Origin of the sequence: Paraburkholderia sp. WC7.3g (genome assembly GCF_050436345.1) — a bacterium.
GTDB classification, from domain to species: Bacteria; Pseudomonadota; Gammaproteobacteria; order Burkholderiales; family Burkholderiaceae; genus Paraburkholderia; species Paraburkholderia podalyriae.
Genome location: NZ_JBNDMA010000002.1, coordinates 1717034 through 1773379 on the forward strand (window position 1 = coordinate 1717034; position 56346 = coordinate 1773379).

54 protein-coding genes, 2 tRNA genes, 3 rRNA genes and 1 pseudogene (2 of these 60 only partly in view) are annotated in these 56346 nt (G+C 61.9%); 36 read left to right on the top strand and 24 right to left on the bottom strand.

The annotated features are described in order from the left end of the window. The 15 genes from nuoI to OKW43_RS19485 all read left to right on the top strand — a co-directional run. Positions 1–132: the 3' end of an NADH-quinone oxidoreductase subunit NuoI gene (gene nuoI / locus OKW43_RS19415; RefSeq protein ID WP_429449155.1), read on the top strand. Its footprint begins 357 nt before the window's first position; only the last 132 of its 489 coding nucleotides appear in the window; the start codon falls outside the window, past its left edge; its stop codon occupies positions 130–132. A gap of 192 nt (positions 133–324) precedes the next feature. After that, positions 325–1017, top strand: coding sequence for an NADH-quinone oxidoreductase subunit J (locus tag OKW43_RS19420; protein ID WP_187634995.1), 693 nt, complete (start codon positions 325–327; stop codon positions 1015–1017). Between the two features lie 20 nt (positions 1018–1037). Continuing rightward, positions 1038–1343: an NADH-quinone oxidoreductase subunit NuoK gene (gene nuoK, locus OKW43_RS19425; protein WP_006052894.1), complete on the top strand. Its 306-nt coding sequence runs from the start codon at positions 1038–1040 to the stop codon at positions 1341–1343. A 17-nt stretch (positions 1344–1360) separates the two neighbouring features. Continuing rightward, positions 1361–3421, top strand: coding sequence for an NADH-quinone oxidoreductase subunit L (gene nuoL, locus OKW43_RS19430; RefSeq protein WP_429449157.1), 2061 nt, complete (start codon positions 1361–1363; stop codon positions 3419–3421). Positions 3422–3435: 14 nt separating this feature from the next. Then, a complete protein-coding gene (locus OKW43_RS19435; protein ID WP_429449159.1) occupies positions 3436–4926 on the top strand; it encodes an NADH-quinone oxidoreductase subunit M in 1491 nt (496 codons plus the stop codon). 24 nt (positions 4927–4950) lie between these two features. After that, the gene (nuoN, locus tag OKW43_RS19440) at positions 4951–6423 is read left to right on the top strand and encodes an NADH-quinone oxidoreductase subunit NuoN (RefSeq protein WP_429449161.1); all 1473 of its coding nucleotides are present in this window, start codon (positions 4951–4953) and stop codon (positions 6421–6423) included. Continuing rightward, positions 6423–6719 (top strand): DUF2818 family protein, encoded by a 297-nt coding sequence (locus OKW43_RS19445; protein WP_187634991.1) that lies wholly within the window; start codon positions 6423–6425, stop codon positions 6717–6719. The genes nuoN and OKW43_RS19445 overlap by 1 nt, the downstream gene beginning before the upstream one ends. Positions 6720–6763: 44 nt before the next feature. After that, complete coding sequence (locus OKW43_RS19450) at positions 6764–7354, top strand: NUDIX domain-containing protein (RefSeq protein ID WP_187634990.1); 591 nt, start codon at positions 6764–6766, stop codon at positions 7352–7354. Positions 7355–7648: 294 nt separating this feature from the next. Beyond that, the gene (locus OKW43_RS19455) at positions 7649–7927 is read left to right on the top strand and encodes a hypothetical protein (protein ID WP_429449164.1); all 279 of its coding nucleotides are present in this window, start codon (positions 7649–7651) and stop codon (positions 7925–7927) included. Between the two features lie 28 nt (positions 7928–7955). Continuing rightward, positions 7956–8480, top strand: a complete 525-nt coding sequence (locus tag OKW43_RS19460; protein WP_429449166.1) for a helix-turn-helix transcriptional regulator — start codon at positions 7956–7958, stop codon at positions 8478–8480. A 213-nt stretch (positions 8481–8693) separates the two neighbouring features. Beyond that, positions 8694–9119: a DUF1178 family protein gene (locus tag OKW43_RS19465; RefSeq protein ID WP_429449168.1), complete on the top strand. Its 426-nt coding sequence runs from the start codon at positions 8694–8696 to the stop codon at positions 9117–9119. A 48-nt stretch (positions 9120–9167) separates the two neighbouring features. Continuing rightward, a complete protein-coding gene (locus OKW43_RS19470) occupies positions 9168–10364 on the top strand; it encodes an acyl-CoA dehydrogenase family protein (protein ID WP_429449170.1) in 1197 nt (398 codons plus the stop codon). Between the two features lie 11 nt (positions 10365–10375). Beyond that, on the top strand, positions 10376–11503 hold the full coding sequence (locus OKW43_RS19475; RefSeq protein WP_429449172.1) for an acyl-CoA dehydrogenase family protein: 1128 nt from the start codon (positions 10376–10378) through the stop codon (positions 11501–11503). Between the two features lie 33 nt (positions 11504–11536). Then, positions 11537–11995: a MaoC family dehydratase gene (locus OKW43_RS19480; RefSeq protein ID WP_429449174.1), complete on the top strand. Its 459-nt coding sequence runs from the start codon at positions 11537–11539 to the stop codon at positions 11993–11995. Beyond that, complete coding sequence (locus tag OKW43_RS19485) at positions 11992–12480, top strand: MaoC family dehydratase (protein WP_429449176.1); 489 nt, start codon at positions 11992–11994, stop codon at positions 12478–12480. Before OKW43_RS19480 ends, OKW43_RS19485 begins: the two co-directional genes overlap by 4 nt. Positions 12481–12579: 99 nt before the next feature. On the opposite strand, the gene OKW43_RS19490 is transcribed toward OKW43_RS19485, so the two are convergent. The 6 genes from OKW43_RS19490 to OKW43_RS19515 all read right to left on the bottom strand — a co-directional run bounded on the left by OKW43_RS19490 (position 12580) and on the right by OKW43_RS19515 (position 18930). Beyond that, entirely contained in the window at positions 12580–13281 is a 702-nt protein-coding gene (locus tag OKW43_RS19490; RefSeq protein WP_187634982.1) for a glutathione binding-like protein, read from the bottom strand. 125 nt (positions 13282–13406) lie between these two features. Further along, entirely contained in the window at positions 13407–14666 is a 1260-nt protein-coding gene (locus OKW43_RS19495; protein WP_429449178.1) for an acyl-CoA dehydrogenase family protein, read from the bottom strand. Positions 14667–14723: 57 nt separating this feature from the next. Then, positions 14724–15830 (bottom strand): phosphotransferase, encoded by a 1107-nt coding sequence (locus OKW43_RS19500; protein WP_429449181.1) that lies wholly within the window; start codon positions 15828–15830, stop codon positions 14724–14726. Between the two features lie 20 nt (positions 15831–15850). After that, positions 15851–16567: a histidine phosphatase family protein gene (locus OKW43_RS19505; protein ID WP_187634979.1), complete on the bottom strand. Its 717-nt coding sequence runs from the start codon at positions 16565–16567 to the stop codon at positions 15851–15853. Between the two features lie 21 nt (positions 16568–16588). After that, a complete protein-coding gene (locus OKW43_RS19510) occupies positions 16589–17377 on the bottom strand; it encodes an oxepin-CoA hydrolase, alternative type (protein WP_187634978.1) in 789 nt (262 codons plus the stop codon). Then, a complete protein-coding gene (locus OKW43_RS19515) occupies positions 17374–18930 on the bottom strand; it encodes a 3-hydroxyacyl-CoA dehydrogenase (protein WP_429449184.1) in 1557 nt (518 codons plus the stop codon). Before OKW43_RS19515 ends, OKW43_RS19510 begins: the two co-directional genes overlap by 4 nt. 127 nt (positions 18931–19057) lie before the next feature. Here OKW43_RS19515 and OKW43_RS19520 point away from each other — a divergent pair, with 127 nt between their 5' ends. Next, positions 19058–19705 (top strand): glutathione S-transferase family protein, encoded by a 648-nt coding sequence (locus OKW43_RS19520; RefSeq protein ID WP_429449186.1) that lies wholly within the window; start codon positions 19058–19060, stop codon positions 19703–19705. A gap of 109 nt (positions 19706–19814) precedes the next feature. Here OKW43_RS19520 and OKW43_RS19525 read toward each other — a convergent pair whose 3' ends face one another. Together OKW43_RS19525 and OKW43_RS19530 are read right to left on the bottom strand one after the other, a co-directional pair. Further along, positions 19815–20987, bottom strand: a complete 1173-nt coding sequence (locus OKW43_RS19525; protein ID WP_429449188.1) for a pyridoxal phosphate-dependent aminotransferase — start codon at positions 20985–20987, stop codon at positions 19815–19817. 183 nt (positions 20988–21170) lie between these two features. After that, a complete protein-coding gene (locus OKW43_RS19530) occupies positions 21171–21677 on the bottom strand; it encodes a putative toxin-antitoxin system toxin component, PIN family (RefSeq protein ID WP_429449190.1) in 507 nt (168 codons plus the stop codon). Positions 21678–21734: 57 nt separating this feature from the next. On the opposite strand from OKW43_RS19530, the gene yaaA reads away from it, so the two are divergent. Both yaaA and OKW43_RS19540 read left to right on the top strand, forming a co-directional pair. Beyond that, on the top strand, positions 21735–22517 hold the full coding sequence (yaaA, locus tag OKW43_RS19535; RefSeq protein WP_429449192.1) for a peroxide stress protein YaaA: 783 nt from the start codon (positions 21735–21737) through the stop codon (positions 22515–22517). A gap of 51 nt (positions 22518–22568) precedes the next feature. Continuing rightward, positions 22569–23735, top strand: coding sequence for a M14 family metallopeptidase (locus OKW43_RS19540; RefSeq protein ID WP_429449194.1), 1167 nt, complete (start codon positions 22569–22571; stop codon positions 23733–23735). A gap of 110 nt (positions 23736–23845) precedes the next feature. Here the strand turns inward: OKW43_RS19540 and OKW43_RS19545 are convergent, their stop codons facing one another. From OKW43_RS19545 to OKW43_RS19560, 4 genes are all read right to left on the bottom strand, one after another. After that, positions 23846–24463: a BspC domain-containing protein gene (locus tag OKW43_RS19545; RefSeq protein WP_429449196.1), complete on the bottom strand. Its 618-nt coding sequence runs from the start codon at positions 24461–24463 to the stop codon at positions 23846–23848. A 171-nt stretch (positions 24464–24634) separates the two neighbouring features. After that, positions 24635–25309, bottom strand: coding sequence for an energy-coupling factor ABC transporter permease (locus OKW43_RS19550; RefSeq protein WP_187634970.1), 675 nt, complete (start codon positions 25307–25309; stop codon positions 24635–24637). 110 nt (positions 25310–25419) lie between these two features. Beyond that, a complete protein-coding gene (locus tag OKW43_RS19555) occupies positions 25420–26301 on the bottom strand; it encodes a response regulator transcription factor (protein WP_187634969.1) in 882 nt (293 codons plus the stop codon). A gap of 213 nt (positions 26302–26514) precedes the next feature. Further along, complete coding sequence (locus OKW43_RS19560) at positions 26515–27729, bottom strand: DUF2863 family protein (RefSeq protein ID WP_187634968.1); 1215 nt, start codon at positions 27727–27729, stop codon at positions 26515–26517. Between the two features lie 271 nt (positions 27730–28000). Between OKW43_RS19560 and OKW43_RS19565 the strand changes: the two genes are divergently transcribed. From OKW43_RS19565 to rrf, 6 genes are all read left to right on the top strand, one after another. Further along, positions 28001–29116, top strand: coding sequence for an AI-2E family transporter (locus OKW43_RS19565; RefSeq protein WP_187634967.1), 1116 nt, complete (start codon positions 28001–28003; stop codon positions 29114–29116). A gap of 469 nt (positions 29117–29585) precedes the next feature. Then, positions 29586–31118 (top strand): 16S ribosomal RNA (locus OKW43_RS19570). A gap of 77 nt (positions 31119–31195) precedes the next feature. Beyond that, positions 31196–31272, top strand: a tRNA-Ile gene (locus OKW43_RS19575). 53 nt (positions 31273–31325) lie between these two features. Next, positions 31326–31401 (top strand) — tRNA-Ala (locus tag OKW43_RS19580). A gap of 366 nt (positions 31402–31767) precedes the next feature. After that, a 23S ribosomal RNA gene (locus OKW43_RS19585) occupies positions 31768–34649 on the top strand. 211 nt (positions 34650–34860) lie between these two features. Then, positions 34861–34974 (top strand): 5S ribosomal RNA (rrf, locus tag OKW43_RS19590). Together the 16S, 23S and 5S rRNA genes with 2 tRNA genes alongside form the textbook arrangement of a ribosomal RNA operon. A gap of 74 nt (positions 34975–35048) precedes the next feature. On the opposite strand, the pseudogene OKW43_RS19595 reads toward rrf, so the two are convergent. The 3 genes and pseudogenes from OKW43_RS19595 to OKW43_RS19605 form a co-directional block, all read right to left on the bottom strand. Beyond that, positions 35049–35294 (bottom strand): annotated as a pseudogene (locus OKW43_RS19595) (transposase); the annotation flags it as partial. Between the two features lie 230 nt (positions 35295–35524). Further along, positions 35525–36412 (bottom strand): dTDP-4-dehydrorhamnose reductase family protein, encoded by an 888-nt coding sequence (locus OKW43_RS19600; RefSeq protein WP_187638892.1) that lies wholly within the window; start codon positions 36410–36412, stop codon positions 35525–35527. Between the two features lie 11 nt (positions 36413–36423). Continuing rightward, on the bottom strand, positions 36424–36627 hold the full coding sequence (locus OKW43_RS19605; protein WP_187638893.1) for a heavy-metal-associated domain-containing protein: 204 nt from the start codon (positions 36625–36627) through the stop codon (positions 36424–36426). Positions 36628–36761: 134 nt separating this feature from the next. Here OKW43_RS19605 and cueR point away from each other — a divergent pair, with 134 nt between their 5' ends. From cueR to OKW43_RS19625, 4 genes are all read left to right on the top strand, one after another. Beyond that, a complete protein-coding gene (cueR, locus tag OKW43_RS19610) occupies positions 36762–37184 on the top strand; it encodes a Cu(I)-responsive transcriptional regulator (RefSeq protein ID WP_187638894.1) in 423 nt (140 codons plus the stop codon). Between the two features lie 302 nt (positions 37185–37486). Continuing rightward, positions 37487–37633 (top strand): DUF3563 family protein, encoded by a 147-nt coding sequence (locus OKW43_RS19615; protein WP_013088978.1) that lies wholly within the window; start codon positions 37487–37489, stop codon positions 37631–37633. Between the two features lie 287 nt (positions 37634–37920). Then, positions 37921–38232, top strand: a complete 312-nt coding sequence (locus OKW43_RS19620; protein ID WP_429449201.1) for a hypothetical protein — start codon at positions 37921–37923, stop codon at positions 38230–38232. Positions 38233–38457: 225 nt separating this feature from the next. Continuing rightward, complete coding sequence (locus OKW43_RS19625) at positions 38458–39498, top strand: ABC transporter substrate-binding protein (RefSeq protein ID WP_187638896.1); 1041 nt, start codon at positions 38458–38460, stop codon at positions 39496–39498. Positions 39499–39573: 75 nt separating this feature from the next. Here OKW43_RS19625 and OKW43_RS19630 read toward each other — a convergent pair whose 3' ends face one another. Together OKW43_RS19630 and OKW43_RS19635 are read right to left on the bottom strand one after the other, a co-directional pair. Continuing rightward, the gene (locus OKW43_RS19630; RefSeq protein WP_187638897.1) at positions 39574–40419 is read right to left on the bottom strand and encodes a 23S rRNA (adenine(2030)-N(6))-methyltransferase RlmJ; all 846 of its coding nucleotides are present in this window, start codon (positions 40417–40419) and stop codon (positions 39574–39576) included. A gap of 119 nt (positions 40420–40538) precedes the next feature. Then, positions 40539–41510, bottom strand: coding sequence for a potassium channel beta subunit family protein (locus tag OKW43_RS19635; protein WP_187638898.1), 972 nt, complete (start codon positions 41508–41510; stop codon positions 40539–40541). Between the two features lie 235 nt (positions 41511–41745). Between OKW43_RS19635 and OKW43_RS19640 the strand changes: the two genes are divergently transcribed. Together OKW43_RS19640 and OKW43_RS19645 are read left to right on the top strand one after the other, a co-directional pair. Next, the gene (locus OKW43_RS19640; RefSeq protein WP_429449204.1) at positions 41746–42543 is read left to right on the top strand and encodes a 3-hydroxybutyrate dehydrogenase; all 798 of its coding nucleotides are present in this window, start codon (positions 41746–41748) and stop codon (positions 42541–42543) included. 10 nt (positions 42544–42553) lie between these two features. Next, positions 42554–43786: a DUF3734 domain-containing protein gene (locus OKW43_RS19645; protein WP_429449206.1), complete on the top strand. Its 1233-nt coding sequence runs from the start codon at positions 42554–42556 to the stop codon at positions 43784–43786. A 153-nt stretch (positions 43787–43939) separates the two neighbouring features. On the opposite strand, the gene OKW43_RS19650 is transcribed toward OKW43_RS19645, so the two are convergent. Further along, entirely contained in the window at positions 43940–45139 is a 1200-nt protein-coding gene (locus tag OKW43_RS19650; RefSeq protein WP_429449208.1) for an amino acid aminotransferase, read from the bottom strand. Positions 45140–45503: 364 nt separating this feature from the next. On the opposite strand from OKW43_RS19650, the gene uvrB reads away from it, so the two are divergent. From uvrB to OKW43_RS19675, 5 genes are all read left to right on the top strand, one after another. Then, positions 45504–47597: an excinuclease ABC subunit UvrB gene (gene uvrB, locus OKW43_RS19655; protein ID WP_187638902.1), complete on the top strand. Its 2094-nt coding sequence runs from the start codon at positions 45504–45506 to the stop codon at positions 47595–47597. 274 nt (positions 47598–47871) lie between these two features. Then, positions 47872–48420: an iron transporter gene (locus OKW43_RS19660; protein ID WP_187638903.1), complete on the top strand. Its 549-nt coding sequence runs from the start codon at positions 47872–47874 to the stop codon at positions 48418–48420. A 112-nt stretch (positions 48421–48532) separates the two neighbouring features. Next, complete coding sequence (locus OKW43_RS19665; RefSeq protein ID WP_429449211.1) at positions 48533–48865, top strand: cupredoxin domain-containing protein; 333 nt, start codon at positions 48533–48535, stop codon at positions 48863–48865. 99 nt (positions 48866–48964) lie between these two features. Further along, complete coding sequence (locus OKW43_RS19670) at positions 48965–49810, top strand: FTR1 family iron permease (RefSeq protein WP_187638904.1); 846 nt, start codon at positions 48965–48967, stop codon at positions 49808–49810. Beyond that, on the top strand, positions 49807–51216 hold the full coding sequence (locus tag OKW43_RS19675) for a 4Fe-4S binding protein (RefSeq protein ID WP_429449213.1): 1410 nt from the start codon (positions 49807–49809) through the stop codon (positions 51214–51216). The genes OKW43_RS19670 and OKW43_RS19675 overlap by 4 nt, the downstream gene beginning before the upstream one ends. Before the next feature lie 289 nt (positions 51217–51505). Here OKW43_RS19675 and hemP read toward each other — a convergent pair whose 3' ends face one another. The 4 genes from hemP to OKW43_RS19695 form a co-directional block, all read right to left on the bottom strand. Continuing rightward, positions 51506–51766 carry a hemin uptake protein HemP gene (gene hemP / locus OKW43_RS19680; RefSeq protein WP_187638906.1) on the bottom strand — a complete coding sequence of 87 codons (261 nt, stop codon included), beginning with the start codon at positions 51764–51766 and terminating at the stop codon, positions 51506–51508. A 185-nt stretch (positions 51767–51951) separates the two neighbouring features. Beyond that, positions 51952–52437 (bottom strand): SRPBCC family protein, encoded by a 486-nt coding sequence (locus OKW43_RS19685; RefSeq protein WP_187638907.1) that lies wholly within the window; start codon positions 52435–52437, stop codon positions 51952–51954. Positions 52438–52481: 44 nt separating this feature from the next. Next, positions 52482–52880 carry an OsmC family protein gene (locus OKW43_RS19690; RefSeq protein ID WP_429449217.1) on the bottom strand — a complete coding sequence of 133 codons (399 nt, stop codon included), beginning with the start codon at positions 52878–52880 and terminating at the stop codon, positions 52482–52484. A 209-nt stretch (positions 52881–53089) separates the two neighbouring features. Then, complete coding sequence (locus tag OKW43_RS19695; RefSeq protein ID WP_429449219.1) at positions 53090–53968, bottom strand: pirin family protein; 879 nt, start codon at positions 53966–53968, stop codon at positions 53090–53092. Positions 53969–54090: 122 nt separating this feature from the next. Here OKW43_RS19695 and OKW43_RS19700 point away from each other — a divergent pair, with 122 nt between their 5' ends. Continuing rightward, positions 54091–55101 carry a LysR family transcriptional regulator gene (locus OKW43_RS19700; protein WP_187638910.1) on the top strand — a complete coding sequence of 337 codons (1011 nt, stop codon included), beginning with the start codon at positions 54091–54093 and terminating at the stop codon, positions 55099–55101. 430 nt (positions 55102–55531) lie between these two features. On the opposite strand, the gene OKW43_RS19705 is transcribed toward OKW43_RS19700, so the two are convergent. Next, entirely contained in the window at positions 55532–55951 is a 420-nt protein-coding gene (locus tag OKW43_RS19705; RefSeq protein ID WP_187638911.1) for an ExbD/TolR family protein, read from the bottom strand. 16 nt (positions 55952–55967) lie between these two features. Beyond that, positions 55968–56346, bottom strand: the 3' portion of a protein-coding gene (locus OKW43_RS19710) for a MotA/TolQ/ExbB proton channel family protein (RefSeq protein WP_429449222.1). The gene runs 353 nt beyond the window's last position; the window shows 379 of its 732 coding nt (coding positions 354–732); its start codon lies off the right edge, out of view; its stop codon occupies positions 55968–55970.

Sequence of the window (56346 nt, forward strand, 5' to 3'; positions counted from 1 at the left end):
ACGCACATTCTCGAATTTCACGGCGAGAAGCGCGGCGACCTGTACTTCACGAAGGACATGCTGCTGGCCGTTGGCGACCGCTATGAAGCACAAATCGCCGCCAACAAGGCAGCCGACGCACCGTATCGTTGAAGCGCTTTCCCGCTGACGCAGTAATTGCGGCAGTAAAAGCAGTAACACGGCCTGCTGTCGGGCCGAGCGCCGCGGCCTGAACGCCGCGGCACGGCGCACCTGTGTGGAGGTTCTGGCGGTTCCGTCCGCTGTTGCCAGCCACGCGTGCCAAAGAACAATGCCTGACGATGGCCTAACGATGAACCGGTAATCATGGAATTCACGACCGTACTGTTCTACATCTTCGCGCTGCTCCTGGTGGTGTCAGGGCTGAAGGTGATCACCTCGCGCAACCCGGTGTCGTCCGCACTGTTTCTGGTGCTGGCGTTCTTCAACGCAGCCGCGATCTGGATGCTGCTGGAGGCCGAGTTCCTCGCGATCCTGCTGGTGCTGGTCTACGTCGGCGCGGTGATGGTGCTATTCCTGTTCGTCGTGATGATGCTGGATATCAACCTCGACGTGCTGCGCAAGGACTTCAAACGTTTCGTGCCGATGGCCTCGGCGGTGGGCGCGATCATCGTGATCGAAACCGCGCTGATCCTGTGGCACGGCTACGGCGCGACCACCACGGCACTGCACGACACGGCCGCAGCCGCGGCCGGTATGGGCGACTGGTCGAATACGCGTCTGATCGGCAAGGTCATCTATACCGACTACATCTTCGCGTTCGAAATCGCTGGCCTGATCCTGCTGGTGGCGATCATCGCGGCGATCGCGCTGACCACGAGCCACAAGAAGGACAGCAAGCGTCAGAACGTCAGCGCCCAGGTCAAGGTCCGTGCCCAGGATCGCGTGCGCGTCGTGAAGATGCCGTCAGAGAAAACCGCGGCGACAATCGCGGCGGAACAAGCTGCTGCCGCGGCAGCGGCAGCAGCAGCCGACTCGGCACCTGCCAAGAACAGCTGAGCGGACAGGAGATAGAAATCATGTTGACCCTTGCCCATTACCTTGTCCTCGGCGCGATCCTGTTTGCGATCAGCATCGTCGGCATTTTCCTGAACCGCCGCAATGTCATCATCATCCTGATGGCGATCGAACTGATGCTGCTGGCGGTGAACACCAATTTCGTTGCGTTCTCGCACTACCTGGGCGACGTGCACGGCCAGATTTTCGTCTTCTTCGTACTGACGGTTGCGGCAGCCGAAGCGGCGATCGGTCTCGCAATTCTGGTGACCCTGTTCCGTAGTCTCGACACGATCAATGTCGAGGATCTCGATCAGCTCAAAGGTTAATTTCAGGAAAAGCGGTTATGTCCACGATACTCAATGAAAACCTGCTGTTGGCAATTCCGCTTGCGCCGCTCGCCGGCTCCCTGGTCGCGGGGCTGTTCGGCAAGGCGGTAGGGCGAGCGGGTGCGCATTCGGTCACGATCCTCGGCGTCGCGGTTTCGTTCATCCTGTCGGTCATCGTCTTTTTGCAAGTGATGGATGGCGCGAGCTTCAACGCGACCGTTTATCAATGGATGTCGATCGGCAAGACGCAGCTCGAAGTCGGTTTCCTCGTCGACTCGCTGACCGCGATGATGATCTGTGTGGTGAACTTCGTCTCGCTGATGGTGCACATCTACACGATCGGCTACATGGCCGACGACGACGGCTACCAACGCTTCTTCTCGTACATCTCGCTGTTCACGTTTTCGATGTTGATGCTCGTGATGAGCAACAACTTCCTGCAGCTGTTCTTCGGCTGGGAGGCGGTGGGTCTCGTGTCGTACCTGCTGATCGGCTTCTACTTCAAGCGTGAGAGCGCGATCTACGCGAACATGAAGGCGTTCATCGTGAACCGCATCGGTGACTTCGGTTTCCTGCTCGGAATCGGTTTGCTGTTCGCGTTCGCCGGTTCGATGAACTACGGCGAAGTCTTCGCGAAGCGTACTGAACTGGCGGCCTTGAACTTTCCCGGTACCGATTGGGGGCTGCTGACGGTCGCCTGTATCTGCCTGTTCATCGGCGCGATGGGCAAGTCGGCACAGTTCCCGCTGCATGTGTGGCTGCCGGACTCGATGGAAGGCCCGACCCCGATCTCGGCGCTGATTCACGCGGCGACCATGGTGACGGCCGGTATCTTCATGGTCACGCGCATGTCGCCGCTGTTCGAACTGTCGGATACGGCGCTGTCGTTCGTCATGGTGATCGGCGCGATTACCGCGCTGTTCATGGGCTTCCTCGGGATCGTCCAGAACGACATCAAGCGTGTGGTCGCTTATTCGACACTGTCGCAACTCGGTTACATGACGGTCGCTCTCGGCGCGTCGGCTTACTCGGTCGCCGTGTTCCACCTGATGACGCACGCGTTCTTCAAGGCGCTGCTGTTCCTCGGCGCGGGTTCGGTGATCATCGGCATGCATCACGATCAGGACATGCGCAACATGGGCGGCCTGCGCAAGTACATGCCGATTACGTGGATCACGTCGCTCATCGGCTCGCTCGCGCTGATCGGCACGCCGTTCTTCTCGGGCTTCTACTCGAAAGACTCGATCATCGACGCGGTGAAGCTGTCGCATCTGCCGGGCTCGGGTTTCGCGTACTTCGCGGTGGTCGCAAGCGTGTTCGTGACCGCGCTGTATTCGTTCCGTATGTACTTCATGGTGTTCCACGGTGAGGAGCGCTTCCGACATCCGAAACACCCGGATTCGCCGATGGGCGCCGAAGCCGCGTCGCATGGGCATGGCGTGAACGGCCACGACGACCATGGTCACGACGACCACGCGCACGAGCCGCATGAAACCCCGTGGGTCGTGTGGGTGCCGCTGGTGCTGCTGGCGATTCCGTCGATCGTGATCGGTGCGATCGGTGTCGGTCCGCTGCTGTTCGGCGACTTCTTCCAGCACGGCGTCGCGTTCGACAAGGTGATCTACGTCAGCGACAACCATCCGGCGCTGCATGAGATGGCCGAAGAATTCCAGGGCTGGGCGTCGATGGGGCTGCACTCGGTGTCGGGCCTGCCGGTGTGGCTCGCGCTCGCTGGTGTGGTAGTCGCATGGTTCCTGTATCTGGTCCGTCCGGATCTGCCCGTTGTCATCAAGCGCGCATTCGGTCCGATCTACACGTTGCTCGATAACAAGTACTACATGGACAAGATCAACGAAGTCGTGTTTGCGCGGGGCGCGGTGGCCGTTGGCCGGGGTCTGTGGAAGGAAGGCGACGTGGTCGTGATCGACGGCATCGTCAACGGCAGCGCACGGTTCATCGGCTGGTTCGCCAGCGTGATCCGCTTCCTTCAATCCGGCTACATCTACCACTACGCGTTCGCCATGATTATCGGCATGCTGGGGCTCCTGACCCTGTTTGTAACGCTCGGCGGCAAATAAGGCGAGAGACACTTATGCACGCTTATCCGATTCTCAGCATCGCGATCTGGTTGCCCATTCTCTTCGGCCTGCTGGTTCTCGCGATCGGCAACGACGACAACCCCGCCCCCGCGCGCTGGATTTCGCTGCTCGGCTCGGTTCTGAGCTTCCTCGTCACGCTGCCGCTGATCACCAGCTTCGATTCGAGCACCTCCGACCTGCAGTTCGTCGAACAGGCGAACTGGATCGAGCGCTTCCATATCACGTACCACCTCGGCGTGGACGGCATTTCGATGTGGTTCGTCGTGTTGACCGCGTTGATTACGGTGATCGTCGTGATTTCAGCGTGGGAAGTGATCACGAAGAACGTCGGCCAGTATCTCGCGGCATTCCTGATCCTGTCGGGCATCATGGTCGGCGTGTTCAGCGCGGCCGACGGCATGCTGTTCTACGTGTTCTTCGAAGCGACGCTGATTCCGATGTATATCATCATCGGCGTGTGGGGCGGAGCGAACCGCGTGTACGCGGCGTTCAAGTTCTTCCTGTACACGCTGATGGGCTCCCTGCTGATGCTGGTCGCGCTGATCTATCTGTACAACGAGACCGGCTCGTTCGACCTCGCCACGTGGCAGCACGCGCAAATCGCGATGACGCCGCAGGTGCTGTTGTTTATCGCGTTCTTCCTGGCCTTCGCCGTGAAGGTGCCGATGTGGCCGGTGCACACGTGGTTGCCGGACGCGCACGTGGAAGCGCCGACCGGGGGCTCGGTCGTGCTGGCCGCGATCATGCTGAAGCTCGGTGCGTACGGTTTCCTGCGCTTCTCGCTGCCGGTCACGCCGGATGCGAGCCATTTCCTCGCGCCTGTCGTCATCACGCTGTCGCTGATCGCGGTGATCTACATCGGTCTCGTCGCGATGGTGCAGGCCGACATGAAGAAGCTGGTCGCGTATTCGTCGATCGCGCACATGGGCTTCGTCACGCTCGGCTTCTTCATCTTCAATCAGCTCGGCGCGGAAGGCGCGATCGTGCAGATGATCTCGCACGGCTTCATCTCGGGCGCGATGTTCCTGAGCATCGGCGTGCTGTACGACCGCATGCACTCGCGTCAGATTGCCGATTACGGCGGCGTCGTCAACGTAATGCCGAAGTTCGCGGCGTTCGTGATGCTGTTCTCGATGGCGAACTGCGGCTTGCCGGGCACCTCCGGTTTCGTCGGCGAATTCATGGTGATTCTAGCCTCCGTCCAGTACAACTTCTGGATCGCGGGTGGCGCGGCAGTCACGCTGATTCTCGGCGCAGCCTACACGCTGTGGATGTACAAGCGCGTCTACTTCGGCGCGGTCGCGAACGACCACGTGAAGAGCCTGCTCGACATCGGCCGTCGCGAATTTTTCATGCTGGCAGTGCTCGCCGCACTGACGCTTTTCATGGGCCTGTATCCGAAGCCCTTCACCGATGTGATGCACGTATCCGTGGAAAACCTCCTCTCCCACGTTGCTCAATCGAAGCTGCCGTTGCCTCAGTAACGACGAGCGGAGGAATTTAAGACCATGCAAAACGCCCCTATGACTGCTCTGTTGCCCGACGCACTGGTGATGCTCGCCGTTGTCGTCGCGTGGCTCAACGACACGTTCGTCGGCCAGGAGGGTCGTCGCACCACGTATTTCATCGCGTTCTTCTCGACGCTCGTCGCCGGGATCTGGTTCGCGATCAATGCGTTCGACCCGCAAGTGCATTACTTCTTCGATCACATGTACGTGGTCGATCCGTTCGCCAACGTGATGAAGGCGGTGGTGTCGCTCGGCTATGCGGTATCCGTCGTTTATTCGCGTCGCTACCTGGAAGACCGTGGCCTGTACCGCGGTGACTTCTTCCTGCTCGGCATGTTCTCGCTGCTGGGCCAGATCGTGATGATCTCGGGCAACAACTTCCTGACGCTGTATCTCGGTCTGGAACTGATGTCGCTGTCGCTGTACGCGGTCATCGCACTGCGTCGGGAAGTAGCGGCTTCGAACGAAGCGGCGATGAAGTATTACGTGCTCGGCGCGCTGGCTTCCGGTTTCCTGCTCTACGGCATCTCGATGCTGTATGGCGCGACCGGCTCGCTCGACCTGAACGAAGTGTTCAAGGCGATCAGCACGAGCCACTACGATCCGACCGTGCTGCTGTTCGGCGTGATCTTCATCGTGGCCGGTGTGGCTTTCAAGATGGGTGCGGTGCCGTTCCATATGTGGGTGCCTGACGTGTACCAGGGTGCACCGACGGCGATGACTCTCGTGGTGGGCGGCGGTCCGAAAGTTGCCGCCTTCGCATGGGGCCTGCGCTTCCTCGTGATGGGTCTGCTGCCACTCGCGGTCGAATGGCAACAGATGCTGGTGATTCTGGCGGCGCTGTCGCTGATCGTCGGCAACATCACCGGTATCGTGCAGCGCAACGTCAAGCGGATGCTTGCGTATTCGGCGATCTCGAACATGGGTTTCGTGCTGCTCGGCCTGCTCGCCGGCGTGGTCGACCAGAAGACCACGGGCGCCGCGAGCGCATACGGCTCGGCGATGTTCTACAGCATCGTCTACCTGATCACGACGCTCGGCACCTTCGGCGTCATTATGCTGCTCGCGCGCCGCGACTTCGAAGCGGACACGCTGGAGGACTTCAAGGGCCTCAACCAGCGCAGCCCGGTGTTCGCGTTCGTGATGATGATCATGATGTTCTCGCTCGCGGGTATTCCGCCGGCAGTTGGCTTCTACGCGAAGCTCGCCGTGCTGCAGGCAACGATGAACGCCGGTCTGACGTGGCTGACCGTGCTCGCGGTGATCACGTCGCTGTTCGGCGCGTTCTACTATCTGCGTATCGTCAAGCTGATGTACTTCGACGAGCCGCAAGACAAGTCGCAGATCCTCGCGGACACGAGCACGCGCGCGTTGCTCGCGCTCAACGGCGTCGCGGTGCTGGTGCTCGGTATCGTGCCGGATCCGCTGTTGCGCGCCTGTCTGCAGGCGATGCAGCACACGCTGCTGCTCTGATGTCCGCTGCGGGCTGGTTTATCGTGCTGTTGGCGCTGGTCGGCGCCAACCTGCCGTTCCTGAATCAGCGCCTCTTCGCCGCCGTGCCGTTGAAAGCGGCGAAGAAAAGCACCTGGCTGCGAATTGCCGAATTGATCGTCCTGTATTTCGTGGTCGGCGCGCTGGGCTTTCTGCTCGAAGCGCGGGCGGGAAATCGCTTCGAGCAGGGCTGGCAGTTCTATGCGATCACGTTCGCGCTGTTCGTCGTATTCGCTTTCCCCGGCTTCACCTTCCAATATCTGGTCAAACGCCGCTGACGGCGTCCCGCCGTCGCGCGCCTGGCTTGTTCCGAGGTCCGCACATGGCTGAACTTCCCAATCACGACGCCGCGCTAACCGAGACTTGTATCGACAGCAAAACGGTCCATCAAGGGCCGTTCATGACGGTCAAGTACGATACGGTCCGACTGCCGGACGGCAAACATGCGACGCGCGAATACGTTCAGCATCCGGGCGCCGTCATGGTGATCCCATTGTTCGATGACGGTCGCGTGCTGCTCGAAAGTCAGTATCGCTATCCGATGGGCAAGGTGATGGTCGAATATCCGGCCGGCAAGCTCGACCCGAACGAGGGCGCGCTGGCCTGCGCGGTGCGAGAACTGCGCGAGGAAACCGGCTATACCGCGCGCGAATACGTGTACCTCACACGGATTCACCCGATTATTTCTTATTCGACCGAATTCATTGACATCTATCTTGCGCGGGGCTTGACCGCGGGCGAGCGCGAGCTCGACGAAGGCGAGTTTCTCGAACTTTTCACCGCGACCGTGGAGCAGGTGTCCGAGTGGGTGCGGATCGGCAAGATCACCGATGTGAAGACGATCATCGGTACATTCTGGCTCGAGAAAGTGCTGTCGGGCACGTGGCCGCTAGAGGCGCCCGAAGCGGTATAAGTTCACGTCTGCCGGATAGCTGATCGGCGTTGCGGTTTAACCAAGCCCCTGTTGGTCGATGACCGGCAGGGGCTTTGCCATTGGTTGCCCGGTTTGTTGCATATCTCGTTTCCTATGCCATCAGGCCGGCTCGTCGTGGCGCCTGCGGCCGGCTAGTATGAACCTTCCGATCTCCGTGTCTGTCGTCGATTTTGTTTGGAGAGCTGACCATAGACGGTGGAATGATCTGATTTCAAATCCGGTGCAGGTTGTCGATTGACAACCTGCACCGGACCGACTACATTGGAGATGTCGATGGTTCGAGGAAGGCACAGGAAAAAAGAAATCGAGGTCGCATTGGTGCACGCGGAGCAGCACGGCTGGCGCGTCCAGGACGGCGGAAAAGGTCATGCGTGGGGAAAAATCTATTGTCCATACCAAGACGGCGAGTGTCGTTGCGGGGAGTTCTGTATATCGAGCGTCTGGAGTACGCGGAAGAATCCCGGCAATCACGCCAGACACCTGCGGCGCATCGTCGAGAACTGCACGGCTCGCGCCAGTGGGTTCGTGAGTGCTAAACAGGAATGGCAATAACCTGCGCTAAACAAGACAGGAGTAACGTATGGAATATGTGTTCACGTTGAAATACCGCCTCGCCGCGGAAGATTGCGATGCCGACGCAATCGTCGAGCGGTTGGGCGAAGCAGGGTGCGACGACGCCACAGTTGGCGTCGGGCAACCGGGCCGCCTGGGCCTGCTTTTCACCCGCGAAGGCGCGAGCGTATTCGAGGCTGTCACCAGCGCGCTGAAGGACGTGAAACGCGCGGTGCCCTCCGCGCAGCTGGTCGAGGCTGGGCCTGACTTCGTGGGGCTGACCGACGTCGCCGAAATGGCCGGCGTGTCCCGGCAAAACATGCGCAAGCTGATGCTGAGCCATGCGATCGACTTCCCGTCGCCGGTCCACGAAGGCAGCGCGTCGGTTTGGCATCTGGCGGACGTGCTCGAATGGCTGACCGCGCGCGGTGGGTATGAGATCGAGACCGGTGTGACGGATGTCGCAAAACTGGCGAAACAGATCAATCTGGCGAAGGAGGCCCGTCAGATCGAACCGCGTGTGAGCCGTCGACTCGAAAATCTCGTGGCGTAGCGGTGTGCCGGAAGGCTGAAGAACGGAGCAAATGTGGTGCGGCCTAGGCGCTGGGTCGCCATCGGCAGCACATGCCGTAAAGCGTTAAAATCGCCCACCCGCGTCATATTCCCTGGCAGCAGCTGGCGGCTGCGCGGTAGCCCTGAAGTTTTACGAACGACCGTTCACAAATTTCCATTTTGCGCTAAACTGGCACGCAAGCCCTGATTCCACATGAAGGTCCTCGATTTACAGTGTCCGCATGGCCATCGGTTCGAAGGGTGGTTCGCTTCGGCTGGTGATTTCGAGTCGCAGCAGTCCCGCAAACTCGTCGAATGTCCGATCTGTGGTGCGACCGAGGTGAGCCGTTTGCCGTCGGCACCGCGTCTGAATCTGTCGGGTGCGAGCGACTCGGAGGCGCCGGCGCGCGCGGAGCAAATGCAGGCGCAGATGATGCGAGCGCTGCGCGAGGTACTGGAGAAGACTGAGAACGTGGGCGACCGCTTCGCCGAGGAAGCGCGGCGCATTCACTACAACGAAGCGCCCGCGCGCAGCATTCGCGGTGTCACGACACCTGAAGATGCGCGCGCCTTGGTCGAGGAAGGCATCGAAGTGATGCCGCTGCCGGTCCCGGCTGCGCTGAAGGAACCACTGCAATAGCGCGGTGACTCCAGGCGGCCGGGTGGTGGCGGCCAGGAGACACTACGCATGAATCTGGACTATTCCCCCGCTGAAGACGCGTTCCGCGCCGACATCCGCGCTTGGCTCGAAGCGAATCTGCCTCGCGAGCTGAGCGACAAGGTTCTCAATCACAAACGTCTTTCCCGCGAAGACTTCGCAAGCTGGCACAGGCTGCTCGGCACGCGGGGCTGGTCGGCGCTCGCGTGGCCGCGCGAATACGGCGGCCCCGGCTGGGACGCGACGCAACGGCATATCTGGGAAGAGGAGTGCGCGCGTCTCGGCGCACCTTCCGTGCTGCCTTTCGGGGTGTCGATGGTCGCGCCGGTGCTGATGAAGTACGGCAACGAGGCGCAGAAGCGCCATTACCTGCCGCGGATTCTCGACGGTACGGACTGGTGGTGTCAGGGTTATTCGGAACCGGGGTCGGGCTCCGACCTTGCGTCGCTGCGCACCCGCGCCGAACGCGTCGGTGACCATTACGTGGTCAACGGTCAGAAGACATGGACCACGCTTGGCCAGCACGCCGACATGATGTTCTGTCTGGTGCGCACCGACAGCGGCGCCAAAAAGCAGGAGGGCATCTCGTTCCTGCTGATCGATATGAAAACGCAGGGCATCACCGTGCGGCCGATCATCACGCTCGACGAAGATCACGAAGTCAACGAAGTGTTCTTCGAGGACGTCAAAGTACCGGTCGACAATCTGGTCGGCGAAGAAAATCGCGGCTGGACGTATGCGAAATATCTGCTCGGGCATGAGCGTACCGGCATTGCGCGAGTCGGTGCGTCGAAGCGTGAACTGGCGTTTCTCAAGCGCGTCGCGCTAGATCAGAAGAAGAACGGCAAGCCGCTGCTGCACGATCCGGTGTTTGCGGCGAAGGTCGCGAGTCTCGAGATCGAGTTGATGGCGCTCGAAGTCACCGTGCAACGCGTGGTGGCCAACGAGGCGGGCGGGCGCGGCCCGGGCCCGGAAGCGTCGATGCTAAAGATCAAGGGCACCGAAGTGCAGCAAGGGCTCACCGAACTGATGTTCGAAGCGATCGGCCCGCTTGCCGCGCCGTTCGACGTGCCATTCCTCGAAGGCGAACACGAGCACAGTCTCGCCGGCGACGACGATGCCGCGCCGCTTGCCGCGTATTACTTCAACTTCCGCAAGACGTCGATTTACGGCGGCTCGAACGAAATTCAAAAGAACATCATCGCGCAGATGATTCTCGGACTTTGAGGAGCGGCGCCATGGACTTCACTTTTAACGACGAACAACAGCAATTTGCCGACGCGCTTCGCCGCTATCTCGAGAAGAGCTACGGCTTCGAAGCGCGCCAGCAGATCGTGCGCTCGGAGGCGGGGGTATCGGCTGCGCACTGGGCTGCGTTCACCGAACTGGGGCTGACCGCGTTGCCGGTGCCCGAAGCGCAGGGCGGCTTCAACGGCGGTCCGATCGACATGCTCGTGGTCATGCAGGAGCTTGGCCGCGCGCTCGTCGTCGAGCCGTATTGGGCGACCGCAGTCGGCATCGAAGCGCTGCGACTTGCCGGCACCGGCGACGGCGAAGATGCCGCGCTGCTCGAACGGGCGGCCAGGGGCGAAGCCAAACTGGCCGTGGCGTTTCACGAGCCGCACGCGCGCTACGATCTGTTCGACGTCGCCACGACCGCAAGCGGGCAGGGCGCGCAGCACGCGCTGAGCGGTACCAAATCAGTCGTGCTGCACGGTGCGCAGGCCGACGACTGGATCGTGCCGGCGCGCGTCGATGTCGAGATCGCGCTCTTTGTCGTCCCGCGTCACGCGGCCGGCGTCAAGCTCACCGAGTACCGCACGATCGACGGTCAACGCGCCGCGACGCTCGAATTCAACGGCACGCCCGCACGCCGGCTCGCCGGCAAACATGCGGGAGCGGCGACCCTCGAGCAGATCGCCGACTACGCCACGCTGCTGCTGTGCGCGGAAGCGATCGGCGCGCTCGACGCGCTCAATCGCGCCACTGTCGAGTACACGAAAACGCGCCAGCAGTTCGGCCAGCCGATCGCGCGTTTCCAGGCGTTGCAGCATCGCATGGTCGAGATGCTGATCCACGCGGAGCAGGCGCGGTCGATCACGTATCTCGCCGCGATGCGCTACCCGAGTGAAGACGCGAACGAGCGCCGTCGCGCAATCTCGGCGGCAAAGGTGCGGGTCGGCCAGGCCGCGCGTTTCGTCGGTCAACAGGCGGTGCAGTTGCATGGCGGCATGGGTGTCACGAACGAAGTGGCGGCCGCGCATCTGTTCAAGCGTCTCGCGATCATCGAGACCACGCTCGGCGACGTCGACCATCATCTCGCGCGGTTTGCGACGCTGCCCGGATTTGCCGTCGCCGAAGACTGATCGGGCCGTTCCACCGCACAAAAGAGGTACACGATGAAAATCAGTTTCGAAGACATGGAAGTGGGCACGAGCCGCGAAATCGGCAAGCACACGTTCACGCGCGAGGAGATCGTCGAGTTCGCGCAGAAGTTCGATCCGCAGCCGTTTCATCTCGACGAAGCCGCCGCGGCCGAATCGCCGTTCCGCGGCCTCGTCGCGAGCGGCTGGCACACGTGCTCGGTGATGATGGGCATGCTCGTGCGCAAGGTACTGGCGGATTCGACGTCGATGGGTTCGCCCGGCATCGACGAAATTCGCTGGCTCAAGCCGGTACGAGTCGGCGACACGATCACGATGATGAACGTCGTCGTCGACAAGCGCGTGTCGGAAAGCAAGCCCGACCGCGGCATCATGTCGACGTGCTGGGAAGGCATCAATCAGCACGGCGAAACGGTGATTACGGTGCGCTCGAAGGGCATGTTCGGTCTGCGTAATCCGGGAGTCGCGGCATGACGGCGAGCGCGGCGGCAATCACGGCGGCAATAGCCGCTTTCGACAATGCGGACGCTTTGCGCGCGCTCATCGGCGCCGAGCCGCTCGTCAGCGAATGGCTGAGCGTCGACCAGGAGAGGGTCAACCGTTTCGCCGAGGCCACCGGCGATCATCAATGGATTCACGTCGATCCCGAGCGGGCCAACCGCGAATCGCCGTTTGGCGGGCCGGTTGCGCATGGGTTTCTGACACTGTCGCTGATTCCGGCTCTGCTCGGCAAAACGGTGAAGATCGAGCAGTGCATGGGAATCAACTACGGCTTGAATCGCGTGCGTTTCATATCGCCGGTGCTGGTGGGTTCGTCGCTGCGCGGGAAGTTCGCGGTGAATTCGGTGACCGACGTCGACAATAGCGGCGTGCAACTCGCATGGAACGTGACGCTGGAGCGTCAGGGCAGCGAGCGACCGGTGTGCGTGGCGGAGTTCATCACGCGGCATTACTTCTAGCGTTTGCCCTTCGCAGATGAAATGAAAAAGCGCGAGACGGCAGGCATGCCGCTCGCGCTTCCTGTTTGTGTCGACCCGTGTCGGCGAGGCGGCTTCAAGCTAGTGTTTCGCGTACTGCGTCGCGCCAAACAGGACCTCTTTCGCCTTGTCGTCCGTCAGCGGCGCGCGCGCCGACGCGAGCACGTCGACGCCGCGCACCACCGCCGGCCGCGCAGCGATCTCTTCATGCCAGCGCTTCACGTTCGGCAACGTATCGAGCTCGATGCCCTGATTTTTCCACGAACGTGTCCACGGAAACGCGGCGATGTCCGCGATCGTATAGTCGTTGCCCGCGAGGTAACGTGTCTTGCCGAGTTGCGTGTCCATCACGCCGTACAGACGTCGCGCTTCATTGGTGTAGCGATTGACCGCGTATTCGATCTGCTCGGGCGCGTACACGCGGAAGTGATGGGTTTGCCCGAGCATCGGACCGAGGCCGCCCATCTGGAACATCAGCCATTGGAGTGCCGCGTAGCGCGCGGCCGGATCGGTGGGTAGAAACTTGCCGGTTTTCTCGGCCAGATAAATCAGGATCGCGCCCGACTCGAATAGCGCGAGGGGCCGGCCGTCGGCGCCTTTCGGACCTTCGGAATCGACGATCGCGGGAATCTTGTTGTTGGGACTGATGGCGAGAAATTCCGGCTTGAACTGGTCGCCGGCGCCGATGTTTACGGCATGCACGTTGTAGGGTAGGCCCGTTTCCTCGAGCATGATATGAACCTTGTGGCCGTTCGGGGTCGCCCAGCTATAGACGTCGATCATCCTGGCTCCTTTTCGTCGAAGCGGCGCCGCAAAGAGGGCGCCGCCGTTGTCGAAAATTAGAGCATAGATCGCGCGACGCTGCTTGCCGCGGGCTCAGGCTCCGCGCTCGCCGCGAGCCGAAGCACTCAAACGCGCGTGACCGGCATCTCCACGCGAGCCGCCGCGCCCGCATCGATATGACGCGCGAGCTCGAGCTTCGCGATTGCGTTGCGGTGCACTTCGTCGGGGCCGTCGGCGAAACGCAGCGTGCGCGCCGACGCGTAGGCATACGCGAGCGGAAAATCGTCGCTGACGCCGCCGCCGCCATGAGCCTGAATCGCCCAATCGATCACCTGACACGCCATGTTCGGCGCGACCACCTTGATCATCGCGATCTCGCCGCGGGCGCCCTTGTTGCCGACGGTGTCCATCATGTACGCGGTCTTCAGCGTGAGCAGACGCGCCTGCTCGATCATGCAGCGCGCCTCGGCGAGACGCTCCTGCGTGACCCCTTGCGACGCCACCGGCTTGCCGAACGCGACACGTTGCAGCGAGCGCTTCGCCATCAATTCGAGCGCGCGTTCGGCGAGACCGATCAGGCGCATGCAGTGATGGATGCGTCCCGGACCGAGGCGGCCTTGCGCAATCTCGAAGCCGCGGCCTTCGCCGAGCAGCATGTTGGTGGCGGGCACGCGCACGTTGTCGAGGGTGATCTCCATGTGGCCGTGCGGCGCGTCGTCGTAACCGAACACCGTGAGCGGGCGATGCACGGTAATGCCGGTGGCGTCGGCGGGCACGAGGATCATCGACTGCTGCTGATGGCGCGGAGCGTCGGGATCAGTCTTGCCCATCACGATATAGACCTTGCAGCGCGGATCGCCCGCGCCCGACGACCACCACTTGTGACCGTTGATCACGTAATGGTCGCCATCGCGCTCGATGCGGGTCTGGATATTCGTCGCATCCGACGATGCAACCTCCGGCTCCGTCATCAGAAACGCCGAACGGATCTGCCCTTGCAGCAGCGGTTCGAGCCACTCGCGCTTGTTCTCTTCGCTGCCATAGCGCTCGATCGTCTCCATGTTGCCGGTGTCCGGCGCGTTGCAGTTGAACACTTCGGGCGCCCACGGCACGCGGCCCATGATCTCGCACAGCGGCGCGTATTCGAGATTCGTCAGCCCGGCGCCGCGCTCCGATTGCGGCAGGAACAGATTCCACAGGCCGACGTCGCGCGCCTTCTGCTTGAGTTGCTCGATCAGTTCCGTCGGCACCCACGCGTTGCCGTTCTGGCGATTGCGCGCGATCTCCGCATAGAACGCCTGTTCGTTCGGGTAAATGTGCTCGTCGACAAAGGCGAGCAGTTTTTCGCGCAACGCCTGGACCTTCGGGGTGTAATCGAAATTCATCTGGGACCTCGCGGGTAACGGACTGCGAATGATGGGGAACAGCGCGCGCCCTTGTATCTAGAGAACCTTCTGCGCGTAATGCCAGGCGAGCTCGGCCATCGGCTTCGCGCGCCGGCCGGCATCAAGTGCCTGCGTGCTCGACGCGGTACCGTCGACGACGCGCTTCATGATTCCTTGCAGAATCGCTGCGATGCGAAACATGTTGTAGGCCAGATAGAAATTCCAGTCGCCATGAATCTCGAAGCCGGTGCGTTGGCAATAACGCTCGACGTAGCGCGCTTCATCGGGAATGCCGAGCGCGGCCCAATCGAGTCCCGCAATGCCGCGGAACTGCGCCGGATCGACATGCCACGCCATGCAGTGATAAGCGAAGTCGGCGAGCGGATTGCCGAGCGTCGACAGTTCCCAGTCGAGCACCGCGAGCACGCGCGGCTCGTTGCGATCGAAGATCAGGTTGTCGAGCCGGTAGTCGCCATGCACGACAGACACACGCTCGTTCGTCTCCGCCGGCATATGCTGCGGCAGCCATTCGATCAGCCGGTGCATCGCGTCGATGGGCTCGGTCTCGGACGCCAGATACTGCTTGCTCCAGCGACCGATCTGGCGTGCGAAGTAATTGCCTGGTTTGCCGTAGCCGGCGAGGCCGGCGGCGGCGACGTCGACGCTGTGCAACGCCGCGATCACGCGGTTCATTTCGTCATAGATCGCCGCGCGCTCGGTGGCCGTCATGCCGGGCAGCGATTGATCCCACAGCACGCGACCTTCGACGAACTCCATCACGTAGAACGCGCGGCCAATTACGCTTTCGTCCTCGCACAGCGCGAGCATGTGGGCGACCGGCACGTCGGTGCCGGCGAGCGCGTGCATCACGCGATATTCGCGTTCGATCGCATGCGCGGACGGCAGCAGCTTCGCCGCGGGGCCGGGCTTCGCGCGCATCACGTACGAGCGCGATGGCGTGATCAGCTTGAAGGTGGGATTGGATTGCCCGCCCGCGAACTGTTCGAGCGTGAGCGGCCCCGCGAAACCGTCGACATGGGCGCCGAGCCACGCGGCGAGCGCGTCGTTGTCGAAGCGTTGCCGCTCGTTGACCGGGCGGGTGCCCTCGAAAGCCGAGTAGTCCTTTTTGCGTGCGGGTTCGCCGGTCTGCGGGGCTTGCGCCATGTGTCTCCTCCGGTTCGGTGTCAGCTACGCTGGTATCGAATAAATTGAGCGTAGAGGATTTCCATCGTGGTGTTGCGAACGTCGCGGTGCAACGGCGACGGCGGTGAATAGTTGAGCGTGCGCAGCACCCAGTCGCGCGGCGCGGCGCCGACGTCGAGCGCATTGATGCAGCCGGTCGCCTGCGCCAGATGACCGAAAAACGTGCGGCCGCCCGCCGTCAGCGCGTGCGACAGGATCGCGCGATTGACGCCGCCGTGCAGCACCAGCAACACGGTGTCCCACGACGTGTCCTCGCGTAGCGCCGCGACGGCCGGCAGCACGCGATCGAACAGCTCGCCGATCGTTTCGCCGTCGAGAAAGCGCATGGTCTCCGGCACGATGCCGTCGAACACGCCGAGAAACGCTGCCTCGATATCGCTCGGAGGAATGCTGCCGAGCCGCCCGCCGCGAATCTCCTGCCATGCGGGTTCGATCTCGGGTTCGATTTGCTGACCTGTTTCGACGAGCACACGTCGCGCGGTCTCGATCGTGCGCGGCAAGCCGCTGACGATCACGCGGTCAAAGCGCACCTGCTGTTCGGCGAACACGCGGCCCGCCGCGCTCGCCTGCTCGCGGCCGTTCGCGTTCAACGGCACGGTTTCGGGATCGATCGCGCGGCCGGAGTCGTCGAAGTAGGTGACGTCGCCGTGACGCATCAGGAAGATGCGGCGCCGTTTCGGCAGTTGGTAGTCGGGCATGTCGGGCGGCTCTCTCGTCGCTTATTTGTAGATCGGCGCGCGTTTTTCGAGGAACGCGGTGATGCCTTCGAGACCGTCGCGATGATGCAGCGACGCGACGAAGTGATCGCGCTCGGCGAGCAGATGGTCCGCGAGTGGCTGCGTGCCGGCCGCGGCGATCAGCCCCTTGATGCGCGCGACCGAATTGGGCGAAATCGCGCCGAGCTCGTCGGCCCAGGCGAGCGCGTTATCGAGCGCGGTGCCGGCTTTCGTGAGTCGGTTGACGACGCCGAGTTCGTGCAGACGCGCGGCGCCGATCGGCTTGGCTTCGATCAGTACCTCGGTGGCCAGTTGACGCGGCAGCGCCTCTGCGAGAAACCACGAGCCGCCGCCGTCGGGCGTCAGGCCGACGCGCGCGTACGACATCGCGAACCTGGCGGTGTCCGCGGCGACGATCAGATCGCAGGCGAGCGCGAGCGAAAATCCGGCGCCGGCCGCCGCGCCTTCCACCGCGGCAATCACCGGTTTCGACGACAGCCGCAGCGCCGAAATCCATTGACCGAGCATGTCGATGCTATCGGCTTGCACGGACGGATCTTTCGCGCGATTTTCGAGCAGGCGGTTCAGATTGCCGCCCGCGCAAAAGAAGTTGTCGGCACCGGTGATCACGACAGCGCGAATCGACGGATCGCGCTCGACGGTATCGAATGCCTCGATGCCCGCGGCGTACATGTCCGGATGCAGCGCGTTGCGCGCACCGGGGTTCGACAGCGTGAGGACCAGCGTGGATTCGCTGCTGGCCGGGCGTGAAGCGAGCAGGGCGGCGCTCATGATCGGGTCTCGGTTGGGATGTCGGCGGCGTCGCACTGCGTGAGCGAGAGGCCGAGCTGCGCGCGTCTTGCGAGCCACGGCGACGGACGGTAGCGCGGCTCGCCGAGCACGCTGTGCATGTTGCGCAGAATCGTGAGAATGGTGGCGGCGCCGAGCGCGTCGCCGAGCGCAAGCGGTCCGCGCGGATAGCCGAGGCCGAGCATGACGGCGAGGTCGATGTCCTCCGGCGTCGCGATCTGCTTTTGCGCGATGTCGCAGCCGATGTTGACGATCGTCGCGACCACCCGCTGCGCGACGAAGCCGGTCGAATCACGGATCACGGTGACGGGGATGCCGTCGGCGGCGAACAGCGCATGCGCGCTATCGCGCGTGGCGCGCGTCGTGGCTGGCGTGGTCATCAGCGTGCGGCGTTGCGCGCTGACGAGCGGGAACAGGGCATCGACGGCGACGACGCGGCTAGCGTCGAGCGCTTCGTCGACCGCGGCCGTGGTCGCGTCGTGTCCGAACGGCGTGACGACGATCAGCGAACCGGCGGCGGGCGTCGCGCCTTCGTCCAGCTTCACGCCCGCTGTGCCGACCAGTTGCACCACGGCCTCATACGCGTCGCGGTAGCGTTGGCTGACCCACACGCTTTGCGGCAGCACGCTCGGCGCGGGCGCTTCGGCGGGCACCTGCTGCTTGCCGTCCATGTAGCGATAAAAACCTTCGCCGGTCTTGCGGCCGAGCAGTCCGCCCGACAGCCGCGTGCCCGTGATCGGCGACGGCGTATAGCGCGGTTCTTCGTAGAACTGGTGATAGATCGACTCCATCACCGGATGCGATACGTCGAGCGCGGTCAGGTCCAGCAGCTCGAACGGTCCCAGCCGAAAGCCGGCCTGCTCGCGCATGATGCGGTCGATGTCCGCAAAGCTCGCGACGCCTTCGCCCGCCACGCGCAAGCCCTCGGTATTCATGCCGCGGCCCGCGTGATTGACGATGAAGCCCGGCATGTCCTTCGCGCGCACCGGCGTGTGGCCCATGCGGCGCGCGAGATCCATCAGCGCGTCGCCGGCTTCGGGGTCGCTGCGCAGGCCGTCGATCACTTCGACGACCTTCATCAGCGGCACCGGATTGAAGAAGTGATAACCGACCACGCGTGACGGATCGGTGCAGCCTGCGGCGATCGCGGTGATCGACAGCGACGAAGTATTCGACGCGAGGATGCAGCGACCGCTGACCACGGTTTCGAGCTCGCGAAACAGTGCCCGCTTCACGTCGAGCCTTTCGACGATCGCCTCGATGACCAGATCGCAGCCGACCAGCTCGCTGACGGCCTGCACGCCGCTCACGTTGGCGAGCGCGGCCAGCGAGCGCGACTGCTCGAGCTTGCCTTTGGCCGTCAATTTGGCGAAAGTCTCCGCGAGATAGTCGCGGGCGACGCCGACGGCCGCCGCGTTGGTATCGTAGAGCCGCACGCGCAGGCCCGCGAGCGCCGCGATCTGCGCGATGCCACGACCCATTGCGCCAGTGCCGACGATACCGATGGTCTCGATGCTGAAATTGCGAGAGTTCATTGTGATGCCCGACTCCATGATTATTTCAGAATAGCACGATCGTGCAATTTCCCGGATGATTTGATGGAATGCCGCTGCTGCAACTCCGACGCGCGGTCTCATACACGATGACACAAGGAGACACCCGATGATCAAGCTGTGCGGTTTCCCGCTTTCGAACTACTACAACAAGGTCAAGTTCGTGCTGCTCGAACATGGCATTGAGTTCGAGGAGCATTTCGCGAAGCCGAGCCAGGAAGAAGCGCTGCTCGCGCATTCGCCGCTCGGCAAGGTGCCGTATTTGCAGACCGAGCACGGCGATCTGTGCGAGTCGCAGTGCATCGTCGAATATCTGGCCGCGCGTTTTGCCGACAAGCGGATCTTTTCCGCCGATCCGTGGCAGGCCGCCAAGGAACGCGAAATGATCTTTTTCGTCGACGTGCATCTCGAGCTGACGGTGCGCAATCTGTATAAGGAAGCGTTCTTCGGCGGCACGGTCAGCGACGCGACGAAAGGGCGCGTCGAGAAGTTGCTCACGCATCACATCGCCGGCTTCAGGCGGATCGCGAAGTTCGCGCCGTATCTGTGCGGCGAGCAATTCAGCGTCGCCGATGCCGCCGGCTACGTGAGCCTGCCGCTCGTCGGCATGGCGACACAGACCATTTACGGCCGCGATTTTCTGCTCGAGGCGGGGATCGACTGGAAGAGCTACGTCAAGTCGATCAACGCGCGACCAGCGGCGCAGCGCGTGACCGAGGATCGCAAGGCCTGCGTCGCGGCGTCGCGCGCGTCCTGACGGAAAGACCGCAGTGTGGTGAAACGCGCAAGGGTGTGCAGCGCACAGCCATGCCGCGCAGCGCGATGACAAGGAACGTGGATTCGTTCGTGACATCGCGCGGAGCATCCTAGAGCTGCGCGAGCCGTTCGAGCGCGGTGGCGAGGGTGCTTTCCTGCTTGGCGAAGCAGAAGCGCACCACGTCCGACTCGTGCGCCTCGTGATAGAACGCCGAGACCGGAATCGCGGCCACGCCGATCTCGCCGGTCAGCCATTGGGCGAATTCGGCTTCGGGCAGGTCGCTGATCGCCGAATAGTCGACGCACTGAAAATACGTGCCCGTGCACGGCAGCAACCGGAAGCGCGAATTCGCGAGGCCCGTGCGGAAGAAGTCGCGCTTCTGCTGATAAAACGCCGGCAGATCCACGTAGGGCCCGGGGTCCTTCATGTAATCGGCGAGGCCGACCTGCATCGGCGTGTTGACGGTGAACACGTTGAATTGGTGCACCTTGCGGAACTCGGCGGTGAGCGCGGCGGGCGCGGCCACGTAGCCGACTTTCCAGCCGGTCACGTGGTAGGTCTTGCCGAAGCTCGACACGACGAAGCTGCGCTGCGCGAGTTCCGGATAACGCGCGACGCTTTGATGCGGTGCGCCGTCGTAGACCATGTGCTCATACACCTCGTCGGACAGGATCAGCACGTTGGTGCCGCGCACGATTTCCTCGAGCTTGCGCGTGTCCTGTTCGCGCCAAACCGTGCCGGTCGGATTGTGCGGCGTATTGATCATGATGAGTCGCGTCTTCGGCGTGATCGCGGCGGCGAGCTTGTCGAACGGGATCGCGTAGTCGGGTGCGTCGAGCGTGACGAAGACCGGCTTGCCGCCCGCTAGTTCGATCGACGGCAGATAGCTGTCGTAGGTCGGTTCGATCAGGATCACTTCGTCGCCCGGATGGACGGTGCAAAGAATTGCGGTCAGCAACGCCTGCGTGGCGCCCGCGGTGACCGTGATTTCGCTGTTCGCGTCATAGCGGCGGCCGTACAGATTCGCGATCTTGTCCGAGATCGCCTGACGCAGCGGCAGCACGCCGGCCATCGGCGGATATTGGTTGTGGCCGTCGCGCATCGCGTTCGCGACCGCGTCGACGATGCGCGGATCGCAGGCGAAGTCGGGAAAGCCCTGACCCAGATTCACCGCGCCTTTTTCCGCGGCGAGCGCGCTCATCAGGGTGAAAATCGTCGTGCCGACGTTCGGCAGGCGAGACGGAAACGTGGGCATCCTGGGCGTGTCGTGCGATGCGTTCATGGCGTCGTGGGTAGCAGGGCGATAGGTGGGCCGGTTCTCGAACTGTCGTTGCGAAGGGCGAAGACTGATTGTAGGGAATCCCGACACGCTGTGCGCGCCGCGGGTTTCACGTTGACGGTCCGGCCGGCTCGCGATGAGCCGTCAACGTGCGCTCGGCTCGAAGCGACGTGCGGGTGAGCGGATTCACGCGGTGACGGGCTCGCCGCCGGCATTCTGTGCGATGCCGACCGCCGCGACGAACAGGGCCGGTTGCGCGATCCGGAAGCCGAAATCGCGCGCGATCCGCTTGGCGAGCTTCAGGACCGCGCGGTCTTTCGACACGAGCCAGTCGGCCTTCGCTGCATGCGCGAGTTCGAGAAACTTCTGGTCGTCGCGATCCTTGCATTGGGGCAGCGGCCGGGAGTCGCCGGCGGACTCGGTCGGCCCGGGCGGCTCGACCCGTTGCGCGAGCTGCGCGACCATCGCGAGCGCAGCGGCTTTGTCGACGTTGCGATGCGCAAACTGCGGATAGTCGAGCACGTAGCTGAGTTCGGCGAGGCAGCGCGCGTCGATCAGCGCGGCGAGCGCGCCGCTCTCGAGCGCGGCGGCGATCGGCCGCGTGTGCGGGTCATCGAATACGAGAATATCGATCCACACATTGGAATCGAGTACGACGCGCAACGCGCCGCTTGAGGCGAGGGAACTTGGCATTCGTTACAATCGGGCTTTCGTCTTTGACCGTCAGGCACGGCGTGCCTGCAAGCATCTATGATAATCGTTCTGTCGCCGGCGAAATCGCTCGACTACGACACCCCGCCGCACGTCAAAAAGCACACGATCCCCGATTTCGTCGATGACGCCGCCGAGTTGATCAGCGGCCTGCGCCGTTTATCGCCACAACAGATTGCTTCGCTGATGAGCATTTCCGATCAGCTCGCGCACCTCAATTTTCAGCGTTACGCGGACTGGTCGCAGCAATTCGGCGCGCACAACGCCAAGCAGGCGGTGCTCGCTTTCAACGGCGACGTGTACGAAGGATTCGATGCGAAGACGTTGTCGTCGGCCGATCTCGACTATGCGCAGAATCACGTTCGAGTGCTGTCGGGTCTCTATGGCCTGTTGCGTCCGCTCGACCTGCTGCAACCGTACCGGCTCGAAATGGGCACGCGCCTGGCCAACCCGCGCGGCAAGGATCTGTACGCGTTCTGGGGCGAGCGGATCACGCACGCATTGAACGTGCAGTTGAAGAAGAATGCGGCAGCCTCGCGCGTGCTGGTCAATTGCGCGTCGGGCGAGTACTTCAAGTCGGTCAAGCCGAAGCTGCTCGACGCGCCGGTCGTCACGCCGATGTTCGAAGACTGGAAGGGTGGCCGCTACAAGATCATCAGCTTCCATGCAAAACGGGCGCGAGGCTTGATGGCGCGTTTCGCGGTGGAAAACCGCCTCGATCGTCCCGAGCAGTTGAGGGACTTCGACACCGAAGGCTATGCGTTCAGCGCCGAAGCCTCGAACGACTCCACTTTCGTATTTCGCCGCCGCATTGCGGAATGAGCGTGCCGCTGCGCTGAACCGGCAGCGTGAATTCAGGCAGGGAAGACTTTCATGACGTTATCGATTACGAGCAATTTCGACGCAGGCGCGATTGATGTGCTGTCCTGCGAGGACGCCGGCGATATTCGCCTGCGCGTGCGGTCCGACAGCCACGCCGAGTTCGCGCAGTGGTTCTATTTCCGTCTGTCGGGCGCGGCGGGCGAGCGCTGCGTGATGAGCTTCGAGAACGCCGCCGCGTGCGCGTTCGCGGAGGGCTGGCACGATTATCGGGCAGTCGCGAGTTATGACCGCGTGAACTGGTTCCGCGTGCCGACCTCGTACGACGGCCGCGTGCTGACGATCGACCACACGCCTGATTTCGACAGCATCTATTACGCGTACTTCGAACCCTATAGCGAGGAACGCCATGCCGAGTTTCTCGGCGCCGTGCAGCAGATGCCGCACGCGTCGCTGACCGAACTCGGCAAGACCGTCGAAGGACGACCGATCTCGCTGCTCACGCTCGGCACGCCGCCGGCGGACGATGCCGCCAGCGCCACGCCGAAACAGAACATCTGGCTGATCGCCCGCCAGCATCCGGGCGAGACGATGGCTGAATGGTTTATCGAAGGGTTCGTGAAGCGCCTGGTGGGTTGGGGCGATTGGGCGGGCGATCCGGTCGCGCGCAAGCTTTACGATCACGCGGTGTTCCACATCGTGCCGAACATGAATCCGGACGGCAGCGTGCGCGGCAATCTGCGCACCAATGCGGCCGGCGCGAACCTGAATCGCGAATGGATGGAGCCGGATGCCGCGCGCAGTCCCGAGGTGCTGGCGGTGCGTGACGCGATTCATGCGACGGGTTGCGACCTGTTCTTCGACGTTCATGGCGACGAGGCGCTGCCGTACGTATTCGTCGCGGGTTCCGAAATGCTCCCGGGCTTCACCGAGCGGCAGGGGCGCGAGCAGAAGGCGTTCATCGAGGCGTTCAAGCACGCAAGTCCGGATTTTCAGGACAAGTATGGCTATGCGCCGAGCAAGTATCGCGAGGATGCATTGAAGCTTGCGTCGAAGTACATCGGCAACGAATTCGGCTGTCTGTCGTTGACGTTGGAAATGCCGTTCAAGGACAACGCGAATCTGCCCGACGAGCGGGTGGGCTGGAACGGCGAGCGCAGCGCATCGCTGGGCGCCGCAATGTTGCAGGCGATTCTGCGTCACGTGGAGACGTTCGCCTGAAGAAGCGGACGGATGGTCGCAAAAAAGAGGCGTGCACTGAAAAAGTGCGTGCCTCTTTTTTATTGCGGCGACTGATCGGACGACCGGCGTGAGTCGATCAGCGCCAGATGTTATTGGCTCTTTTTCTTCGAGGTCTTGTTTGCCGATTTGCTCGACGTTGCGCGCGACGATTGACCCGAGCCTGTCTTCGACGACTTCTTCGGCGTCTTGCCGCCGACGGCATGCTTGCCTTTGCCGCCTTTGTGCTTGCCGGATCCCTCGCTATGCGCACGGTTCGGCGGCGCTGGATCGTTCCAGCTGAACGCGAGCATCTGCGAGCCGACATAGCCGCAGCGGAATTTCAGCTCGGCCGGCTCGGCCGAGCTGTTCTGGCGCACGCCGACGCCCTCGACGGTGACGATGCTGTCCACCTTGACGCGCTGCTTGCCTTCGTCGAACGAGTCGTTCCACGGCGTGACCGACGAGTGCGCGCTGTCGAACGAACTGGACGGAAATTCGACGTGGTCGAACGCGGTCGACGTGCTCGCGACAAAGTCGCCATGCGCGGCGCAGTCCGCGACGAGCGGATCCGCGTGCATTTCGGTGATAAATCTGTTGACGAGGTCGTTGTGCTGTTCGAGTTGATCAGCGAATGCGGGAGCCGCGCAGGTGAGCGAGAGACCCGCTGCGCAGGCTGCCAACCGGCCGATCACCCGCAGCAATCGGCGCGGTACATTGGTGCGATCCATCTAGTTCTTTAGACGCAAATGGGAGATGAGGCACATAAGATGCCCCGCGCAAGGGTTGAGTTCAATGTCGCTGAAAATATTCTGACATCTTGTCCTCGTGGGGCCGCCCGAAGAGCCTCCAACGACGAGGCGCCAATTATCACAGGAGCACCGCACGCGAGCCCGAAGCGCTCAGGTGCGCGGGCCTCCCAGCCGGTAACGCCGCACATCGTACGTGGTAACCCACGCGGGACGGTAGACCGCGATCAGCGCGGTCGCCATGCCAGTGAACCATGCTTCGCCGGTGGCGAGCAGCAGCACGCTGAGTGCGTAGCCGATGGGCACCACAGTCATCGAACCGCCGGAGACCGCTATATGAATGCCGAGCGCTGCCGCCGCGGTCAACGACACGGCGATGGCGGGCGAAACGAAGCCCTGGCCGAAGATGAACATGAAAAGATTGCGCGGCAGCCATGCGGTGCACATGCGCTGGAGCAACGTCGAGATGGCGACGGGCAGTGCGCCGTATACGAGGAACGTCAGCGCGATGCCCTGCCAGGGTGCATCGAAGACGACGGCGGCCAGCCCCGTGACCACCGCCATCGCGATCAGGGCGAGCCCCCAGTCGAACAGCGTGACGACAAGCGTGGCGCCGAGCAGGTGCATCACGGTGCCGTCGTCGAGCCAGGCGTTGCTCGCCCACAGCACCGACACCGCAACGATTATGGCGAGCCAGACATGCTGGAGCGTGCCGTCCTGAAGTCTTTTGAAAGGGTTTTTCCACAGCGCGAGCGCGACCGCCATCGCAGTGGCAATCCAGCCACCGACAGCGACCCAGAACGGAAGCGGTGTGTAGAGGAAACCCATGAATCTCATATTACTCGTTGGACGACAAAAGGTGTGAGCGGATTCCATGCCAGCCCACCGTCAACCTGCGCGCATGCGGATGTTCCAAGCCGTGCGCGCCGCGACCCGTCTCATGCGGAGTCCGGCCGGACCGACTTCCGCGCGGGTCCGCCGGGTGTGGCCTCGCCATAGGACTTGGTGGGCTCCGCAGCGAGCGGCAGCGCGCTACTGGTGTCGCCGCCGGGCAACGGGTACAGGAAGCGCCCGTGGTTGCGGCGCCGGAGCGGAACCGGGCCAGGCTGCCCGCGTATCACAGGCCGCGCGCTGTCCTCGCCGTTGTTGCGCAGAACTTGCAAATGATTCGTGAGCCAGCCGTTGTAAAGCGCGACCGCGGCGGCGCGATTGGGCGCGCCGAGTTGCTGGAATATGCTCGTCAGGTGGATCTTGACCGTGCCTTCGCTGATGCCGAGCGTGCGCGCGATCATCTTGTTGGTGCTGCCCATGTGCACGCAGCGCATGATCTGCTCCTGCCGCGGTGACAGTCCGCTCGAGAGTTTGTTGCGGCGGGGCGGAGGACTTTCTTCATCGAATGTACGGATCGTGGTGTCGGTCGGCAGCGGCGGATCGATCGCGAGCGCGCCGGGCGGCACGTAGTGACCGCCGAGCAGCACCATTTCCAATGCGCGCACGATCAGACAGGGATCGGTGTCGCGTGGAACGACGCCGAGCACCCCTTCGTCCATCAGCGCCCGCACGAGCGCTGGCAAGGTCCCGTCGGTGAGCACGCTGATGCGCAGGTCGGGGAACTGGCTGAGCAACGCGCGAACCTGCGCAACCGACATCCAGTCCTCCCAGTCGATCACGACAAGATCAGGCCGATAACGCTTGAACGGACGTTCTAGCAGACGCCATTCGTCGGCTTCGGTGAAGCGCGCCAGCCGGTCGATCTGCCGCAGCAGCGCCTTGAGTCCATCACGTCGTTCTGCGTTTGAATTGAGAATCGCGAAGCGCATGCATGTCTCCAGATGTGTCGGGCGAAATGGCGCGACGCATCTGTGGGACTCGTGAAGCTGACTCGATCACGGCGATGCGTCGCCGTGCCTATGATGACAAATTCCCTTCGTTTTGACGGCTGTCCAAAAGGCATAAGAAAGGCGGACATTCGACAAAAAAAGCCCCGCATGGACGGGGCTTTTTCGCGATAAGGTGTGATGTCGACGTCGGGATCAATGGAAATGGGGTTGCGCGGGTTCAGCGTCCTCGGGCATTTCCGCATGGACGATTTCGCCGAGCGGGTCCGCATACAGCGGCACGCCGCAGTCGTCGCAATATTCCGGCTCGAAGCGGCCCGCGTGGCGGCGCACATCTGTGATGCCGGTTTCCTTGAGCAATGCGACGATTTCCTCGAGCGGCTCGTCCGATCCGGTGATTTCCTCCGGCTCCTCGTCGATGCCCGGCTCGCCGTTTTCGCGGCCGTAGAGTGGCCACACCACCCCGTAGATCACGTCGTTGCTGCCCTTGCGCGTGAAGCCGACGCGGTACTCGTCGATGCGCCGTTCGCCGAAGCCGGCGACCACCGCGCGCAGGTCCTGCGGCGCCGCGCCAATTGTGTCGAAAAGATAACGCACGGCGGTACGCACGGTGTGCGGACGCACACTTTCGTCGGCGTCGCGGCAGGCGGAGTAGTACGCATCCGGCAGCAGGCATTCAAATTCGCAGCCCGGCAGCACGACCGACAGATTCGCGCCGCCTTGCGTGGCCCATTGCTCCAGACATTGGCCGCGCTCGATGCGAGTGCCGTGCTCTTCTTCCTGCCAGCGGAACGTCGCTTCGCCGATGGGTGCGGCGACTACTGCTAGCAGAAAGCGCGGGTCCGCCAGGATCGGCGAGGTCTCCGGCAGTTCGCCGAAGTTTAGCTTCGCGTTGCCGCCGCTGAGCGCGGCTTGCGCGAGTTGCTGGGCGATGCGCCACGTTTCGACGTGATGGCGCGGTAACTGGTCGATGCTGTACAGGAACGGAGCCATTGCCACGCGCGTGTTGGCGGCGAGCACGTGCGCCTGCAGGTGCGCGCGCAGGACGTCGGCGGCGTCGGACTTGAGGGGGCCGGACGGAATCACGTAGCGGGTCCAGGCGAGCACGGGCGCGGCGATCAGCAGCGCTTCGTAAGACACGCCTTCGTGTTCGATCACGAACGATTCGCTGTGCGTTTCCGCCATGTCGGCCAGCGCACCGTAGGCATCGGGATGGTTTTGCTGCAGATGGTCGAGCGCGGCGTCCAGCGTAGTCTGGTTGGCGTTGCGCACGATTTTGGCCAGCAGCGCGTCGAGCTTCGCTTCCCAGAAGCGATCTTCGGTACGGCTGCCCGACGCGAAAAGCGCGAGCGAGAGACCGACGAGCTTGTCGGCGTCGGGAGGGAGACGTTTGGCGATTCGCGAGCGCATAAATCCAGGAAATTGGGGGCACGGAACCTTAGATTGTAGTCTTTTCCAGGCAGCTATATCGGTTGGTCGGCAATCTCCGGCTGATTCGGGCGCTTTCATCTCGAAAAGGTGTTTGCCACCGGCACGTCGCACGCGACGCATCTTGCCTTGGCCTGATGGTATAAGACACCCTCGGACGTCCGACTCGCTTCTATGCTGGCGGCGTTCAGTGGGGCGCCTGGCGGGCGTGTGTCATTTCATTGCCACGATCTGGCGCAATAGGAGATTCATCGTGAAATCGGACCAACTGATCGAACGACTTGCCGCGGTATTCGCGTTGATTGTGCTGGTGGGCGGGTCGTTGCTGGTACTGGCGCCTTTCACGACCGCGCTGTTGTGGGGGGCCATCCTCAGCTACAGTTCCTGGGGACTCTACCGGCGACTCACCCGCGTGGTTGGCGGGCGGCGCAAGCTGGCCGCAACCTTGATCGTGCTGATCATTCTGGTCGTGGTGCTCGGGCCATTCGTCTATGCGGGTTTCGCGTTCGGCGCGCATGTTCACGATATCGTGGCGCTGGTGCAAAGACTTTTCGACTCGGGGTTGCCCGATCTGCCGCCGTGGGTGCAGCGGATCCCGCTGGTTGGTTCGAGCATCGAGGCCTTTTGGGAGCGCGTGACCAGCAGCAATTCCGAGTTGATCGCGCAAGTGCGCACTCTCGCCGCGCCGGCCGGCAAGTGGATTCTGGCGGCGGCGCTTGCGGTGACGCATGGACTGGGGCTACTGGCGTTGAGCATCGTGCTCGCGTTCTTCTTTTATACCGGTGGCGAAGGGGCGGCCGCATGGCTGAACGCAGGCATGCGTCGAGTCGCCGGTGAGCGCGCCGAGTATCTGCTGGCGCTGGCGGGCAGCACGGTGAAGGGCGTGGTCTACGGGATTCTTGGTACGGCCCTTGTGCAGGCGGTTCTCGCGGGATTCGGCTGCTGGATGGCGGGCGTACCGGCGCCGGCATTGCTCGGGCTCGCTACGTTTTTTCTGTCGGTGGTACCGGGCGGTCCGGTCATTGTCTGGTTGCCCGCGGCGATCTGGCTGTATCAGGGTGGCTCGACCGGATGGGCGATTTTTCTGGTCATATGGGGCGTGCTGGTAGTTGGCATGGCCGACAACGTCATCAAGCCGATCCTGATCGGCAAGAACAGCGACATGCCGTTGATTCTGGTGATGCTCGGTATTCTGGGCGGCGCGCTAGCGTTTGGTTTCCTTGGTGTTTTCATCGGCCCTACGTTGCTGGCGGTCGCTTATACCGTGTTGCATGACTGGACTATCGGCGCGTCCGCCGCGCAGACTCTGTCGCCGGAGGCGAAAACGCCGGTGATAGACGATCCGGGTCGCATCGGAAAGGCGCCCTAAGGAAAACCCTTGGATTTCGCTTGCATGTTCGAACTGCGGCGACTAGAATTCCGCTCTTTCGTGCTCCGGACGCCGGGGCACGGAGAAGCGGGAAGCCTTGGATGGCGGGGGTTTCAGCGGCGTGGGCAGGTCAGGCGAGTGATAAAAACCTGTTGACGATCCGAAGGAAGTTCTCCATAATCTCGCTTCTCTGCTGCAGATGCAGCGACGCAAACGAAGCGGTGCCGGTGGTTGTGGTGCAGGTGCTGCGGGTTGGGCGGAACGATCTTTAAAAACTAACAGCCGATAAGTGTGGGCGCTTGATGCGCGGTGCGGCGGCGGGTTCTGCGGAACCTGCTGTCAGGCAACAGTATCAGGAAGCCTCACACAGTATCAGAGGAAGGTTGATCTGTCGGAAGACGGATTGATCATCGTCAGTACGTTGAGTGAGCGACCGGTTCAGAGATGGACCGAAAACAGTAACAGGTTTGAACTGAAGAGTTTGATCCTGGCTCAGATTGAACGCTGGCGGCATGCCTTACACATGCAAGTCGGACGGCAGCACGGACTTCGGTCTGGTGGCGAGTGGCGAACGGGTGAGTAATACATCGGAACGTGTCCTGGAGTGGGGGATAGCCCGGCGAAAGCCGGATTAATACCGCATACGCTCTGAGGAGGAAAGCGGGGGATCTTTCGGGACCTCGCGCTCAAGGGGCGGCCGATGGCAGATTAGGTAGTTGGTGGGGTAAAGGCCTACCAAGCCGACGATCTGTAGCTGGTCTGAGAGGACGACCAGCCACACTGGGACTGAGACACGGCCCAGACTCCTACGGGAGGCAGCAGTGGGGAATTTTGGACAATGGGGGCAACCCTGATCCAGCAATGCCGCGTGTGTGAAGAAGGCCTTCGGGTTGTAAAGCACTTTTGTCCGGAAAGAAAGCTCCGGGGCTAATACCCCTGGGGGATGACGGTACCGGAAGAATAAGCACCGGCTAACTACGTGCCAGCAGCCGCGGTAATACGTAGGGTGCGAGCGTTAATCGGAATTACTGGGCGTAAAGCGTGCGCAGGCGGTGCTGTAAGACCGATGTGAAATCCCCGGGCTTAACCTGGGAACTGCATTGGTGACTGCAGCGCTGGAGTATGGCAGAGGGGGGTGGAATTCCACGTGTAGCAGTGAAATGCGTAGAGATGTGGAGGAACACCGATGGCGAAGGCAGCCCCCTGGGCCAATACTGACGCTCATGCACGAAAGCGTGGGGAGCAAACAGGATTAGATACCCTGGTAGTCCACGCCCTAAACGATGTCAACTGGTTGTCGGGCCTTCATTGGCTTGGTAACGAAGCTAACGCGTGAAGTTGACCGCCTGGGGAGTACGGTCGCAAGATTAAAACTCAAAGGAATTGACGGGGACCCGCACAAGCGGTGGATGATGTGGATTAATTCGATGCAACGCGAAAAACCTTACCTACCCTTGACATGTATGGAATCCTGGCGAGAGCCGGGGGTGCCCGAAAGGGAGCCATAACACAGGTGCTGCATGGCTGTCGTCAGCTCGTGTCGTGAGATGTTGGGTTAAGTCCCGCAACGAGCGCAACCCTTGTCCCTAGTTGCTACGCAAGAGCACTCCAGGGAGACTGCCGGTGACAAACCGGAGGAAGGTGGGGATGACGTCAAGTCCTCATGGCCCTTATGGGTAGGGCTTCACACGTCATACAATGGTCGGAACAGAGGGTTGCCAAGCCGCGAGGTGGAGCCAATCCCGGAAAACCGATCGTAGTCCGGATCGCACTCTGCAACTCGAGTGCGTGAAGCTGGAATCGCTAGTAATCGCGGATCAGCATGCCGCGGTGAATACGTTCCCGGGTCTTGTACACACCGCCCGTCACACCATGGGAGTGGGTTTTACCAGAAGTGGCTAGTCTAACCGCAAGGAGGACGGTCACCACGGTAGGATTCATGACTGGGGTGAAGTCGTAACAAGGTAGCCGTATCGGAAGGTGCGGCTGGATCACCTCCTTTCCAGAGTCGAGCATTGCTCGCATCAAGTGCTCACGCTTATCGGCTGTGGTGATGAAAGAAAACGCAGACAGGCTCAGGGGTCTGTAGCTCAGCCGGTTAGAGCACCGTCTTGATAAGGCGGGGGTCGATGGTTCGAATCCATCCAGACCCACCAGTGTCTTGTCTGGTGAGCTGAAGGGCTGGGGCCTCTGGAATAGCTGTGGGACTGGGGGATTAGCTCAGCTGGGAGAGCACCTGCTTTGCAAGCAGGGGGTCGTCGGTTCGATCCCGTCATCCTCCACCAATCCTCAATGCGCAGGGCTCTGCATGAAGGCAGAGCGTTGCGCATTGGCGATTGAGCCAGTCAGGGCGGTATGAGGCACGAGCTTTATATCGGCTGTCGTTCTTTAACAATCAGGAAGAAGTAGTAAAGAGATTCACGAAAGCGTGCCTGGAGATGGGTGTGTGAGTAGGTGAATCAGGGTTGTGATTGTATCGATGTATTTTAAAGGTGATCGAGAGATCGCTTTGGAATACGGCGCAACACGAATACTCAACCTGTAGCGGAACGTGAATGGTCGACTCCTTCGGGAACCTGTCCCCTCCGGGGATGGGACCAGAGTAAGCGCTAAAGCGCTAACACTGGTCGACAGAGACACACCCGTTATAGGGTCAAGCGAACAAGTGCATGTGGTGGATGCCTTGGCGATCACAGGCGATGAAGGACGCGGTAGCCTGCGAAAAGCTCCGGGGAGCTGGCAAACGAGCCTTGATCCGGAGATGTCCGAATGGGGAAACCCACCTCTTCTGAGGTATCCGTAGCTGAATCCATAGGCTACGCGAAGCGAACGCGGTGAACTGAAACATCTAAGTAACCGCAGGAAAAGAAATCAACCGAGATTCCCAGAGTAGTGGCGAGCGAAATGGGAGCAGCCTGTACACGTTATCTGTATTGTTAGTCGAACGCTCTGGAAAGTGCGGCCATAGCAGGTGATAGCCCTGTAGACGAAAACAGCATGGAAGGACTGGGTGTACGAGAAGTAGGGCGGGACACGTGAAATCCTGTCTGAAGATGGGGGGACCATCCTCCAAGGCTAAATACTCGTGATCGACCGATAGTGAACCAGTACCGTGAGGGAAAGGCGAAAAGAACCCCGGGAGGGGAGTGAAACAGATCCTGAAACCGCATGCATACAAACAGTCGGAGCCTCTGCGAAGGGGTGACGGCGTACCTTTTGTATAATGGGTCAGCGACTTACATTCAGTGGCGAGCTTAACCGATTAGGGCAGGCGTAGCGAAAGCGAGTCCGAACAGGGCGTCCAGTCGCTGGGTGTAGACCCGAAACCAGGTGATCTATCCATGGCCAGGTTGAAGGCACGGTAACACGTGCTGGAGGACCGAACCCACTAACGTTGAAAAGTTAGGGGATGAGCTGTGGATAGGGGTGAAAGGCTAAACAAACCTGGAAATAGCTGGTTCTCTCCGAAAACTATTTAGGTAGTGCCTCGTGTATCACCTTCGGGGGTAGAGCACTGTCATGGTTGTGGGGTCCATTGCGGATTACTACGCCATAGCAAACTCCGAATACCGAAGAGTGCAATCACGGGAGACAGACATCGGGTGCTAACGTCCGGTGTCAAGAGGGAAACAACCCAGACCGCCAGCTAAGGTCCCCAAATATGGCTAAGTGGGAAACGAAGTGGGAAGGCTAAAACAGTCAGGAGGTTGGCTTAGAAGCAGCCACCCTTTAAAGAAAGCGTAATAGCTCACTGATCGAGTCGTCCTGCGCGGAAGATGTAACGGGGCTAAGCCATATACCGAAGCTGCGGATGCACAGTAATGTGCATGGTAGGAGAGCGTTCCGTAAGCCTGCGAAGGTGCACTGGAAAGTGTGCTGGAGGTATCGGAAGTGCGAATGCTGACATGAGTAGCGATAAAGGGGGTGAAAGGCCCCCTCGCCGTAAGCCCAAGGTTTCCTACGCAACGTTCATCGGCGTAGGGTGAGTCGGCCCCTAAGGCGAGGCAGAAATGCGTAGCTGATGGGAAGCAGATTAATATTTCTGCACCATTGTGAAATGCGATGGGGGGACGGATCGCGGAAGGTTGTCCGGGTGTTGGAAGTCCCGGTCCTTGCATTGGAGAAGGCGCTTTGGCAAATCCGGGCGCGGGATTCAAGGGTGCGAGGCGAGTCGCTTAGGCGACGAAGCAACTGGAAGGGGTTCCAGGAAAAGCCTCTAAGCTTCAGTTTCACAGTGACCGTACCGCAAACCGACACAGGTGGGCGAGATGAGTATTCTAAGGCGCTTGAGAGAACTCGGGAGAAGGAACTCGGCAAATTGGTACCGTAACTTCGGGATAAGGTACGCCCTCATAGCCTGACTGGCCTGCGCCAGAAGGGTGAAAGGGTTGCAATAAACTGGTGGCTGCGACTGTTTAATAAAAACACAGCACTCTGCAAACACGAAAGTGGACGTATAGGGTGTGACGCCTGCCCGGTGCCGGAAGATTAAATGATGGGGTGCAAGCTCCTGATTGAAGTCCCGGTAAACGGCGGCCGTAACTATAACGGTCCTAAGGTAGCGAAATTCCTTGTCGGGTAAGTTCCGACCTGCACGAATGGCGTAACGATGGCCACACTGTCTCCTCCCGAGACTCAGCGAAGTTGAAGTGTTTGTGATGATGCAATCTCCCCGCGGCTAGACGGAAAGACCCCATGAACCTTTACTGTAGCTTTGCATTGGACTTTGAACCGGTCTGTGTAGGATAGGTGGGAGGCTGTGAAGCGTGAACGCCAGTTTGCGTGGAGCCGACCTTGAAATACCACCCTGATCTGTTTGAGGTTCTAACCCTGGTCCGTGATCCGGATCGGGGACAGTGCATGGTAGGCAGTTTGACTGGGGCGGTCTCCTCCCAAAGTGTAACGGAGGAGTACGAAGGTACGCTAGGTACGGTCGGAAATCGTGCTGATAGTGCAATGGCATAAGCGTGCTTGACTGTGAGACTGACAAGTCGAACAGGTGCGAAAGCAGGTCATAGTGATCCGGTGGTTCTGTATGGAAGGGCCATCGCTCAACGGATAAAAGGTACTCTGGGGATAACAGGCTGATACCGCCCAAGAGTTCATATCGACGGCGGTGTTTGGCACCTCGATGTCGGCTCATCTCATCCTGGGGCTGTAGCCGGTCCCAAGGGTATGGCTGTTCGCCATTTAAAGAGGTACGTGAGCTGGGTTTAAAACGTCGTGAGACAGTTTGGTCCCTATCTGCCGTGGGCGCTGGATATTTGAAGGGGGCTGCTCCTAGTACGAGAGGACCGGAGTGGACGAACCTCTGGTGTACCGGTTGTCACGCCAGTGGCATCGCCGGGTAGCTATGTTCGGAAGAGATAACCGCTGAAAGCATCTAAGCGGGAAACTCGCCTTAAGATGAGATATCCCCGGGGCTTCGAGCCCCTTGAAGGGTCGTTCAAGACCAGGACGTTGATAGGTCAGGTGTGCACGTACAGTAATGTACTGAGCTAACTGATACTAATTGCCCGTAAGGCTTGATCCTATAACCGGTGTGTGTCGGCAGCCGTTAGCGCTTCAGCGCTTATGGATGCCCCACCCTGCGCAAAGCGCAGGGTCTTATGCAGACCACACACGGTTGAGATCAGTGTTGTGCCAGAAACAACACAACCTGCCTTACCCTGGTGAGCATCACCAGAAACTACTTCTTCCAGATTGGCTGTGGCGCGCACCCCGCGACGCAGCAACCCGTCATGCCTGATGACCATAGCGAGTCGGTCCCACCCCTTCCCATCCCGAACAGGACCGTGAAACGACTCCACGCCAATGATAGTGCGGATTGCCCGTGTGAAAGTAGGTAATCGTCAGGCTCCTTACCCCGTCAGAAACCCCACCCCTCGCGGTGGGGTTTTTGCGTTTACGCGGCCGATATCGCGCGTTTCACCAGAGTCAATTGCCCGATCTTCGCGTGCAACACCTTCACATCGACCGGGGGCTCGGCCGATGTTTGGCCCGTCTCGAACACTTCGGCAACACCCTCCTGCAGTTGCTTCTTCCAGTCCGTGATCTGGTTCGGATGCACATCAAACTGCTGGGCCAGCTCGGCCAGCGTCTTGTCGCCCTTGAGCGCCGCGAGTGCCACCTTTGCCTTGAACGCCGGTGAGTGTGTCCGTCGGTTGCGTTTCGTCATCTTCTGGTTCCTTTGCCGGCCATTATGACCGACTCACGCGCCAGCTTTTCCACTTACCGACCTGTCCGGATTCTCGGCGCCGCCTCTATCTCGTTGCGTTGTTTAACACGGCACCATCCGTTGCACAAAGTGCCGACGATTACGAGAGCCAGCAGCCTTGACGACTGGCTCCCTCGGCAGACTAAGGCACCTTTGCTCGCTTCGCGAAGGCTACGTCGTCCGTTGCGCGCTTACAGCAACTGCCGGATCGCAATATCGAAGGGTGTGCGTCGGCCGATTTCAAATGCCTCCAGGCGGCTCGATGCCAGATGACAGTTGTGCGGGCGCGGCGTCGCATCGGTGGGTGTACGTTGGGGCATCAGATTCGCGTCGAGTTGCAATGCTTTTGCCAGGCGCACCGCGATCTCATACTTGTTCATCGGTTCGTCGCCCGACCATTGCACGATGCCAGAGATCGTTTGGCCGCGCGCGTGTCGCTCAAGCATCTGTCGGATCACGACCGCGACATCGGGCGTGAACGTCGGGTAGCGGATGGCCCAGGCGTCCATCAAGGCGGCCTGGCCGTCCGGCGCGGCCGATGCCACGATCGCCGGCACGAGGCTAGTCACAGCCGACTCCGACCAACTGATAACCGGCCCATACAGCAGCGGCAGACGCAGCACGCATCCCCGCTCGGCCGTCTCGGCCAGCGCTCGCTCGCCTTCGAGCTTGCTCCGCCCGTACGCGTTGAGTGGCGCGGGCGTGCTGTCGTGACGATAGGGCGGATTCGAGCCGTCGAACACATAGTCGGTCGAGATCGACAACGTCCACGCGCCGTGCCGGTTCGCCGCCGAGGCGATCGCCCGCACAGCATCGACGTTCAGCGCGCGTGCAAGCTCCGGATCGCGCTCGCATACATCGGGACGGCGCTCCGCCGCGGCAATCACGACGGCATCCGGCGCCACATGGTCGATGAAGCGCTCGACCGCAAGGCTATCGCGAACATCCAATGCGATCATCTGCGGCGACGGCCGGCTCAATGCGGTGGCGACGCTTTGCCAGCCGGCCTGGCGCGCAAGTTCGTCGTTGAGCGCGCGGCCGAGCAGCCCCGAACCACCGATCACGGCAACCTTGAACATGATCGGCGCTCTCAGCGCACAGACGTGACCGTGTATCCGGCTTGTTCGATCGCGGCCTTCAGCGCATCGACCGGTTGCGCCGACTCCACGACCACGCGGCCGGTTGCAAGATCCACCTGAGCCTGCGCGGCGGCGTCGTGTTCGCGAATCGCGTTCGTGACGGCGGCAACACAGTGCTGGCAGCTCATGCCTTCTACATGGAACTCGATTGTCATTGCAAAGACCTCGACGGAATCAGATTGCGAATAGTCGAATTATGCCTGCTGATCCGTGTTTGGGTAGCTGACCTTCCCACTATGGGAAGGTGTAGCATCGACTAGAGTTCAGCCAAAACCTTGGGGAAACAGCCATGAACATTGGCGAAGCGGCCCGCGCGTCGGGCGTTACGGCAAAAATGATCCGCTACTACGAAAGCGTCGGCCTATTGACCGCTAAGGCGCGCACGAGCGCCGGCTATCGTGTGTACGGGTCGCAGGAAGTGCATTCTCTGCGCTTTATTCGCCAGGCTCGCCGTCTCGGATTTCTGGTCGAGGATATCCGGCGACTGCTCGCGCTATGGCACGACCGCTCGCGTGCCAGCGCGGAAGTAAAGCGCATCGCGCTCGAACATGTCGCCGAGCTCGATCGTCGCATTGCCGAGCTGACTGACATGCGCGACACCCTCGCGCATCTCGCCCATCATTGTCACGGCGATGACCGGCCAGATTGTCCGATTATCGAGCGACTAGCGGATACTGATATGGTTTCGGACCAAGGTTGCCACCCGGTTTAGCGGCTGGCCCAGGAGAAGGTGCAACCCGATTACATCTTGATTGCATTCGACGAATTTACGCACCTCAAACGTGCATAAGAACGCTTTGACATGATGCAAAACCTGAAAAATGCTGCCGAATCGCAATAAAATCAGGCGTCCTAGCGCACATATTCGGTGCGTCATTCCCAAACGGAATGCACATCATGCAGGCATTTCACTGTTCGGGTTGCACTTTGCGGCTATAATACGGGTTAACCCTTTACGGGAAATCCCTGATGTCAAATCACCGGGGATCCGATCTGATTCCTGGAGAACACATCATGTTTGCATTCATTCTTGAAAAGCTCAGCACCTGGTTCGAAACTGCAGAACGTAGCCGTCGTGAGGCGTATCTGGCATCGTCGTCAGATATCGTCCAGCTCGAACAGCGCATCCGTTCGCTGGAAACCAACGGCTATTCGCGGTAAGTTTGCGCTTGAAAGTTTGACTTGGCGCGTGTGCTTTTGCGTGGCCATTGCAGCACCAATGTCGAGCCCCGTCAAAGCGGGGCTTTGTCGTATCCGGACATTGAAATGAGCGCGCTTTTCGGCGCCTTTCGCGCGAACGGCGCCGCAAGGCCGCGCATGGCGAATATCGACTAGCTTCGTAACGCGCGCCGCGGTAAGGTAGGGCGATTTTCGCGCAAGACGGCATTCATAATCCACCGGGGCTGCCCATGTCCTCCGTCCGTTCGCTCCAACCTTTCCGATCCGTGATGGCGGCCGCCGCCATGACGACGCTCGCGACCCTCTGCGTTGCGTCGGACGCATTCGCGGTCTCCGATAACGACCGCCCTCCCGTGATTCTCGATACGCTTGGCGGCGTCAATAATGGCCAGAGCGGCACCATACTGCTGAGCTCGCCGCCTGCGCCCGAGCCGATCGTCGCCGCGCCGCCGATCGCTGCACCCGTCGAACTGCCTCGGGATGCGTCGCCACCGTTCGTAGTCGCGCCGTATATCCAGTTGCCGGCCGGTGGCGGCGTACCGCCCCGGCCGATGCCTCGGCCGGTGCCGCTTCCGCAATGAGGTAACAAGGGCGCGAAAGCGCATCGGCGACGCTTCCGGCCGGTCCTCTGTCTTCCGCATGCGCCAGCTTGCCTCGCACCCGGCATCTCATTCGGGTTTGGGCGCATGGCGCCCGTGAAACCGTCCGACGACAATCGTTGCACGCCTCGTTGCCGTGAGCTTCGACCGCGGCATGTGCGCCTGCGTCACCGTTTCGAACGGAAAACACAACCAGGAGACGTCCCCATGCCGAATTACTGGATGCAGCGTGCCACGCGCGCCTGCGTGATGCTGCTCGCACTGGCCGCGCTGCCAGGCGCCAGCTTCGCGAAAGACACGCCGGAAAAGCCGACACTGACGATGGCCGTCGGCGGCTTACCCGGCCTCTACTACCTGCCGGTCCTCGCCGCACAGCAGCTCGGCTACTTCAAGGACGAAGGCCTGAACGTCACGCTCGAAGATTTCGCGGGCGGCTCGAAGGCGCTCGAAGCCGTAGTGGGCGGTAGCGCCGACGTCGGCGCGGGCGCGTTCGAGCACACGCTGTTCATGCAGGCGAAGGGGCAGCACTATCGGGCATTCGTGTTGATGGGCCGCGCGCCGCAGATCGTGATCGGCGTGGTGAAATCGAAGGCCGATCAGATCAAGTCGCTGGCGGACTTCAAAGGCGCGAAGGTCGGCGTGAGCGCGCCGGGTTCGTCGACGGATCTCGTGCTCACCGTTGCGTTGCGCAAGGCTGGCGTGCAGCGCAGCGACATTTCGGCGATCGGCGTCGGCAGCGGCGCGACGGTGCTGGCCGCGGTGGGCAGCGGGCAGATTGACGCACTGTCCAATGTCGATCCAATGATGACCAAGCTCACGCGTAGCGGCGCGATCAAGGTGCTGGTGGACACGCGCACCGTGAAGGGCACGCAGGATGTGTTCGGCGGCACGATGCCCGCGGCGACGCTTTATGCGCCCGAGAGCTTCATCCAGAAAAATCCGAAGACGACGCAGGCGCTGACCAATGCGATCGTGCGCGCGAATCATTGGCTGCAGACCGCAAGCGACGCGGATCTGCTGAAAATGGTGCCGCAAGCCTATCTGTTGGGCGACCCAACGCTTTATCTCGACGCCTTTCACAATGTGCGCGACGCCTATTCGCCGGATGGACTGATGCCTGCGGACGGCCCGCCGACGTCGCTGCGCGCGTTGTCGTCGTTCGATAGCCGGCTCGATCCGAAGAAGATCGATTTGAGCGCGACCTATACTAACCAGTTCGCGATCAAGGCGGCTGCGCAGCTCAAATGAGCATGAGGTGAGATCGGCTCGCTCGATAAATATGACGGGGTACCGCGCAGCCCGCTCACGCGCCGCTCGTCACGTTCAGTTGCCGCGATACTCGACCTTGAACGTCGCTGCCTTGTCTTCGCCGAGCGTCTTGACGAGCCACGGCATCTGATCCTTGAGCATCCTGGCGAGCGTATACGGGGGATTCAGGATGAACATGCCGCTACCGAACAGTCCATAGCCGTCCTCTGGGGGATTGCTGACGGTCAGGCTGACGTGGAGCCAGTTGTCCTTCTGCAACTGCTTCAGCTGATCGGGGAAACGCTGCGACTCGGGGCGCTTGACCTGCGGATACCAGAGCGCATACGTGCCGGTCGGAAAACGCTTGAGACTCTCCTCGACACAGCGCAGCGTGCGCCCGTAATCGCGCTTGTCTTCATACGACGGGTCGAGCAGGATCAGCGCGCGACGCGGCGCCGGCGGCAGCAGCGCGAGAATGCCGTCGAAACCGTCGCCCGCGTACAGCATCGCGCGACGGCCCGCGTCGCGGAAATTGTGACGCAGCACGTCGATTTCGGTGCTGTGCAATTCGAACAGCCGCATGCGATCCTGCGCGCGCAACTGCCGCCACGCGAGATACGGCGAGCCCGGATAGAAATGCAACTGGCCATCGGCATTGAGCGCGCTGACTTCGTCGACATATTCGGCAAAGAGCGGCGGCAGATCGTTGCGGCCCCACAGTTTCGCGATGCCTGTCTCGAACTCGCCGGTCTTCGTCGCGTAGCCTTCCTTCAGCGAGTACACGCCGGCGCCCGCGTGCGTGTCGATATACCAGTAGGCCTTGTCCTTCTGGCCAAAGTAGCGCAGCAGCTGCACTACGACGGCGTGTTTGAGAACGTCGGCGTGATTGCCGGCATGAAAGGCGTGGCGGTAGCTGAGCATGATGAGAAGACGCTAAAAGAGCGCAGGCTGGCGCCGAAGGGAGCCGGTGTCGCGCGGTCGCGTATTGTACGCGACCGCACGTGCCCGGTTATCCGGTCAGTGCCTGGCGGGGCGCGCGATTACTCATGCGCGTCGCCGATGATCGCCTCGATCCGCTGCTTGATCTCCGGCGTAATGCGCTCGGCCACCTCGGCGGACTGCATGTTTTCGCCGATCTGGTCGACGCGCGAGGCGCCCGTGATCACCGTGCTGACATTCGGATTCTTCAGAATCCACGCGATCGCAAGCTGACCGACCGTGCAGCCGAGCTCGTCGGCGACCGTGCCGAGCTGGCCGACCACGTTGTTTCTCGTCGGGTCGGTGAGCTGCTGACGCAGCCAGTCATAGCCCTGCAACTGCGCGCGACTGTCGGCGGGCACACCGTCACGATATTTGCCGGTAAGCAGACCCGATGCGAGCGGACTCCACGTGGTCAGGCCAAGTCCGATGTCCTCGTAGAGCCGCTTGTATTCCTGCTCGACGCGTTTGCGATGAAACAGGTTGTATTGCGGCTGCTCCATGACCGGCTTGTGCAGATGATGCCGCTCGGCGACTTGATAAGCGGCGCGAATCTCGTCGGCGCTCCATTCCGAGGTGCCCCAGTACAGCGCCTTGCCGCGCGCGATCATATCGCTCATTGCCCAGACCGTTTCCTCGACCGGCGTGTTCGGATCGGGACGATGACAGAACACGAGATCGACATAGTCGAGTTGCAGGCGCTTCAGCGACCCGTCGATCGCGTTCATCAGGTATTTGCGGTTCAGCGTGTGGTACTGGTTCGGCGCTTCGTTGAGTCCCCAGAAAAATTTCGTCGACACGACGTAGCTCACGCGCGGCCACGCGAGTTCCTTCAACGCATGGCCCATGATCTCCTCGGATTTGCCGCCTGCGTAGACCTCGGCGTTGTCGAAGAAATTGACGCCCGCGTCGCGCGCCGCGGCGAGCGATTCGCGCGCAGCGCGGTGATCCACCTGGTTGCCGTACGTGACCCACGAGCCGATGGACAACTCGCTCACTTGCAGGCCGGAGCGGCCCAGACGTCGATAATTCATGCATGTCTCCTGGTTGGTGATGCCACGGGGATCGAGCCCGGATTCAGCCCGCAAGCGTCCAGTTTAGAGAGATACGGTTCGATGTGCGTTTTACCTATGTCGTTCACGGGGTTCATGCACAATAGCAAAGTCGGCCGCCGCGTTGCATCGGCCGAACGGTCTATACCGTTTGGCCGACTTCTCGCCGCGCGTGGCCTTGTGGTCTCATTGCTCATCTACTGCATGGAGGTTCTGGATGTCGTCTCTTAACACCAATCTGAACGGCAAGGTCGCCGTCGTCACTGGCGCCGCGAGCGGCATCGGCAAACAGATCGCATTGACTCTTTCGGCCGCGGGCGCGGCGGTCGCGATCGCCGACCTGAACCAGGACGGCGCGAACGCCGTGGCTGAAGAAATCAGAAAGGGCGGCGGCAAGGCAATCGGCGTGGCAATGGACGTGACGAGCGAAGAAGCCGTCAACCAGGGTATCGACAAGGTCGCCGAGGAATTCGGCTCGATCGACATTCTCGTTTCCAACGCCGGCATCCAGATCGTCAATCCGATCGAAAACTATTCGTTCTCGGACTGGAAGAAGATGCAGGCCATTCACGTGGACGGCGCGTTCCTGACCACCAAGGCCGCGCTCAAGCACATGTATAAGGACGATCGCGGCGGCGTCGTGATCTACATGGGCTCGGTCCACTCGCATCTCGCCTCGCCGTTGAAGTCGGCGTACGTGACCGCAAAGCATGCTTTGCTGGGCCTGTCGCGCGTGCTTGCCAAGGAGGGCGCTGCGCACAACGTGCGTTCGCACGTCGTGTGTCCGGGCTTCGTGCGTACGCCGCTCGTCGACAAGCAGATTCCCGAGCAGGCGAAGGAATTCGGCATCAGCGAAGAGGAAGTGATCAAGCGCGTGATGCTGGGCGGTACCGTCGACGGTATCTTCACGACGGTCGAAGACGTCGCGCAGACCGTGCTGTTCCTGTCGACCTTCCCGAGCGCGGCGCTGACCGGCCAGTCGTTCGTCGTGAGCCACGGCTGGTACATGCACTAAGGGGCGGCCCGTGGCGCAACGCAATCTGAAGCGGGCGCGCGTAGGCGTGTCCGGCGACGGGGAGGGCGCGGGTCCGGCGGTCGCCGCCGGCCTGCGCCGGCATCCCCGGTTGCCCAACTACGAAACTGTCGCGCTGATGCTGCAAGGCGGGGGGGCACTGGGCGCCTATCAGGCCGGCGTCTTCCAGGGACTTGACGAAGCCGGCATCGAGCCGAACTGGATCGCGGGAATTTCGATCGGTGCGCTAAATACGGCGATCATTGCGGGCAATCCACCGGAACAACGCGTCGAGCGTCTGCTGCAATTCTGGGAGACGATCTGCCAGCCGGCGTTCGGGCTGCCGTTGCCGGCTCCGATCGAACACGTGCTGTTCAATTCGAGCGAAGCGGTGCGCAAAGCATTTACGGCAGCGCAGGCGATGAGTGCGATTGTCGAAGGGCAAAGAGGCTTCTTCGTGCCGCGCTTTCCACCGCCGCTGCCCACGGTGTCCGGTCCGCCGCAACTGGCGAGCTACTACGACACCACGCCGCTGAAGACCACGCTCGAGTCGCTGTGTGATTTCGACCGGATCAATTCCGGCGAAATACGCGTGTCGGTGGGCGCGGTGAACTGCGGCACGGGAAACTTCGCGTACTTCGACAATACGCGCACCACGCTCAGGCCTGAGCACTTCATAGCGTCGGGCGCGTTGCCGCCGGGCTTCGCGGCCGTCGAGATCGACGGTCAGTTCTACTGGGACGGCGGCCTGATGTCGAATACGCCGCTCTACGAGGTGCTCCAGTCGACGCCGCGCCGCGACACGCTCGCGTTTCAGGTCGATTTATGGAGCGCAATCGGGCCGGTGCCGGACAACATCACCGACGTGCAGGGACGCATGAAAGACATCCAGTATTCGAGCCGCACGCGCCTCGTGACCGACATGCTGCAGCGCTCGCAGCGTTTTCGCCACGTGCTGCGCGAGGTGCTGGACCGTGTGCCCGTCGAGCAGCGCGACGATCCGTGGTGCGAGCTGGCCGAGGATCTGTCGTGCTCGAAGCGCTACAACGTGGTTCACCTGATCTACCGGCACAAGGAATACGAAGGACACTACAAGGACTTTCAGTTCGGTCTGTCGACGATGCGCGAGCATTGGCGCAGCGGTCTCGAAGATATTCGCCATTCGCTCGAGCAACCCGGCTGGCTCGATCTGCCGGATAACGATGCCGGGTTCGTCACGCACGATATTCATCGCGACTCGCGCTGATCCCTCGCAGAGAGAGCCGGCGTGCGCCGGCCGGGCCGAACAGTCAGTAAACAAAAAACGGCGCCCTTTTCTGGAAAAGGCGCCGTTTTTACAGGCGGTGGCAGCGGCAAACCTGCTGCACTGGCGCGGCAAACCCCCGCGCCGTGAATCGCCTTACTTCAGCACGTGAGCAATCGCGTTCGCGACGACGTCGAGGTTGCGCGTATTGAGCGCAGCCACGCAGATGCGGCCCGTGCTGACCGCATAGATGCCAAACTCTTCGCGCAGACGGTCCACTTGCGGCGCCGTTAGACCCGAGTACGAGAACATGCCGCGTTGCGCATTCACGAACCTGAAGTCGCGATCGACGCCGCTTGCCTTCAGACGCTCGACGAGACCGTTGCGCATCGCGCGGATGCGGTCGCGCATTTCGCCCAGTTCGATTTCCCACGTTGCGCGCAGTTCCGGCGACGCGAGCACGGCGGCGACCACCGAGCCGCCGTGCGTCGGCGGGTTCGAGTAGTTGGTGCGGATCACGCGCTTCAGTTGCGACAGCACGCGCGCCGCTTCTTCCTTGCTCGCGGTGATGATCGACAGCGCGCCGACGCGCTCGCCGTACAGCGAGAACGACTTCGAGAACGACGACGACACGAACACGTTCAGTTCCTGCGCCGCAAACAGACGCACGGCTGCCGCATCCGCTTCGATGTTGTCGCCGAAGCCCTGGTAGGCGATGTCGAGGAACGGCACGAGGTTGCGCGCCTTGACGACCTCGACGACCTGCTTCCACTGCTCGACGCTCAGATCGACGCCGGTCGGGTTGTGGCAGCACGCGTGCAGCACGACGATCGTGCCTGCCGGGTAGCTGTTCAGCGCGCTCAGCATGCCGTCGAAGTTCACGCCGTGCGTTTGCGCGTCATAGTACGGATACGATTCGACGACGAAGCCCGCGCCTTCGAACAGTGCACGGTGGTTTTCCCAGCTCGGATCGCTGATCGCAACCTTGCTGTTCGGATTCACACGTTTCAGGAAGTCCGCACCGATCTTCAGCGCGCCCGTGCCACCCAGCGCCTGTGCCGTGACGACGCGGCCGGCCGCGATCAGCGGCGAGTCGTTGCCGAGCAGCAGCTTTTGCACGGCGGCATCGTAAGCGGCGATACCTTCGATCGGCAGATAGCCGCGCGGCAGCGCCGCTTCGACGCGGGCCCTTTCCGCATCGCGCACGGCGCGCAGCAGCGGAATCTTGCCTTCTTCATTGAAGTACACGCCAACGCCGAGGTTGACCTTGGTGGCGCGCGTATCGGCATTGAAAGCTTCGTTCAGGCCCAGAATCGGGTCGCGGGGAGCAAGTTCGACGGCGGAGAACAGAGACATGATGGGTGGGCAGCAGTAGTGAAAAGAGGGCGGCTTCGCGCGCGAGCGGCCTCGTCTGGAGCGTCGGCGGCGTTTCGGGCGCGTGGCAAAGTTCGATGAAACGCGAGAATCAGGGACGGGCCTATGGACAGCGGCGAGCGAGCGCAGCTTGGCATTGTAACGAATCCGGGCGCTTTTTTCGGACGACGAGACGGGCAAAAGTCAATTATTTGCTTGAAAAACAGGCATTGGGGAGCCATGTGACAGCGTGGAATTCGACCGGGCGTGGCTCTGGCGAACGCGCGAACTAGACGAAACACCGCTCGATCTTCGCTTTCCGCAACCCGTTAGAATGATTCTTTGCCCAAGGCCCGGTGCCGCCCTCATGTCCGAACACCATCTGACCGAAGCCGACGATACGCTCGACGAATCAAAATTCATCGCGTTCGAAGGTTCGCCGTTCAAGCTCTACCAGCCGTATCCACCCGCCGGCGATCAGCCCACGGCCATCGACACGCTCGTCGAAGGCGTCGGGGACGGTCTCGCGTTCCAGACGCTGCTCGGCGTGACCGGCTCCGGCAAGACCTTCACGATGGCCAACACGATCGCGCGGCTCGGCCGCCCGGCGATCGTATTCGCGCCGAACAAGACGCTTGCCGCGCAGCTGTATTCGGAGTTCCGGGAATTCTTCCCCCGCAACGCGGTCGAGTACTTCGTCTCGTACTACGACTACTACCAGCCCGAAGCGTATGTGCCGCAGCGCGATCTGTTCATCGAGAAAGACTCGTCGATCAACGAGCATATCGAGCAGATGCGGCTGTCGGCGACCAAGAGCCTGATGGAGCGGCGCGACGTGGTGATCGTTGCGACGGTGTCGGCGATTTACGGTATCGGCAATCCGTCCGAATACCACCAGATGATCCTGACGCTGCGCACCGGCGACCGGCTCGGCCAGCGCGACGTCATCGCGCGGCTGATCGCGATGCAGTACAGCCGCAACGAAGCCGATTTCCAGCGCGGCTCGTTCCGCGTGCGCGGCGACACGATCGATATCTTCCCGGCCGAGCACGCCGAAATGGCGGTGCGCGTCGAGCTGTTCGACGACGAGGTCGAGACGCTGCAGCTGTTCGATCCGTTGACCGGCCGCGTGCGGCAGAAAATTCCGCGCTTTACCGTCTATCCGTCGTCGCACTACGTGACGCCGCGCGATACCGTGCTGCGCGCCGTCGAAACGATCAAGGCCGAGCTTCGCGAGCGCCTCGAGTTCTTCTATAGCCAAGGCAAGCTCGTCGAGGCGCAGCGGCTCGAGCAGCGCACCCGCTTCGACCTCGAGATGCTGCAGGAGCTCGGTTTCTGCAAGGGCATCGAGAACTACTCGCGGCACTTCTCGGGCGCGGCGCCGGGCGAGCCGCCGCCGACGCTCGTCGATTACCTGCCGCCCGACGCGATCATGATGCTCGACGAATCGCACGTGCTGATTGGCCAGCTGAACGGCATGTACAACGGCGACCGCGCGCGCAAGGAAAACCTCGTCGACTACGGCTTCCGGCTGCCGTCGGCGCTCGACAACCGGCCGCTCAAGTTCAACGAGTTCGAGCGCAAGATGCGCCAGGTCGTGTTCGTGTCGGCGACGCCCGCCGATTACGAGAAGAGGACCGCGGGGCAGGTCGCCGAACAGCTTGTGCGTCCGACCGGCCTCGTCGACCCTCAAATCGAGGTCCGGCCGGCGCGCAGCCAGGTCGACGATGTGCTTGGCGAGATCAACGAGCGCATCAAGGCCGGCGACCGCGTGCTGGTCACGACGCTGACCAAGCGGATGGCCGAACAGCTCACCGAGTTCCTGGCAGACCACGGCATCAAGGTGCGCTATCTGCATAGCGACATCGACACGGTCGAGCGCGTCGAGATCATCCGCGATCTGCGTCTCGGCGCGTTCGACGTGCTGGTCGGAATCAACCTGCTGCGCGAGGGGCTCGATATTCCCGAGGTGTCGCTCGTCGCGATCCTCGACGCGGACAAGGAAGGCTTCCTGCGCGCTGAGCGTTCGCTGATCCAGACCATCGGCCGGGCGGCGCGTAACGTGAATGGCAAGGCGATTCTGTACGGGGACAACATCACGGACTCGATGCGTCGCGCGATCGACGAAACCGAGCGGCGCCGCACGAAGCAGATCGCGTTCAACGCCGCGCACGGCATCACGCCGCGCGGCGTCGTGAAACGGATTCGCGACATCATCGATGGCGTGTACAACGTCGACGAAGCGCGCGCCGAGTTGAAGGAACAGCAAACCCGCGCGAAATTCGAGGACATGTCCGAGAAGCAGCTCGCCAAGGAGATCAAGCGCCTCGAAAAGCAGATGATGGAGCACGCGAAGAATCTCGAATTCGAGAAGGCCGCGCAGACTCGCGACCAGCTGGCGCTGCTGCGCCAGCGCGTATTCGGCGCGAACGTCGGCGACCACGTGTCGGGCGTCGAATAACTAACGCATCCGTCCACCGCTTTTGTCCATTCAGAAAAGGCGCGGCCATTCGCCGCGCCTTTTCATTTATGCGGGCGCTCAAGCTCAGCCTTTCTTAAGCGAGCCTTAAGACCCTGATCGCCTATGGGCGAGCATGCTGGCAGGTTTGTTCTCGTCGGCGATCGATGATAAACTCCTTCAATATTGAGAATGGTTCGCATTTAATCTGCATCTGCCTTGCGGACCCAGTGTTCCAACTGAATCGATTCCAGTCTGATAAAAACAAGGAGTTTCAATGCGGATTTCTTCCTTTGTGCGCGGCGGGGCGGCAGCGGTGGCGGCTGTCGCGGCACTGTCGGCCTCGGCTGCCGAATATCCGATCGGCAAGCAGCAGATCCAGGGCGGCATGGAAATCGGCGCGGTTTATCTGCAGCCGATCACGATGGAACCCGAAGGCATGATGCGAAAGGCGTCGGATTCGGACATCCACCTCGAGTCCGACATCCACGCGGTCAAGAACAATCCGACCGGTTTCGCCGAAGGCGACTGGATGCCGTATCTGCAGGTGCGCTACGAACTGACGAAGGCCGGCTCGAACCAGCCGTTAAAGGGCGAACTGATGCCGATGGTCGCGAACGACGGTCCGCACTACGGCGACAACGTCAAGCTGCAAGGCCCGGGCAAATATCACCTGAAGCTGATCGTCGAACCGCCGATGCAGATGGGCCACATGGCATTCGGTCGCCACGTCGACAAGGAAACCGGCGTGGGTCCGTGGTTCAAGCCGATCACGCTCGAATATGACTTCACCTTCGCCGGCATCGGCAAGAAGGGCGGTTACTGATCGGCGCGCGGTGTCAGCGCGGTCGATCAACGTATCCATGAATGCAGCAGGCGGCGCGCGGACCTTCGGTGTCATACCTGGCGTCGGCGCGTCGCGTTTTCCGGAAAGGCCAATGAGAACCAACCGAAAGATCGCGATGCTTGCCGCCACGTTTTGCCTGGCGGCCACGGCTCATGCAGCCGACCTGCCGACCTTCAAGCTCGAAATGAACGACGGCAAGCTGAACCCGGCCCGCATCGAAGTGCCGGCCGGGCAGCGTATCAAGATCGAAGTGCGTAACACCGGCAGGGGCGCGGCCGAATTCGAAAGCGTGCAGTTGCGTAAAGAGAAGGTTCTGGCGCCGGGCGCCGATTCGTTCGTCGTGATCGCTCCGCTCGAGCCGGGCGAATACAAGTTTTTCGACGACTTTCACCAGCAGGCGCAGGGCGTGATCGTCGCGAAGTAAGCAATGGTTCGATCGGCCGCGAGCGCCGCGGGATGTGGGCGCTGTCGGCCGCGCGAGGCAACGGAAGCAGGCGGTAGAAGGATCGAAGGGAGAGCTTGAATGGGTCAGATTCTGTTCATCGTGTGGCGGGAAAGTGTCGAGGCGCTGCTGGTCGTCGGCATCCTGTATGCGTGGTTGAAAAACGGCGACGACGACGCGCGCCGCGGCTTGCCGTACCTGTGGGGCGGCGTGGCGGCCGGCGTGATCGCGGCGGTGGCGCTCGGCGCCGCGTTGGTCGGCTTCACCGAGGTGCTCTCCGGTGATGCGCAGGATTACTTCCAGACCGCGATGGTGCTGGTCGCCTGCGTACTGATCGTGCAGATGGTGCTGTGGATGAAGCAGCACGGCCGCACGCTGAAGCGCGACATGGAACAGTCGCTGCAGAAGAGCCAGCGCGATTCGAACTGGTGGGGCGTCGCGGTGCTGGTCGCACTGGCGATTGCGCGCGAAGGCAGTGAAACGGTGATCTTCCTGTACGGCCTCGGCTTTGGCCAGTCGGGGCATGTCGACGGCAGCCAGACGCTCGCTGTCGTGATCGGTCTCGCGCTCGCATTCCTGACCTTCTACGTATTGCAGCTCGGCGGCAAGATCATCTCGTGGCGGCTCTTCTTCCGCGTCACCGAAATCATGCTGCTGTTCCTCGGCGCGGGCCTGTTCCAGACCGGCGTCGACAAGCTGATCGACAAGGAGATCCTGCCGACGCTCGTCGACCAGCTGTGGAATTCGTCGGCGATTCTCGATGATTCGAGCACCTTCGGTTCGCTCGTCGCGACGCTGACCGGCTACCGCGCGCATCCGGCTCTGATGAATCTGCTTGCCTATGGCGTGTACTGGGCGGTCGTTTATCTGCTCGTGCGCCGCGCCAGTCGCAAGCCCGCGCGGCAGGCGGCAGGGCGCGCGGCATGAGCGTCGTGATGGCTCCCAAGCCGGGCCGCCTCGCGGCGGCCGGCCAGTGGATGCAGCGCCACGGCGCGCTGATCCGTGGCATCCAATGGGTCGTGGTCGCGCTGTACGCGTTCCTGATCATCGTGCCCGCGCTGACGCCGCTGCCGGACGACACCGCGCATCTGTGGAACAACCTGACGCTCGCGGCGCAGTTCGTGTTCTGGGGGATCTGGTGGCCGTTCGTGCTGCTGTCGATGGTGATGCTCGGCCGCGTCTGGTGCGGCGTGCTGTGCCCGGAGGGCGCGCTTGCCGAATTCGCGAGCAAATTCGGCCGCGGCCGCGCGATTCCGCACTGGATGCGCTGGGGCGGCTGGCCCTTCGTCGCGTTCGGCATCACGACGATCTACGGGCAGATGGTGAGCGTCTACCAGTATCCGAAGGCGGTATTGCTGGTGCTAGGCGGCTCGACCTTCGCGGCAATCGTGATCGGTCTGCTGTACGGACGCGAAAAGCGCGTCTGGTGCAAATACCTGTGCCCCGTCAACGGGGTTTTTTCGCTTCTGGCGCGCCTCGCGCCGTTTCACTACAAGGTCGACGAAGACGCCTGGCGCCGCTCTTACACGAACGGCGAGCATGGGCATCGCGTGATTCCGATCAACTGCGCGCCGCTCGTGCCATTGCGCAACATGAAGGGCGCGGCGGACTGCCATATGTGCGGCCGCTGCAGCGGACACCGTGATGCGATCGCGCTGACGTGGCGCAAGCCGTCGACGGAAGTCGTGCAACTCGGAGACAAGAAGGCGAACCCGTGGGACACCGCGCTGATTCTGTACGGCCTGCTCGGCATCGCGATCGGCGCGTTCCACTGGACCGCGTCGCGCTGGTTCATCGACCTGAAGATGGTCGCCGCGACGTGGCTCGTCGATCGCGACATCACGTGGCCGCTCGACACCAACGCGCCGTGGTTCCTGTTCACGCATTACCCCGACCAGAACGACGTGTTCTCGTGGCTCGACGGCTCGCTGCTGATCGGCTACATCCTGTCGACGGCGCTCGTCTACGGCACCGCGCTGCTGCTATTGCTGACAGGCGCGACGCGCATGCTCGGGCGCTTTAGCTCGACACGGCTGCATCACCTGACCCAGGGGCTGATTCCGATCGCGGGCGCGGGCGTGTTCCTCGGTTTGTCGGCGACGACGCTGTCGCTGCTGCGCGCCGAGCACGTGTCGCTGTGGTGGGCGTCGGATCTGCGCATCGCGATTCTCGTGATTGCGAGCGCGTGGAGCGCATGGCTCGCGTGGCTCGTCACGCGCCGATATAGCGAGCATTTCGTGCCGCGCGCGCTGGCGATGCTGTGGTTCGTCGCGGCGCTGGCGGTCGTCAATAGCGCGTGGTGGCTGATGTTCTGGGGCTGGGCGTCGAAGTAAGTCATTCGCCGGTGGTTGGTGCAAACGCAGGCGCACGCACAAAGAGAAAAAGCCGTGGGGTGGTGACATCCCACGGCTTTGTCATTTTCATCTTCCGCGATGCGTGCCGTCGCGCGCATCCGCTTTGGAGCGAGAACCAAAAAAACGGCCTGGCTTGCTGCGACGGCTGGCTTGGTGTCTGCACGAAGGGGTCTAGTTCTCGCGTGCAAGCCGTCGTGGCTGGCTAATGCCTAACACCTCTCTGGGAGGTGGTCCCCACAATACCCGGTACTTACCTCGTGTTGCGTTGCTACTTCGTCAGGATCAGCTTGCCGAGGCGCGTCGCACGCAGTTGGTACGTCTCGCCGTTGTGCACGATGCTGATGTGACTATGGCCTTGCAGCAGCGCGTCGCTGCGCACGACCCGCTCCGACGTCTCGCCCTGGCCGGTGATGCGCTCCGCTGCGGGCTTCGTCGCGAGTACGGCCGTCGTCGACGTTTTCGGGCGGCCGGTTAGCGCGACCGCTGAACGGCGCAGGGTGAACGTGGAGGAGCGAGTCATATCGGTCATTCGTTTTAGCTTGTTCGTCGATTCGATGGGATCATTCTAAATGATAACTATTCCTATTTACAAGACCGAGAAATTGATCGAATTCGACTTCTGATAGCTGAATGAAAGAGCGGCCAGACAACGGCTCCGCGGGCCATGCTGGACATGGCCCCGCGACAGCGTGGGCAGGGCGCCCGCGCGGCATATCAGTGCAGCGGTCCCGGTTCCTGTTTGGCCCCGACGTACTGGCGGATCAGCCGCACCGTGTCGATATCGTTCTCGCGATACGCGGACTTGACGATCTCCTGCGTTTGCACCGCGTCCTGATCGGTCGTCGAGACGGGCAGCGTGGTCGCGTATTCGAAGCGCAGGAACAGCTGGAGGTCGTCGGGCTGCTCGATCGTCATGGTCAGCGAGCCGCCGACGTACTCGGCGGTCGGCAGGATGTCGTAGCGCACCCTCTCCCTTGCCTCCAGCGTGACGCGATCGCGCACGGTGGCCTGGCCATAGTGCAGTTCGCGCTCGAGCACATTGGCATCGCGCGACAGGATCTTGCAGCTGTCGAGACCCATCACGAACAGTTGCGGCTGCTCGGCGCGCAGCACGAGCCCTTCCCAAAGCTGCTCGCGGGTCATCGATTCGACGAAGGGATTCAACGGATCGTTGATCTGAATGAGGTGTTCGAAATTCAAGACGACAGCGTCCTATGTAAATGTTGCAATGCCTGCCGCGCGTGTCAGGCGACGGCGAGCGCGGAGCGGATCGAGATCGTGTGCGTCAGGATCTTGTGCACCGGGCACGCATTGGCAATTTGCAAAAGCCGTTCCCGCTGCTCGTCGGACAGATCGCCGTCGAGCATGATCTGACGGTCGATCGTCGAACCCGCGTCGCCGGTTTCCATCGACAGTTTGACGCGTACGCTCGCTAGCGGCCAGCCTTTGCGTTGCGCGTACATCTTCAGCGTGATCGACGTGCACGCGCCGAGGCTCGACAGCAGTAGCGATACGGGCGTCGGACCGCGGTCGCCGCCGCCGAGCGATTCGGGTTCGTCGGCGAGCCATGTGTGCTTGCCGTCGTCAAACACGACCTGGAAATTCGTCGAACCGATGTGGGCGGTGACGGTGGGCTCTGCCATGCGCGCTCCTGTGCTGGTGATCAAATAGCATCGCGCGCCGCGGTCTGATTGTTGCGATCGACGCGGGCCGCGCGACATCAGCCGTTATTGTGACCGAATTTTCTGGCGTTCGCGCCCCGAGACGGGCGGTTTGGCGGCGCGCGAGTCTCTGTCGGCGTGCTTCGACTCGCGCTGACAGGCGTGAATCACGCGCGGTGGGCGGTAGCTTGTCAATGCGTGATCGCGCCCATCCGTCCCGCCTGATAGTCGATCACGGCCTGACGGATCTCATCCTCGGTATTCATCACGAACGGGCCATATCGCACCAACGGCTCGTTCAGCGGCACGCCGCCGAACAGCAGCACTTCGAGGAGTTCGTCGCCAGCCGTGAGCGTCACCGTGTCGCCGTCGTTCGCGAACACGACCATCGTGCGCGCGTCGATGTCAGCGCGCGCGTCGCCTTCGCCATACACGCCCTTGCCGGACAGACCGTAGGCGAACACGCGATAGTCGGCCGGCACCGGCTGGCGAATCGTCGCGCCCGGCTGCAACGAAAAATGCTGATACAGGATCGGCGTACGCGTTTCGATCGCGGCCTTCACGCCGAGCGCTTCGCCCGCGATGACCTTCACGCGCACCTTGCCGTCTTCGGACGTCGCGACCGGAATGCGCGTCGACGGGATCTCCTGATAGCGCGGCGCGATCATCTTGTCGCAACGCGGCAGATTCACCCAGAGTTGCAGGCCGTGCACGCGGCCGCCGGTGCGCGTGAATGCCGGGTCCGGCATTTCGCTATGCACGACGCCCGCGCCCGCGGTCATCCATTGCACGTCGCCGGCGCGCAGCGTGCCGGAATGGCCCGCCGAATCCTTGTGGCCGAACTGGCCCTCGAGCACATAGGTGACCGTCTCGAAGCCGCGATGCGGATGATCGGGCGCGCCCTTGGCCTCACCCGGCGCATAGTCGACCGGCCCCATTTCGTCGAGCAGCAGGAACGGGTCGAAGTCCATCAACAGACGCGTCGGAAACGGTCGATGAACGACAAATCCGCCACCTTCCACCGTGCGAACCGACGGGAACGTGCGTTCGATCGTGCGTGGCGTAGTCATCAATATCACCTCGAAAAATGGGGAATAGCGTTATTTCTGAAACATGGAGCTATTATAAGGACCGTTTTTCGCGGTGCCAGCCGCCAGCCGGCAATGGATTGTTCTATTCATGGAACGATGAGATGAAGATCGATTCACACAATCTGAACGACCTGATGTACTTTTCGCAGGTCGTGGAACATGGCGGATTTTCCGCCGCCGAGCGGGTGCTGGGCATCTCGAAGTCGCGGCTATCGCGTCGGCTCACGGAGCTGGAGGCGTCGCTCGGTGTGCGCCTGTTGCAGCGCTCTACGCGCAAGCTCGCGCTGACCGAAGCGGGGCAGTTGTTCTACCAGCACTGTCAGGCGATGCTCAGCGAAGCGCAAGCGGCGGTCAATGTCGTGCAGCAACTGCGCTCGTCGCCGCGCGGCACGGTGCGCGTCAGCGTGCCTGTCACGGTCTCGCAGACGATCCTGTCGACGATCCTGCCGGAATTCATGCACCGCTATCCGGAGGTGCGCGTCGTGATGCGTGTGACGAATCGCGTGGTCGATCTGTTCGAGGATTCGATCGACGTCGCGTTGCGCGTGCGCTCCGATCCGCCGGAGAACGCGAACATCGTCGTGCGGCCGCTGTGGCGCACCGAGCAGATGCTGGTCGGCGCGCCGAGCCTGCTGCAGCAGAATGCGCCTCCACTGACGCCGGCCGATCTGAACCGCTTCGAAACACTCGACGTGCCGACAAGCGACGGTCGACACGTGTACAACCTGATTTCGCCCGATGGCACGCGCCATGCTCACGAGCACGAGCCGCGCCTCGTGACCGCCGATCTGATGACGATCCGTGAGGCGGTGCTCGCCGGCGTCGGCATCGCCGCATTGCCCGAGATGATGTATGGAGCCGCTTTGAGAGCGGGGCAGTTGTCGCCCGTGATGCCGGGGTGGACTTTTCCGACGCCGCAGTTGTACGCGGTGTTCGTATCGCGTCAGGGTATGGTGCCGGCCGTGCGCGCGTTCGTCGATTATCTGGTCGAGATGCTCGATCCGGACGAGGGCAAGCACATCACGGGCGAGTGTCCTCTGCACGGTAAAGAAGCTGGGGCGCAGGGAGCGGTTGCTGCGGCTTCCGCCGTCGCGTCGGCGGTGGTGCCATAAAGCGTTCGGGGCGACGCGCAAGGCCCGCGCGATGCCCCGAACGCGGCCGCTATCGCGCGGCGCAAATCGTTTTTAGCATTTAAGCGTGGCTTGTCATCATTACTTTCAATGGCCGTCTGCTTGAATGCACGCGCGCGCGGGCCTATAGTGAAATCCCTTTCGCTAAGGAGTCTCCTATGCGAAAACTCATGGCCGCTATCATAGCGAGCCTGATAGGGCTGACCGCGTTGTCCGTGTCGACCACGGCCCTCGCATGCGGTGATAAAAGCTATCAGTCTTCGGCCGATGGCAAATGATCCCGCCGCCCGAAGGCGCCGAGCGCGCACAAAAAAAGGCCTTCATCCGACGATGAAGGCCTTTTACTTTTCGGCCGCTGTTTAAAGCGGTGTTTCGCGTGGACGGGCGTCCTGCTTCGCGTGTCGCGTGACGGTTACTTCGCTTTGGGCTGCGTAACGAAACCGATCTTCGTCAGTCCGCCAGCCTGCGCGGCCGACATCACCAGCGCGACTTTCTCATACGGCACCTTGCGGTCCGCATCGAGATGCAGCTCCGGTTGCGGGCTCGCCTGCGCGGCCGTGGCGATCTTTGCGGCGAGCGCCGCGTCGTCGACCTTGGTGCTGTCCCACAGCACGTTGCCGTCCGCGTCGATCGACACCGTCACCTGCGCGGGCTTCGTATCCTCCTTCTGGCTGCTCGCGTGCGGCAGATCGATTTTGACCGCGTGCCGGATGACCGGAATCGTCACCATGAAGACGATTAGCAGGACCAGCATCACGTCGACGAGCGGCGTCATGTTGATCTCGTTCATCAGGCCGTCGTCATCGTCTGCGGCGAAAGGGCTCATTGCCATTCGAATGCCTCGTCGATCAGTTGGCGCGGGCCGCGAGACGCAGGCCATCGCCGCGCCTGGACGACGACAGGCGCGCGCCCGTCAAGAAGAACGCATGCAGGCCGTGCGCGAAGCGGGCGAGCTTCGCGACGATCGCCTTGTTGGCGCGCGTGAGCGCGTTATAGCCGAGCACCGCCGGAATCGCGACGAATAGACCAAACGCAGTCATGATCAGCGCTTCGCCGACCGGGCCCGCCACCTGGTCGATCGACGACTGGCCGCTCGCGCCGATCGCGAGCAACGCGTGATAGATGCCCCACACGGTGCCGAACAGGCCGACGAACGGCGCGGTGCTGCCGATCGACGCGAGAATCGCGAGACCGCTCTGCATGCGTGCGATGCTTTCGTCCATCGTG

Coding starts and splice junctions, on each gene's coding strand:
- OKW43_RS19635 (WP_187638898.1), bottom strand. CDS start 41,510: ATGAATTATCGACGTCTGGGCCGCTCCGGCCTGCAAGTGAGCGAGTTG.
- OKW43_RS19625 (WP_187638896.1), top strand. CDS start 38,458: ATGCCGAATTACTGGATGCAGCGTGCCACGCGCGCCTGCGTGATGCTG.
- OKW43_RS19450 (WP_187634990.1), top strand. CDS start 6,764: ATGGCTGAACTTCCCAATCACGACGCCGCGCTAACCGAGACTTGTATC.
- OKW43_RS19555 (WP_187634969.1), bottom strand. CDS start 26,301: ATGCGCTTCGCGATTCTCAATTCAAACGCAGAACGACGTGATGGACTC.
- nuoK (WP_006052894.1), top strand. CDS start 1,038: ATGTTGACCCTTGCCCATTACCTTGTCCTCGGCGCGATCCTGTTTGCG.
- OKW43_RS19435 (WP_429449159.1), top strand. CDS start 3,436: ATGCACGCTTATCCGATTCTCAGCATCGCGATCTGGTTGCCCATTCTC.
- nuoL (WP_429449157.1), top strand. CDS start 1,361: ATGTCCACGATACTCAATGAAAACCTGCTGTTGGCAATTCCGCTTGCG.
- OKW43_RS19615 (WP_013088978.1), top strand. CDS start 37,487: ATGTTTGCATTCATTCTTGAAAAGCTCAGCACCTGGTTCGAAACTGCA.
- OKW43_RS19545 (WP_429449196.1), bottom strand. CDS start 24,463: ATGGATCGCACCAATGTACCGCGCCGATTGCTGCGGGTGATCGGCCGG.
- OKW43_RS19695 (WP_429449219.1), bottom strand. CDS start 53,968: ATGACTACGCCACGCACGATCGAACGCACGTTCCCGTCGGTTCGCACG.
- OKW43_RS19630 (WP_187638897.1), bottom strand. CDS start 40,419: ATGCTCAGCTACCGCCACGCCTTTCATGCCGGCAATCACGCCGACGTT.
- OKW43_RS19490 (WP_187634982.1), bottom strand. CDS start 13,281: ATGATCGACGTCTATAGCTGGGCGACCCCGAACGGCCACAAGGTTCAT.
- OKW43_RS19510 (WP_187634978.1), bottom strand. CDS start 17,377: ATGAGCGCCGCCCTGCTCGCTTCACGCCCGGCCAGCAGCGAATCCACG.
- yaaA (WP_429449192.1), top strand. CDS start 21,735: ATGATAATCGTTCTGTCGCCGGCGAAATCGCTCGACTACGACACCCCG.
- OKW43_RS19540 (WP_429449194.1), top strand. CDS start 22,569: ATGACGTTATCGATTACGAGCAATTTCGACGCAGGCGCGATTGATGTG.
- OKW43_RS19530 (WP_429449190.1), bottom strand. CDS start 21,677: ATGCCAAGTTCCCTCGCCTCAAGCGGCGCGTTGCGCGTCGTACTCGAT.
- OKW43_RS19620 (WP_429449201.1), top strand. CDS start 37,921: ATGGCGGCCGCCGCCATGACGACGCTCGCGACCCTCTGCGTTGCGTCG.
- OKW43_RS19500 (WP_429449181.1), bottom strand. CDS start 15,830: ATGGCGCAAGCCCCGCAGACCGGCGAACCCGCACGCAAAAAGGACTAC.
- OKW43_RS19465 (WP_429449168.1), top strand. CDS start 8,694: ATGAAGGTCCTCGATTTACAGTGTCCGCATGGCCATCGGTTCGAAGGG.
- OKW43_RS19600 (WP_187638892.1), bottom strand. CDS start 36,412: ATGTTCAAGGTTGCCGTGATCGGTGGTTCGGGGCTGCTCGGCCGCGCG.
- OKW43_RS19665 (WP_429449211.1), top strand. CDS start 48,533: ATGAGAACCAACCGAAAGATCGCGATGCTTGCCGCCACGTTTTGCCTG.
- OKW43_RS19560 (WP_187634968.1), bottom strand. CDS start 27,729: ATGCGCTCGCGAATCGCCAAACGTCTCCCTCCCGACGCCGACAAGCTC.
- OKW43_RS19690 (WP_429449217.1), bottom strand. CDS start 52,880: ATGGCAGAGCCCACCGTCACCGCCCACATCGGTTCGACGAATTTCCAG.
- OKW43_RS19660 (WP_187638903.1), top strand. CDS start 47,872: ATGCGGATTTCTTCCTTTGTGCGCGGCGGGGCGGCAGCGGTGGCGGCT.
- OKW43_RS19470 (WP_429449170.1), top strand. CDS start 9,168: ATGAATCTGGACTATTCCCCCGCTGAAGACGCGTTCCGCGCCGACATC.
- OKW43_RS19460 (WP_429449166.1), top strand. CDS start 7,956: ATGGAATATGTGTTCACGTTGAAATACCGCCTCGCCGCGGAAGATTGC.
- OKW43_RS19705 (WP_187638911.1), bottom strand. CDS start 55,951: ATGGCAATGAGCCCTTTCGCCGCAGACGATGACGACGGCCTGATGAAC.
- OKW43_RS19485 (WP_429449176.1), top strand. CDS start 11,992: ATGACGGCGAGCGCGGCGGCAATCACGGCGGCAATAGCCGCTTTCGAC.
- OKW43_RS19525 (WP_429449188.1), bottom strand. CDS start 20,987: ATGAACGCATCGCACGACACGCCCAGGATGCCCACGTTTCCGTCTCGC.
- OKW43_RS19605 (WP_187638893.1), bottom strand. CDS start 36,627: ATGACAATCGAGTTCCATGTAGAAGGCATGAGCTGCCAGCACTGTGTT.
- OKW43_RS19515 (WP_429449184.1), bottom strand. CDS start 18,930: ATGAACTCTCGCAATTTCAGCATCGAGACCATCGGTATCGTCGGCACT.
- OKW43_RS19640 (WP_429449204.1), top strand. CDS start 41,746: ATGTCGTCTCTTAACACCAATCTGAACGGCAAGGTCGCCGTCGTCACT.
- OKW43_RS19445 (WP_187634991.1), top strand. CDS start 6,423: ATGTCCGCTGCGGGCTGGTTTATCGTGCTGTTGGCGCTGGTCGGCGCC.
- OKW43_RS19420 (WP_187634995.1), top strand. CDS start 325: ATGGAATTCACGACCGTACTGTTCTACATCTTCGCGCTGCTCCTGGTG.
- OKW43_RS19650 (WP_429449208.1), bottom strand. CDS start 45,139: ATGTCTCTGTTCTCCGCCGTCGAACTTGCTCCCCGCGACCCGATTCTG.
- hemP (WP_187638906.1), bottom strand. CDS start 51,766: ATGACCGATATGACTCGCTCCTCCACGTTCACCCTGCGCCGTTCAGCG.
- uvrB (WP_187638902.1), top strand. CDS start 45,504: ATGTCCGAACACCATCTGACCGAAGCCGACGATACGCTCGACGAATCA.
- cueR (WP_187638894.1), top strand. CDS start 36,762: ATGAACATTGGCGAAGCGGCCCGCGCGTCGGGCGTTACGGCAAAAATG.
- OKW43_RS19520 (WP_429449186.1), top strand. CDS start 19,058: ATGATCAAGCTGTGCGGTTTCCCGCTTTCGAACTACTACAACAAGGTC.
- OKW43_RS19700 (WP_187638910.1), top strand. CDS start 54,091: ATGAAGATCGATTCACACAATCTGAACGACCTGATGTACTTTTCGCAG.
- OKW43_RS19670 (WP_187638904.1), top strand. CDS start 48,965: ATGGGTCAGATTCTGTTCATCGTGTGGCGGGAAAGTGTCGAGGCGCTG.
- OKW43_RS19675 (WP_429449213.1), top strand. CDS start 49,807: ATGAGCGTCGTGATGGCTCCCAAGCCGGGCCGCCTCGCGGCGGCCGGC.
- OKW43_RS19475 (WP_429449172.1), top strand. CDS start 10,376: ATGGACTTCACTTTTAACGACGAACAACAGCAATTTGCCGACGCGCTT.
- OKW43_RS19505 (WP_187634979.1), bottom strand. CDS start 16,567: ATGCCCGACTACCAACTGCCGAAACGGCGCCGCATCTTCCTGATGCGT.
- OKW43_RS19480 (WP_429449174.1), top strand. CDS start 11,537: ATGAAAATCAGTTTCGAAGACATGGAAGTGGGCACGAGCCGCGAAATC.
- nuoN (WP_429449161.1), top strand. CDS start 4,951: ATGCAAAACGCCCCTATGACTGCTCTGTTGCCCGACGCACTGGTGATG.
- OKW43_RS19455 (WP_429449164.1), top strand. CDS start 7,649: ATGGTTCGAGGAAGGCACAGGAAAAAAGAAATCGAGGTCGCATTGGTG.
- OKW43_RS19495 (WP_429449178.1), bottom strand. CDS start 14,666: ATGAATTTCGATTACACCCCGAAGGTCCAGGCGTTGCGCGAAAAACTG.
- OKW43_RS19550 (WP_187634970.1), bottom strand. CDS start 25,309: ATGGGTTTCCTCTACACACCGCTTCCGTTCTGGGTCGCTGTCGGTGGC.